This window comes from Pseudomonas sp. W2Jun17, from assembly GCF_023127795.1.
Classification (GTDB): domain Bacteria; phylum Pseudomonadota; class Gammaproteobacteria; order Pseudomonadales; family Pseudomonadaceae; genus Aquipseudomonas; species Aquipseudomonas synxantha_A.
The window spans coordinates 1-57401 of record NZ_SPKO01000006.1 but is presented as its reverse complement, the minus strand read 5'-3'; the positions used below and the strand labels follow the sequence as shown (position 1 = coordinate 57401).

General features: G+C 58.9%; 50 protein-coding genes (1 of these 50 running past the window's edge). 27 read left to right on the top strand and 23 right to left on the bottom strand.

Annotated elements, in window-relative coordinates:
* The 3 genes in view from E4O98_RS03150 to E4O98_RS03140 are tightly spaced (each overlapping or abutting the next) and all read left to right on the top strand, a layout consistent with a single transcriptional unit that may run on beyond the window.
* On the top strand, nt 1-119 hold the 3' portion of the coding sequence (locus E4O98_RS03150; protein ID WP_005791634.1) for a (2Fe-2S)-binding protein. It extends 406 nt beyond the left edge of the window; the window shows 119 of its 525 coding nt (coding positions 407-525); the start codon falls outside the window, past its left edge; the stop codon is at nt 117-119.
* Entirely contained in the window at nt 116-1105 is a 990-nt protein-coding gene (locus tag E4O98_RS03145; protein ID WP_103734825.1) for a xanthine dehydrogenase family protein subunit M, read from the top strand. The genes E4O98_RS03150 and E4O98_RS03145 overlap by 4 nt, the downstream gene beginning before the upstream one ends.
* Entirely contained in the window at nt 1102-3285 is a 2184-nt protein-coding gene (locus E4O98_RS03140) for a xanthine dehydrogenase family protein molybdopterin-binding subunit (RefSeq protein ID WP_032879389.1), read from the top strand. The genes E4O98_RS03145 and E4O98_RS03140 overlap by 4 nt, the downstream gene beginning before the upstream one ends.
* 137 nt (nt 3286-3422) lie before the next feature.
* Here the strand turns inward: E4O98_RS03140 and E4O98_RS03135 are convergent, their stop codons facing one another.
* Nucleotides 3423-4661: an MFS transporter gene (locus E4O98_RS03135; protein WP_005791631.1), complete on the bottom strand. Its 1239-nt coding sequence runs from the start codon at nt 4659-4661 to the stop codon at nt 3423-3425.
* Between the two features lie 316 nt (nt 4662-4977).
* Here E4O98_RS03135 and E4O98_RS03130 point away from each other — a divergent pair, with 316 nt between their 5' ends.
* The 3 genes from E4O98_RS03130 to E4O98_RS03120 are packed head-to-tail and all read left to right on the top strand — an operon-like array spanning nt 4978 to nt 7606.
* A complete protein-coding gene (locus tag E4O98_RS03130; RefSeq protein WP_005791629.1) occupies nt 4978-6417 on the top strand; it encodes a cytochrome ubiquinol oxidase subunit I in 1440 nt (479 codons plus the stop codon).
* A gap of 1 nt (nt 6418) precedes the next feature.
* Entirely contained in the window at nt 6419-7426 is a 1008-nt protein-coding gene (gene cydB / locus E4O98_RS03125; protein ID WP_005791627.1) for a cytochrome d ubiquinol oxidase subunit II, read from the top strand.
* A 12-nt stretch (nt 7427-7438) separates the two neighbouring features.
* The gene (locus tag E4O98_RS03120) at nt 7439-7606 is read left to right on the top strand and encodes a DUF2474 domain-containing protein (protein ID WP_078822377.1); all 168 of its coding nucleotides are present in this window, start codon (nt 7439-7441) and stop codon (nt 7604-7606) included.
* A 66-nt stretch (nt 7607-7672) separates the two neighbouring features.
* Here E4O98_RS03120 and E4O98_RS03115 read toward each other — a convergent pair whose 3' ends face one another.
* Nucleotides 7673-8797: a class I SAM-dependent methyltransferase gene (locus E4O98_RS03115; protein WP_032879391.1), complete on the bottom strand. Its 1125-nt coding sequence runs from the start codon at nt 8795-8797 to the stop codon at nt 7673-7675.
* Between the two features lie 144 nt (nt 8798-8941).
* Nucleotides 8942-9652, bottom strand: a complete 711-nt coding sequence (locus E4O98_RS03110) for a LuxR family transcriptional regulator (RefSeq protein ID WP_248134125.1) — start codon at nt 9650-9652, stop codon at nt 8942-8944.
* Between the two features lie 458 nt (nt 9653-10110).
* Here E4O98_RS03110 and E4O98_RS03105 point away from each other — a divergent pair, with 458 nt between their 5' ends.
* The gene (locus E4O98_RS03105) at nt 10111-10887 is read left to right on the top strand and encodes a ferredoxin--NADP reductase (RefSeq protein WP_032879395.1); all 777 of its coding nucleotides are present in this window, start codon (nt 10111-10113) and stop codon (nt 10885-10887) included.
* Nucleotides 10888-10927: 40 nt separating this feature from the next.
* Here E4O98_RS03105 and mscL read toward each other — a convergent pair whose 3' ends face one another.
* Nucleotides 10928-11347: a large-conductance mechanosensitive channel protein MscL gene (gene mscL, locus E4O98_RS03100; protein ID WP_005791618.1), complete on the bottom strand. Its 420-nt coding sequence runs from the start codon at nt 11345-11347 to the stop codon at nt 10928-10930.
* A 287-nt stretch (nt 11348-11634) separates the two neighbouring features.
* Between mscL and katB the strand changes: the two genes are divergently transcribed.
* Genes katB through radA form a run of 3 tightly spaced genes read left to right on the top strand, consistent with a single transcriptional unit; the run spans nt 11635 to nt 15175 of the window.
* Nucleotides 11635-13176: a catalase KatB gene (katB, locus tag E4O98_RS03095; RefSeq protein WP_216092129.1), complete on the top strand. Its 1542-nt coding sequence runs from the start codon at nt 11635-11637 to the stop codon at nt 13174-13176.
* 56 nt (nt 13177-13232) lie between these two features.
* Nucleotides 13233-13772 (top strand): ankyrin repeat domain-containing protein, encoded by a 540-nt coding sequence (locus E4O98_RS03090; RefSeq protein WP_005791615.1) that lies wholly within the window; start codon nt 13233-13235, stop codon nt 13770-13772.
* A gap of 35 nt (nt 13773-13807) precedes the next feature.
* Nucleotides 13808-15175, top strand: coding sequence for a DNA repair protein RadA (gene radA, locus E4O98_RS03085; RefSeq protein ID WP_005791613.1), 1368 nt, complete (start codon nt 13808-13810; stop codon nt 15173-15175).
* 143 nt (nt 15176-15318) lie between these two features.
* Here radA and E4O98_RS03080 read toward each other — a convergent pair whose 3' ends face one another.
* The gene (locus tag E4O98_RS03080) at nt 15319-15687 is read right to left on the bottom strand and encodes a PilZ domain-containing protein (RefSeq protein ID WP_216092128.1); all 369 of its coding nucleotides are present in this window, start codon (nt 15685-15687) and stop codon (nt 15319-15321) included.
* Between the two features lie 173 nt (nt 15688-15860).
* Here E4O98_RS03080 and E4O98_RS03075 point away from each other — a divergent pair, with 173 nt between their 5' ends.
* From E4O98_RS03075 to yjiA, 3 genes are all read left to right on the top strand, one after another.
* Nucleotides 15861-17927 (top strand): carbon starvation CstA family protein, encoded by a 2067-nt coding sequence (locus E4O98_RS03075; RefSeq protein ID WP_005791609.1) that lies wholly within the window; start codon nt 15861-15863, stop codon nt 17925-17927.
* Nucleotides 17928-17942: 15 nt separating this feature from the next.
* Entirely contained in the window at nt 17943-18140 is a 198-nt protein-coding gene (locus E4O98_RS03070) for a YbdD/YjiX family protein (protein ID WP_003194308.1), read from the top strand.
* Between the two features lie 189 nt (nt 18141-18329).
* Nucleotides 18330-19289, top strand: a complete 960-nt coding sequence (gene yjiA / locus E4O98_RS03065; protein WP_032879403.1) for a GTPase — start codon at nt 18330-18332, stop codon at nt 19287-19289.
* Nucleotides 19290-19466: 177 nt separating this feature from the next.
* Here yjiA and glyA read toward each other — a convergent pair whose 3' ends face one another.
* Together glyA and E4O98_RS03055 are read right to left on the bottom strand one after the other, a co-directional pair.
* Entirely contained in the window at nt 19467-20720 is a 1254-nt protein-coding gene (glyA, locus tag E4O98_RS03060; protein ID WP_078822372.1) for a serine hydroxymethyltransferase, read from the bottom strand.
* Between the two features lie 230 nt (nt 20721-20950).
* Entirely contained in the window at nt 20951-24802 is a 3852-nt protein-coding gene (locus tag E4O98_RS03055) for a bifunctional diguanylate cyclase/phosphodiesterase (protein ID WP_282445059.1), read from the bottom strand.
* Nucleotides 24803-25086: 284 nt separating this feature from the next.
* On the opposite strand from E4O98_RS03055, the gene ettA reads away from it, so the two are divergent.
* Both ettA and gdhA read left to right on the top strand, forming a co-directional pair.
* Nucleotides 25087-26751 (top strand): energy-dependent translational throttle protein EttA, encoded by a 1665-nt coding sequence (gene ettA, locus E4O98_RS03050; protein WP_005791601.1) that lies wholly within the window; start codon nt 25087-25089, stop codon nt 26749-26751.
* Nucleotides 26752-27099: 348 nt separating this feature from the next.
* Nucleotides 27100-28437: an NADP-specific glutamate dehydrogenase gene (gdhA, locus tag E4O98_RS03045; RefSeq protein WP_032879406.1), complete on the top strand. Its 1338-nt coding sequence runs from the start codon at nt 27100-27102 to the stop codon at nt 28435-28437.
* Here gdhA and E4O98_RS03040 read toward each other — a convergent pair.
* The 5 genes from E4O98_RS03040 to E4O98_RS03020 form a co-directional block, all read right to left on the bottom strand.
* Nucleotides 28434-28931: a GreA/GreB family elongation factor gene (locus E4O98_RS03040; RefSeq protein ID WP_032879409.1), complete on the bottom strand. Its 498-nt coding sequence runs from the start codon at nt 28929-28931 to the stop codon at nt 28434-28436. The two genes, gdhA and E4O98_RS03040, sit on opposite strands and share 4 nt — an antisense overlap.
* 70 nt (nt 28932-29001) lie before the next feature.
* Nucleotides 29002-29358, bottom strand: coding sequence for a hypothetical protein (locus E4O98_RS03035; RefSeq protein WP_032879410.1), 357 nt, complete (start codon nt 29356-29358; stop codon nt 29002-29004).
* Between the two features lie 92 nt (nt 29359-29450).
* Nucleotides 29451-29756: a chorismate mutase gene (locus E4O98_RS03030; RefSeq protein WP_032879411.1), complete on the bottom strand. Its 306-nt coding sequence runs from the start codon at nt 29754-29756 to the stop codon at nt 29451-29453.
* Between the two features lie 169 nt (nt 29757-29925).
* A complete protein-coding gene (locus tag E4O98_RS03025) occupies nt 29926-31779 on the bottom strand; it encodes a DUF4105 domain-containing protein (protein WP_103734817.1) in 1854 nt (617 codons plus the stop codon).
* Nucleotides 31780-31871: 92 nt separating this feature from the next.
* Nucleotides 31872-32360 (bottom strand): DUF3015 domain-containing protein, encoded by a 489-nt coding sequence (locus E4O98_RS03020; RefSeq protein ID WP_003194274.1) that lies wholly within the window; start codon nt 32358-32360, stop codon nt 31872-31874.
* 265 nt (nt 32361-32625) lie between these two features.
* Between E4O98_RS03020 and E4O98_RS03015 the strand changes: the two genes are divergently transcribed.
* Together E4O98_RS03015 and E4O98_RS03010 are read left to right on the top strand one after the other, a co-directional pair.
* On the top strand, nt 32626-35064 hold the full coding sequence (locus E4O98_RS03015; RefSeq protein ID WP_032879413.1) for an ATP-binding protein: 2439 nt from the start codon (nt 32626-32628) through the stop codon (nt 35062-35064).
* 314 nt (nt 35065-35378) lie between these two features.
* A complete protein-coding gene (locus tag E4O98_RS03010) occupies nt 35379-35696 on the top strand; it encodes a hypothetical protein (RefSeq protein WP_248134123.1) in 318 nt (105 codons plus the stop codon).
* 6 nt (nt 35697-35702) lie between these two features.
* Here the strand turns inward: E4O98_RS03010 and E4O98_RS03005 are convergent, their stop codons facing one another.
* Nucleotides 35703-37526 carry a hypothetical protein gene (locus E4O98_RS03005; RefSeq protein WP_248134121.1) on the bottom strand — a complete coding sequence of 608 codons (1824 nt, stop codon included), beginning with the start codon at nt 37524-37526 and terminating at the stop codon, nt 35703-35705.
* A gap of 162 nt (nt 37527-37688) precedes the next feature.
* On the opposite strand from E4O98_RS03005, the gene E4O98_RS03000 reads away from it, so the two are divergent.
* Complete coding sequence (locus E4O98_RS03000) at nt 37689-38177, top strand: TIGR00645 family protein (protein WP_005791582.1); 489 nt, start codon at nt 37689-37691, stop codon at nt 38175-38177.
* Between the two features lie 15 nt (nt 38178-38192).
* Here E4O98_RS03000 and E4O98_RS02995 read toward each other — a convergent pair whose 3' ends face one another.
* The 4 genes from E4O98_RS02995 to E4O98_RS02980 all read right to left on the bottom strand — a co-directional run bounded on the left by E4O98_RS02995 (nt 38193) and on the right by E4O98_RS02980 (nt 42515).
* Nucleotides 38193-39626: a glycosyltransferase family 39 protein gene (locus E4O98_RS02995; protein ID WP_248134120.1), complete on the bottom strand. Its 1434-nt coding sequence runs from the start codon at nt 39624-39626 to the stop codon at nt 38193-38195.
* A gap of 116 nt (nt 39627-39742) precedes the next feature.
* Complete coding sequence (locus E4O98_RS02990; protein ID WP_248134118.1) at nt 39743-40768, bottom strand: hypothetical protein; 1026 nt, start codon at nt 40766-40768, stop codon at nt 39743-39745.
* Between the two features lie 400 nt (nt 40769-41168).
* Entirely contained in the window at nt 41169-41687 is a 519-nt protein-coding gene (locus E4O98_RS02985; RefSeq protein ID WP_223018228.1) for a cysteine hydrolase family protein, read from the bottom strand.
* A 279-nt stretch (nt 41688-41966) separates the two neighbouring features.
* Complete coding sequence (locus E4O98_RS02980) at nt 41967-42515, bottom strand: cytochrome b (protein WP_248134116.1); 549 nt, start codon at nt 42513-42515, stop codon at nt 41967-41969.
* Between the two features lie 189 nt (nt 42516-42704).
* Here E4O98_RS02980 and E4O98_RS02975 point away from each other — a divergent pair, with 189 nt between their 5' ends.
* Genes E4O98_RS02975 through E4O98_RS02945 form a run of 7 tightly spaced genes read left to right on the top strand, consistent with a single transcriptional unit; the run spans nt 42705 to nt 49002 of the window.
* Nucleotides 42705-43382 carry a thermostable hemolysin gene (locus tag E4O98_RS02975; RefSeq protein WP_248134114.1) on the top strand — a complete coding sequence of 226 codons (678 nt, stop codon included), beginning with the start codon at nt 42705-42707 and terminating at the stop codon, nt 43380-43382.
* The gene (locus tag E4O98_RS02970; protein ID WP_228308992.1) at nt 43372-44853 is read left to right on the top strand and encodes an AMP-binding protein; all 1482 of its coding nucleotides are present in this window, start codon (nt 43372-43374) and stop codon (nt 44851-44853) included. The genes E4O98_RS02975 and E4O98_RS02970 overlap by 11 nt, the downstream gene beginning before the upstream one ends.
* Complete coding sequence (locus E4O98_RS02965) at nt 44850-45524, top strand: iron-containing redox enzyme family protein (RefSeq protein ID WP_228308991.1); 675 nt, start codon at nt 44850-44852, stop codon at nt 45522-45524. The genes E4O98_RS02970 and E4O98_RS02965 overlap by 4 nt, the downstream gene beginning before the upstream one ends.
* Complete coding sequence (locus tag E4O98_RS02960) at nt 45511-46320, top strand: SDR family oxidoreductase (RefSeq protein ID WP_148854382.1); 810 nt, start codon at nt 45511-45513, stop codon at nt 46318-46320. The genes E4O98_RS02965 and E4O98_RS02960 overlap by 14 nt, the downstream gene beginning before the upstream one ends.
* The gene (locus E4O98_RS02955) at nt 46317-46961 is read left to right on the top strand and encodes a tetratricopeptide repeat protein (RefSeq protein ID WP_078822359.1); all 645 of its coding nucleotides are present in this window, start codon (nt 46317-46319) and stop codon (nt 46959-46961) included. The genes E4O98_RS02960 and E4O98_RS02955 overlap by 4 nt, the downstream gene beginning before the upstream one ends.
* Before the next feature lie 11 nt (nt 46962-46972).
* Nucleotides 46973-47632 carry a response regulator gene (locus E4O98_RS02950; protein WP_078822358.1) on the top strand — a complete coding sequence of 220 codons (660 nt, stop codon included), beginning with the start codon at nt 46973-46975 and terminating at the stop codon, nt 47630-47632.
* Nucleotides 47632-49002, top strand: a complete 1371-nt coding sequence (locus tag E4O98_RS02945) for an ATP-binding protein (RefSeq protein WP_248134112.1) — start codon at nt 47632-47634, stop codon at nt 49000-49002. The genes E4O98_RS02950 and E4O98_RS02945 overlap by 1 nt, the downstream gene beginning before the upstream one ends.
* Nucleotides 49003-49343: 341 nt before the next feature.
* Here the strand turns inward: E4O98_RS02945 and E4O98_RS02940 are convergent, their stop codons facing one another.
* The 4 genes from E4O98_RS02940 to E4O98_RS02925 form a co-directional block, all read right to left on the bottom strand.
* A complete protein-coding gene (locus E4O98_RS02940) occupies nt 49344-50486 on the bottom strand; it encodes a macro domain-containing protein (protein ID WP_248134110.1) in 1143 nt (380 codons plus the stop codon).
* 5 nt (nt 50487-50491) lie between these two features.
* Nucleotides 50492-51091, bottom strand: coding sequence for a DUF4433 domain-containing protein (locus E4O98_RS02935; RefSeq protein ID WP_060783508.1), 600 nt, complete (start codon nt 51089-51091; stop codon nt 50492-50494).
* A 41-nt stretch (nt 51092-51132) separates the two neighbouring features.
* Entirely contained in the window at nt 51133-52269 is a 1137-nt protein-coding gene (locus E4O98_RS02930) for a tyrosine-type recombinase/integrase (RefSeq protein ID WP_248134104.1), read from the bottom strand.
* A 545-nt stretch (nt 52270-52814) separates the two neighbouring features.
* Nucleotides 52815-53180, bottom strand: a complete 366-nt coding sequence (locus tag E4O98_RS02925) for a hypothetical protein (protein WP_248134102.1) — start codon at nt 53178-53180, stop codon at nt 52815-52817.
* A gap of 235 nt (nt 53181-53415) precedes the next feature.
* Between E4O98_RS02925 and E4O98_RS02920 the strand changes: the two genes are divergently transcribed.
* Nucleotides 53416-54159: a hypothetical protein gene (locus E4O98_RS02920; RefSeq protein ID WP_248134100.1), complete on the top strand. Its 744-nt coding sequence runs from the start codon at nt 53416-53418 to the stop codon at nt 54157-54159.
* 167 nt (nt 54160-54326) lie between these two features.
* A complete protein-coding gene (locus tag E4O98_RS02915) occupies nt 54327-54947 on the top strand; it encodes a recombinase family protein (RefSeq protein ID WP_248134098.1) in 621 nt (206 codons plus the stop codon).
* Between the two features lie 2 nt (nt 54948-54949).
* Here the strand turns inward: E4O98_RS02915 and E4O98_RS02910 are convergent, their stop codons facing one another.
* Nucleotides 54950-55957: a hypothetical protein gene (locus E4O98_RS02910; RefSeq protein WP_017133141.1), complete on the bottom strand. Its 1008-nt coding sequence runs from the start codon at nt 55955-55957 to the stop codon at nt 54950-54952.
* A 586-nt stretch (nt 55958-56543) separates the two neighbouring features.
* Nucleotides 56544-56888: a hypothetical protein gene (locus E4O98_RS02905; RefSeq protein ID WP_244700653.1), complete on the bottom strand. Its 345-nt coding sequence runs from the start codon at nt 56886-56888 to the stop codon at nt 56544-56546.
* Nucleotides 56889-57401: the final 513 nt, after the last annotated feature.

Below are 57401 nucleotides of genomic sequence, written 5' to 3'. Positions count from 1 at the left end.
GTGCGCAGATCCAGGAACTGATGAGCGGCAACCTGTGCCGCTGCGGTGCCTACAGCAATATCCGCGACGCCATCGAAGAGGCGCTGCCGGCGTGCCACCGCTCGGGAGGTGAACAATGAACCCCTTCCACTACAGCAAGCCTGCCGATGTTCAAGAGGCGGTGCACCTGAGCAACGCGGCCTCGCGCTTTATTGCCGGGGGCACCAACCTGCTGGACTTGATGAAAGAAAACATCAGCCGCCCGGAACACTTGATCGATATCACCGGCTTGCCCTTGCACGAGGTTGAAGAAACCGCCGACGGCGGCGTGCGGATCGGCGCGCTGGTGAGCAATGCCGATCTGGCCTGGCACCCGCTGATCGAACAGCGTTACCCATTGTTGTCCCAAGCGATCCTGGCGGGAGCCTCGCCGCAATTGCGCAACATGGCCAGTACCGGTGGCAACCTGTTGCAGCGTACCCGCTGCTACTACTTCTATGACGCTACGGTGCCGTGCAACAAGCGCGAGCCCGGTAGCGGCTGCCCGGCGCGTACGGGGTTGAATCGCATCCATGCGATCCTTGGCGCCAGTGAGCAGTGCGTGGCCACGCATCCCTCGGACATGTGCGTGGCCCTGGCGGCGCTCCAGGCACGGGTGCATGTAGAAGGGCGTGGGGGGGCACGTGTCATCGAGTTCGCCGATTTCCACCGTCTGCCCGGCGATGCGCCACAGCGCGACAACCAATTGGCCGATGACGAACTGATCACCGCGATCGAACTGCCTGCCGACCATCTGGCCCGGCACAGCCACTACCTGAAAATCCGCGACCGGGCCTCGTATGCCTTTGCTTTGGTGTCGGTGGCTGCGGCGCTGGAACTGGACGGCGACACCATCATCGATGCGCGCCTGGCCCTTGGCGGCGTGGCGCACAAACCCTGGCGCGACCGCGCAGTGGAAGCGGCATTGATCGGTCAGACCGTCAGCCGCGAAACCTTCAGCAACGCTGCCGATGCCCTATTGCAAGACGCCGAGCCGCTGGAGCACAACGGCTTCAAGATCAAACTGGCACGACGCGCAATCATCCGTGCCTTGAGCGACGCCGCTGTCGCAGGAGAACAGCCATGAGTGCCATCGGCAAACCCCTGGACCGTGTCGACGGTCTGCTCAAGGTCACAGGCCAGGCGCGCTATGCCGGTGAGTTCCCTGAGGATGGCCTGCTGCATGGCAGTGTCGTCTCCAGCACCATCGCCAAAGGCCGCGTTATCAAGATCGATGCCTCCAGGGCCCTGGCCTTGCCCGGCGTGGTCGAGGTCATTGATCACCTCAATCGCCCCAGAATCGCCAGCTATGACGACGCCTTCCAGGATGATGATGCCGCCGACGGCTCACCCTTTCGCCCGCTGTACAACGACCGCGTGCTTTACAGCGGCCAGCCCCTGGCCTTGGTGATTGCCGATAACCTGGAACTGGCCCGGCACGCCGGTTCACTGGTGCACATCGAATACGCGCCTGAAGATTTCGAAACGGACCTGCTCACCCAGCAGGAAGGGGCCTACCCTTCACCGCAGACACCGCCCAAACCACGCGGTAACTTTCAGGCCGAGTGGGCCGGTGCGGCGATCAGCCTCGATCTGCATTACAGCACCCCCATCGAACACCACAACCCCATGGAGCCCCATGCCAGCACCGTGCTGTATCAGCCGGACGGCACGTTGCATATCCACGACAAAACCCAGGGCCCGCAGAACTGCCAAGCGTACGTGCAAAAAGTGTTCGGCCTGGATAAAAGCCAGGTGCGCATTTTTGCTGCCTTTGTCGGTGGCGCCTTCGGTTCGGGCCTGCGCCCGCAGTACCAACTACCACTGGCAGTGATGGCGTCCCTGGCGCTCAAGCGGTCGGTGCGCGTGACCCTGACTCGCCAGCAGATGTTCACCTTCGGCTATCGCCCACGCACTTTGCAGCGTTTGCAGATGGGGGCCGCCGCCAATGGGCGCTTGCTGGCCCTGGGGCATACCGCGATTGGCCAGACCTCGCGCTTCGAGGATTTCAGCGAGCACGTGGTGGAGTGGAGCGGCATGCTCTATCACTGCGACAACGTGCAACTGACCTACAAGCTGGTGCCGCTGGATGTCTTTACCCCGCTGGACATGCGCGCCCCCGGTGCTGCGCTGGGCGTGATCGGCCTGGAATGTGCCATGGATGAACTGGCCTGTGCCTTGGCCATCGACCCGGTGCAACTGCGGCTGATCAACTACGCCGAGCGTAACCAGAACGAAGACAAACCCTGGTCGAGCAAAGCCCTGCGCGAATGCTACAGCGAAGGTGCCGAACGTTTCGGCTGGAGCCAGCGCAACCCGGAACCGCGCAGTATGCGCGACGGTCGCCAGTTGATCGGCTGGGGAATGGCCGGTGGGGTGTGGGAAGCCATGCAGATGAAGGCCAGCGCCAAGGCACGCATCGATAGCCGCGGCAAACTCACCGTCAGCAGTGCCACCACCGACATTGGCACGGGCACCTACACGGTGATGACCCAGATTGCCTCTCAGGCCAGTGGCGTGGCGATGGCCGATATCAGCTTTCTGCTGGGTGATTCGTCATTGCCCACGGCGCCGTTGCAGGGCGGTTCGTTTACCGTGTCTTCCGTCGGCACCGCCGTACAGCAAGCGTGCGAAGCGCTGAATGCCAAATTGCTGGAGATCGCCCGGCAGACTTACCCGGTATTCAAGGATGCCGATTCGGTTCGGTTTGAAGACGGCCAGCTACACAGCGGTGACGTGAGCGTGTCGTTGGCGCAACTGGTCAAGGACAGCGGTGAAGACGCCTTGCAGGTACAGGTCGACAGCGAGCCCGACAAGAAGCGCGAGGGCTATGCCAGCGCTACGCACTCGGCGGTGTTCGTCGAAGTGCGGGTGGATGAAGACTTGGGCACCATCAAGGTCAGCCGTGTGGTCAGCGCGATTGCTGCGGGGCGCGTGGTCAACCCGAAGATGGCCCGCAGCCAGATCCTTGGCGGCGTGGTGTGGGGCATTGGCATGGCGCTGCATGAAGAGACCCAGGTCGACCATCAATTGGGACGCTACATGAACCACAGCCTGGCCGAGTACCACATCCCGGTGAACGCCGATATCGGCGAGATTGACGTGCTGTTTGTCGAAGAACACGACGATGTGGTCAACGCACTCGGGTCCAAGGGCGTGGGGGAGATCGGCATTGTCGGCGTGGCGGCGGCGGTGGCGAATGCGATTTACCATGCCACCGGCAAGCGGGTGCGGGAGTTTCCGATCACCTTGGATAAAGTGCTCTAGCACCGGTGTTCCAAACACCGAAGCTCCAACTGTGGGAGCTGGCTTGCCTGCGATAGCGGTGCCTCAGCCACCAGAGAGTTGCCTGATACACCGTTATCGCGGGCAAGCCCGGCTCCCACAGGGTACAACGCTTAAGCTTATGGCTTGGTTTCTTCCACCGGCACATGCATACGATCGCGATTGGCCAGGGTCGGGAACAACTTGATCCATACCCCGGTCACCACCAGGGTGCCGATCCCGCCCATCACCACCGCCGGCACGGTGCCGAACCAATGGGCGGTTATCCCGGATTCGAACTCGCCCAGTTGATTGGATGCACCGATAAACAGGCCATTGACCGCACTGACTCGCCCACGCATCTCATCCGGTGTTTCCAGTTGCACGAACGACGCACGGATCACCATGCTGATCATGTCCGCCGCGCCGAGCACTACCAGCACCGCCAGGGAGAACCAGAACGAGGTCGAGAGGCCGAAGGCAATGGTCGCCACGCCGAATACGCCGACGGCGGTGAACATCACGCGTCCTACCTTGCGGTCTACCGAGAACCGCGCCAGCCACAGCGACATCAGCAAGGCGCCCACCGCCGGTGCCGAACGCAGCAGGCCCAGGCCCCAGGCGCCGGTCAGCAGGATGTCCTTGGCGAACACCGGCAGCAACGCGGTGGCGCCGCCCAGCAGTACGGCAAACAGGTCCAGGGAGATGGCGCCGAGGATGTCCGGGCGGCTGCGGATAAAGCGGATGCCGGCCAGCAGCGAGTCCATCGTGGCCTTGGCTTTGTTGAGCGGCGTCTGGCGGGCGGGCAGGTTCAAGGTCAGGACGCAGGCAATCAGGTACAGCGCCACGGTCGGCCCGTACACCCACACGCTACCAAACGCGTAGAGCAAACCGCCAACGGCGGGTGCGACGATGGTCGCCAGTTGCTGGGCCGATTGCGATGCCGCCACGGCCCGTGGGAACAACGCGCTGGGCACGATGCTCGGCAGCAGCGCCTGGGTGGTGGGCATTTCAAATGAGCGCGCAGCGCCCAGCAGGAAGGCGAGGATAAAGATCATCTCGCGGGTCACGTTGCCGGTCAGGCCGCCGATGGCCAGGGACAAGGCAATCAGCGCCTGTAACGTCTGGCAAATGGCGGCGACCCTGCGTCGCTCATAGCGATCGGCTACATGCCCGGTGTGCAGCATGAACAGCACGCGCGGTACGAATTCCACCAGGCCAACCAGCCCCAGGTCCAGCACGTTGCCGGTCAGTTGGTAGAGGTTCCAGCCGATCGCCACGGTGAGCATCTGGAAACCGCTGGCGGTAAAGATCCGCGCCAGCCAGAACGCGATGAAAGGGCGGTGGTGACGTAACAGCAACGCGGGTTCACTGGGCATCGGCAATCAGGTCGGCAGCGGGGGAATGGCGAGATTAGCATCAAGCTGTAACAAATAGTTGCAAGAACAGGGCTGAGGCAAGCTGTCACGCGGCAAAAGACCACACAGTCCTACAGCAAAAATGGGACTACTCTTTCAACGATGCTTGATCCAGATCAAAACCTGCCCCGGAATTGCTCTGGCGGCCGCAAGGCCAGAATCCCCACGAGATGGGTAAAAAAAGAAACGAATTGAAATTCGCCACACTCCATATCCGTGGGGGCAGTGGGTGCAGGCTCCCAGCCAGCAGCCGGTATTACCTGACAGAGGAAGACTTATGTTCGGTTTGGAGGCGCTAGATCTCGCCCGAATTCAATTCGCGTTCACCATCTCGTTTCACATCCTGTTCCCGGCGATCACCATCGGCCTGGCCAGTTACCTTGCGGTGCTGGAGGGCTTGTGGCTCAAGACTCATAACGATACCTACCGTGACCTCTACCATTTCTGGTCGAAGATCTTTGCCGTCAACTTCGGCATGGGTGTGGTCTCCGGCTTGGTCATGGCCTATCAGTTCGGCACCAACTGGAGCCGTTTCTCGGACTTCGCCGGTGCTGTCACCGGGCCATTGCTGACGTACGAAGTGCTCACGGCCTTCTTCCTTGAGGCCGGTTTCCTCGGTGTGATGCTGTTCGGCTGGAACAAGGTGGGGCGCAAGCTGCACTTTTTCTCCACGGTGATGGTGGCCGTGGGGACGTTGATCTCCACGTTCTGGATTCTCGCCTCCAACAGCTGGATGCAAACGCCACAGGGTTTTGAAATCATTGATGGCCGGGTAATTCCCACTGATTGGCTGGCGGTGATCTTCAACCCTTCGTTCCCCTATCGCCTGATGCACATGGCCACGGCTGCATTTGTTGCCACGGCATTCTTCGTCGGCTCGTCGGCAGCCTGGCATTTGCTGCGCGGCAAGGACAACCCGGCGATCCGCAAAATGCTCTCCATGGCGATGTGGATGGCGCTGATTGTCGCGCCCATCCAGGCGGTGATCGGTGACTTCCATGGCCTCAATACCCTCAAGCATCAACCGGCAAAAATCGCCGCGATTGAAGGCCACTGGGAAAACATCGGCAACGAGCCGACGCCGTTGATCCTGTTCGGCTGGCCGGACATGAAAGCCGAGAAGACCAAATACGCGGTCGAGATCCCGTACCTGGGCAGCCTGATCCTGACCCACTCCCTGGACAAGCAGGTGCCGGCCCTCAAGGAGTTCCCGCCTGAGGACCGCCCCAACTCGACCATCGTGTTCTGGTCGTTCCGGGTCATGGTTGGCTTGGGTTTCCTGATGATCTTCACCGGTCTGTTCAGCCTGTGGCTGCGCCGTGGCGACAAGATGTACACATCCAAGCCGTTCCTGTACCTGGCGCTGTGGATGGGCCCGTCGGGCTTGATTGCGATTCTTGCTGGTTGGTTCACCACTGAAATCGGCCGCCAGCCTTGGGTGGTCTACGGGCTGATGCGCACCGCAGATGCCTCGTCCGGGCATAGCCTGGCGCAGATGACCATTACCCTGGTGTTGTTCGTGGTGGTGTACTTCGCGCTGTTCGGCGCAGGCCTGGGTTACATGATGCGCCTGGTGCGCAAGGGCCCTGTGACTCACGACAGTACCGAACCGGCCCATGGTGGCCCTGGTCAGAAACGCACCCCGGCGCGTCCGTTGTCTGCCGCCGACGATGGCAGCGATAACGACCACGACCACATCCAGCACAAGGGGAATTGAGATGGGTATTGATCTTCCGCTGATCTGGGCCGTGATTATCATCTTCGGCATCATGATGTATGTGGTCATGGACGGCTTCGACCTGGGTATCGGCATCCTCTTTCCGTTTATCCCCGGCAAAGTCGACCGTGACGTGATGATGAACACCGTGGCCCCTGTATGGGACGGCAACGAAACCTGGCTGGTACTCGGCGGCGCGGCGTTGTTTGGCGCGTTCCCGCTGGCGTATTCGGTGGTGTTATCGGCGTTGTATCTGCCGCTGATCCTGATGCTGATCGGGCTGATCTTCCGCGGCGTGGCCTTTGAGTTCCGCTTCAAGGCCAAGGACCACAAGCGTCACCTGTGGGACAAGGCGTTTATCGGTGGCTCGCTGGCAGCAACCTTCTTCCAGGGCGTGGCGTTGGGCGCCTTTATCGATGGCATCCCGGTGGTGGACCGCCAGTTTGCCGGTGGTTCACTGGACTGGCTCACACCGTTCACGATGTTCTGCGGCGTGGCGCTGATCGTGGCCTATGCCTTGCTCGGCTGCACCTGGCTGATCATGAAGACCGAGGGCAAGTTGCAGGAGCAGATGCATAACCTGGCGCGGCCGTTGGCTTTCGTGGTGTTGGCGGTGATCGGTATCGTCAGTATCTGGACGCCGCTGACCCACCCGGAAATCGCTTCGCGCTGGTTCACCTTGCCGAACCTGTTCTGGTTCCTGCCGGTGCCGGTTCTGGTATTGGTCACGATGTACGGACTGTTCCGCGCCGTGGCCCGTCATGCGCACTACACGCCGTTCCTGCTGACACTGGTGTTGATCTTCCTGGGCTACAGCGGCCTGGGCATCAGCCTGTGGCCCAATATCATCCCGCCGTCCGTGTCGATCTGGGACGCTGCGGCACCGCCGCAAAGCCAGGGCTTCATGCTGGTGGGCACGTTGTTCATCATCCCGTTCATCCTGGGTTATACCTTCTGGAGCTACTACGTGTTCCGCGGCAAGGTCACCCACGAAGACGGCTACCACTAGGAGGGTTGAAACATGTCCGGTAAACCTTCACTGCACGAGATTGAACAGGCCGAGAAGCAGCCATTGTGGCGGCGCCTGGGATGGCTGGCGGGGATCTGGGTGGGCAGCGTGCTGGCCCTGTTCGTGGTGGCCAGCCTGATGCGCATGTTCATGAATGCGGCGGGCCTGACCACGCACTGACATACCGAACCGGCCTGCCAGCGTGAGAGGCAAGCCCTGCTCTTCTATTGGAAGGGCAGGGCTTTTTTATTTGCGCGCTTTGAGGATGACGAACTTTGGTGTGGTCGCCACTTGTTCGACGCCACGGAACAATCGCGCCAACTTGCTGTGGTAGCCCAGGTGGCGATTACCCACGATATACAACGCGCCGCCCACTACCAGGGCTTCGCGTGCCTGCTGGAACATGCGCCAGGCGAGGAAGTCACCCACCACTTGTTGTTGATGAAACGGTGGGTTGCACAGCACCACGTCCAACGATTGCGCCTCCTGACCGGCCAGGCCGTCATCGGCACGTACAATAACGTCGCGATTGCCCAGAGCGGCTTGCCAGTTTTCAGCCGCCGATTGCACGGCCATATAGGACTCATCCACCAACGTGTACTGCGCGTCGGGGTTTTGCAGAGCGCTGGCAATCGCCAATACGCCATTGCCGCAGCCCAGGTCTGCCACGCGGGCGCTGCCAAGGTTTTTCGGCAGGTGCGGCAGGAAGGCGCGGGTGCCGATGTCCAGGCCCTCGCGGCAGAAAACGTTGGCGTGGTTGAGCAACTCGATCGCTGGCGCGTCCAGCCTGTAGCGGGTGGGATAGGGCGAGACGGCGACAGGACGATCTGCCACGGTGGCGATCAGCAATCGCGCCTTTTTGACCGCAAGCGTCGCGTGCATCGGCCCGATGTAACGCTCCAGCAGTTCACCGGCGGCGCGGGGCAAGTGCTTGACCATCGCCCCGGCGATCACCTCGGCGCCCGGCGCCAATTGCCCTTGCAGGCGGATCAACTGTTCTTCCAGCAGCGCCAGGGTTTTTGGCACACGGATCAGCACCCGATCGAAGGGCCCCACCGGCGCGGTACTGGCGGGTACGAATGGCACGGCATCAAACGCCTTGCCGTTGCGCACCAGGTTTTTCTCCAGGGCTTGGGCGGCGAGGAACGAGTCGCCGCTGGAGGTCACCAACATCTGGCCCGCAAGGCTGGCCGCGAGGGCACCGAAGCTGTCATTGAGTACCAGCACGCGGGTCAGCGCATTGGGTTGCTGTGCGCCAAGGTGGTTGAGCAGGTACTCGTCGGCGGCATCGAAGGCTTGCAGCGGATCATTGTGTTGCTCTGGCTGACGAATCAGATCGAGCTGGGCGAAGGGGCTGTCAAGCAGGGGCATGGGGGAAGAATGCTCTGGGTAATCGACGGAACCGTCTGAGTGAACGGCGACGCGACCCACTGAAGGGGGCGGCATCAACACTCAGAGTTGGCCGTAAATGTTACGTTTTTTTTTACGCAATGACATGGGGTGTTTAATTGACGATTACAGCATTCCGGCTTTGGCGAGGCAGAGCACAGCTTGGATCTTACTGGTGACCTTCAATTTGCTGAGTACTCTGCCGACATGAAAACCCACCGTGCGCTCGGACAGGCACAGAATGCGAGCGATCTCCGCGGCAGTCTTGCCCATGGCGCACCATCTGAGAATCTCCGTTTCGCGGGCCGTTAACTTGAATGGCGCCTCGTCGATGGGCTCGCCGGTGTATTGAAGCGCGACGACCGCATGCATCGCATGGCAGAGCCACAATACTTGACCGGCTTTTTCGTAAAGCTCTTCAGGGCTGACCTCACCCTTGTCACGCACCAGGGTCAGCATACTGAATACACCCTTGAAATCATGCACCGCCTGGGACCAGCCCCTATGCACCCCAAATGACTCAGCCAAGTCCCACAGTTCAGGTGCGTTACCGAAGGCTTGCTTCTCCCAAAGGATGGGCAGTACAGAGTGCTTGCAGTGAACTACAGCCGGATCTTTGTCGAAGAAACCTGCTTGTTGATAGATTTTGTTCCATTCATTTGGGTAGTTGTTGCAGTTGAAAGGCTTTGCTTGGGTATTTTCGGATTGAGTACTCATTGTGAACGAGCAATATTTGAACCCCATTTCCTGAGTGCGGTTGATCACCATTTCATACACGGTGGTGATTTCGCTCTCGCCTTCCAGCTTGGGCAGCCGTGAATTGTGCCAATTGACCATCGGTAACTCTCCATGGGTTTCTTTGTGACTTGGGTACTTCCTGATCCCCAATCCAACACGAAAACAAGTGTAGGACACGTCATACAAGCTAGTCTGAAAAAAAATTCATCAAGTGGTTGGTCTTCGGGTTTCAGATATGTACAAGCGTTATTGGTTTGTATGAAAAAACCGATGGGACATTTTTTTTGCACTGGTTTTAATGACTTGCAAGTGATATCAAAATGACGTCTTCGGACGGCGTAGTTTCATCTTGTGGCGCATTCCGGTTGGGTTAATAGCCAAATGATTAGTATGAGTGTGCGGCGCGTTGTTTGCTGCGGATTGCGGGTGAACCGCTGGCTCACTTGCGTCACTGACAGGCGGTGCGCGATGGGTAAATGCAATGCCAGTACAAATCAACGGTGTTTGCGTCATCTGCTTTGAGAGACACTAGCGGCCTGTGCAAAACGGAGCCTCCCATGACGGCCAGTGCTGAGAAATTTACCCGCCAGACCTTGCTCGACGTGCAATCGCTGACCCCCAGCCTCTTCACCCTGCGCACCACTCGCGACCCAGGCTTTCGCTTTACCGCCGGCCAGTTCGTGCGCCTGGGTGTGACCAAGGCCGATGGCAGCACCGTGTGGCGTGCCTATTCTGTGGTGTCATCGCCTTTTGATGAGCATCTCGACTTTTTTTCCATCGTTGTCCCTGGCGGGGAGTTCACCAGCGAACTCAGCCGGCTGCGGGTTGGCGACACCTTGTTGGTAGAGCGCCAGGCCACCGGCTTCCTGACCCTTAATCGCTTTGTCGACGGGCGCGACCTGTGGCTGCTGGGCACCGGCACAGGGGTTGCGCCGTTCCTGTCGATCCTGCAGGACTTTGAGGTCTGGGAAAAATTCGAACGCATCATTCTGGTGTACAGCGCGCGGGAAGCGAAAGAGCTGGCTTACCAGGCGCTGATCAAGGAACTGGGGGAGCGCGAGTACTTGGCCGAGTACGCGCATAAACTCACCTACATCCCCATCGTCACTCGCGAGCAATATCCGGGTGCGCTCAACGGGCGCATTACCACGCTGATAGAAAATGGCGAACTGGAGCGTGCGGCCGGCCTTGAGTTAACGCCGGAACACTCCCGCGTATTGATTTGCGGTAATCCGCAGATGGTCGATGACACCCGCCAGCTACTCAAGCAACGGGACATGCAACTGAGCCTGAGTCGACGCCCTGGTCAGGTTGCAGTAGAAAATTACTGGTAGAAAAAAGGCGCCTCACGAGGCGCCTTTTTGCAACCGCTGATTAAAGCGGTTTGTTGTTATTTTGAGCCTTGAGCAGATCGCGGATCTCGCCCAGCAGCACTTCTTCCTTGGTCGGCGTCGGTGGCAAGCTAGGGGCTACGGCCTCTTCTCGCTTCAGGCGGTTGATGGCCTTCACACCCATGAAGATCGCAAAAGCAACGATCACGAAGTCGATGATGCTCTGGATGAACTTGCCATAAGCCAGCACCACCGCCGGTACGTCACCCTGCGCGGCCTTGAGCGTTATCGCCAGGTCGGCAAAGTCCACACCCCCGATCAGCAGACCGATAGGCGGCATAATCACGTCGCCTACAAACGAGGAAACAATTTTGCCGAAGGCGGCGCCGATGATGATACCGACGGCCATGTCGACCACATTACCTTTGACCGCGAAGGCCTTGAACTCACTGATCACGCCCATAGGTTATTCCTTGTTACAGTTGAGAAGGGTGGAGGTCAGTGTAATTCAGTCGTACAAGGCTTGCTCGACACAACTGTTAACACTGTCGATTTTTATCGACACATTAAAACGCAAATAGTTTGCAAAGTGCCACCAGTCGCGCGCGAATTACCCGTCATTTCAGCCAGTTACCAGATTATTTTATTAATCGGGCCTGTGGCGTTTTTCTATTTATCTTCTGACTCGCAGGTCTCTAGCCTCTGACAAGCACAACAGAATGTGCGCTAAAAAAACCAGAGGAAACCTCGATGAACACTCCAATCCGCCGCAGGCCCGTGTCCGCGCGTCACGCGTTGGCACTGGTGACCGCCAGCCTGCTGTCCCTCTCCGTGCAAGCCGCCAACCTGACCCGCGATAACGGGGCCAACGTCGGTGATAACCAGAACTCGCAAACGGCCGGAGCGAACGGCCCGGTATTGTTGCAGGACGTTCAGCTGATCCAGAAGTTGCAGCGCTTTGACCGCGAACGCATCCCCGAGCGTGTGGTACATGCCCGCGGTACCGGCGCCCATGGCACCTTCACGGTGACCGACAACCTCAGCGACCTGACCAAGGCCAAGGTGTTCGCCGCCGGTGAAACCACGCCAGTGTTCGTACGCTTTTCGGCGGTCGTCCACGGTAACCATTCCCCTGAAACCCTGCGTGACCCAAGGGGTTTTGCCACCAAGTTCTACACCGCCGAAGGTAACTGGGACCTGGTTGGCAATAACTTCCCGACCTTCTTTATCCGCGATGCCATCAAGTTCCCGGATATGGTCCATGCCTTTAAACCCGACCCACGCACTAACCTGGATGACGACTCGCGCCGTTTCGACTTCTTCTCCCATGTTCCCGAAGCCACGCGTACTTTGACCGAGTTGTACTCGGACTCCGGTACCCCGGCCAGTTACCGCGAGATGGACGGTAATGGCGTACATGCCTACAAGTTGATCAACGCCAAGGGCGAAGTGCACTACGTCAAGTTCCACTGGAAGAGCCTGCAAGGCATCAAGAACCTGGATCCCAAGCAAGTCACCGAAGTACAGGGTCGTGACTACAGTCATATGACCAACGACTTGGTCACCCATATCAACAAGGGCGACTTCCCCAAGTGGGACTTGTATGTGCAAGTGCTCAAGCCCGAGGACTTGGCCAAGTTTGATTTCGACCCCCTGGATGCCACCAAGATCTGGCCGGATGTACCGGAGCGTAAAGTCGGGCAGATGGTGCTCAATCGCAACCCGGCCAATGTCTTCCAGGAAACCGAGCAAGTAGCGATGGCGCCTGCCAACCTGGTGCCGGGCATCGAGCCGTCGGAAGACCGTCTGCTGCAAGGCCGGGTGTTCTCCTATGCCGATACGCAAATGTACCGCCTGGGTGCGAACGCCCTGCAACTGCCGATCAACGCTCCACGGGTCACCGTCAACAACGGTAACCAGGACGGTGCGATGAACTTCGGCAAGACCACCACCGGCGTGAACTACCAGCCAAGCCGGCTGTTGCCACGCGAAGAGCCGCAAACCGCGCGCTACAGCCAGTCGCCGCTGTCGGGCAGCACCCAGCAGGCGAAGATCCAGCGCGAGCAGAACTTCAAACAGGCCGGTGACCTGTACCGCTCCTACACCAAGAAAGAGCGTCAGGACTTGATCGACAATTTCGGCGGCTCGCTGGCCACCACCGATGACGAGAGCAAGCACATCATCCTGTCGTTCCTTTACAAGGCTGATCCGGAATACGGCACCGGCGTGACCAAGGTGGCCAAAGGTGATCTGGCTCGCGTGAAGGCGCTGGCGCAAAAACTGACTGACTGATTCGTTGGTTGCGGTCGGCGCCTCTACGGGCGTCGACCTTTGGCAGGAGAAGCCCTATGCGTATCTCTATCGGTTTACTGATGGCCATGCTGGCCTTTGTCGCCCATGCGGAGTCTCCCGACCCAGTGGCGCTCAAGGCCCAGTTGCAGGATTACTACTTCGACGCCGCTCGCCGTGGCGACCTCGACATGCTCAACACCTTTATCGACTCCGGCTACAGCCTCAACACCCAGGATGACAAAGGCTACACGGCACTGATTCTCGCCGCTTATCACGGCCAGGGCTCGTACGTGGAGCGTCTGCTCGACGCGGGTGCCAACGCCTGCGTACAGGACAAACGCGGCAACACGGCGCTGATGGGCGCGATCTTCAAGGGTGAGCTGAAAATCGCCCAGCGCCTGCTGGCCACCGACTGCAACCCGGACCAACGCAATGGCGCGGGACAGACTGCCGCCATGTACGCCGGTCTGTTCAAACGCGTCGAGTTGCTGGGTGAACTGCAAGCCAAAGGCGCAGACCTGAACGCCGAGGACCCCGTCGGTAACAGTGCTTCACGTTTGGCCAGTGGCGAAATCCGGACCCCGGCGTCGCGCTGAGCTATCATCGCGGTTTTTCGGTTGGAGGTTCTCACATGGCAAAGGCCAAGCGCATGTACGGCTGCACGGAGTGCGGCGCGACCTTTCCCAAATGGGCGGGCCAGTGCTCCGAATGCGGTGCGTGGAACACCCTGACTGAAACCATGATTGAAAGCGGTGGTGCCGCAGCCCCTACCGGCCGCGCCGGCTGGACCGGGCAACAGGCACAGATCAAGACCCTGGCCGAGGTCAGCGTCGAAGAGATCCCGCGTTTCTCCACCGCGTCCGGCGAACTGGACCGCGTACTTGGCGGTGGCCTGGTCGATGGATCGGTGGTGCTGATCGGCGGTGACCCGGGCATCGGCAAGTCGACCATCCTCTTGCAAACCCTGTGCAGCATCGCCAGCCGTATGCCGGCGCTGTACGTCACCGGCGAAGAATCCCAACAGCAAGTGGCCATGCGCGCCCGCCGTTTGGGCCTGCCCCAGGACCAGCTGCGGGTCATGACCGAAACCTGCATCGAAAGCATCATCGCCACGGCGCGGATCGAAAAGCCCAAGGTCATGGTGATTGACTCGATCCAGACGATTTTCACCGAGCAACTGCAATCGGCGCCGGGCGGCGTGTCCCAGGTGCGCGAAAGTGCGGCGCTGTTGGTGCGCTACGCCAAGCAGAGCGGCACGGCGATCTTCCTGGTCGGCCACGTGACCAAGGAAGGCGCGCTGGCCGGACCACGGGTGTTGGAGCACATGGTGGATACCGTGCTGTATTTCGAAGGTGAGTCCGATGGCCGCCTGCGTTTACTGCGGGCGGTAAAAAACCGCTTTGGCGCCGTGAACGAGCTGGGTGTGTTCGCCATGACTGACCGTGGGCTGAAAGAAGTCTCCAACCCCTCGGCGATTTTTCTCACTCGGGCCCAGGAAGAAGTCCCGGGCAGTGTGGTGATGGCGACGTGGGAGGGTACCCGGCCCATGCTGGTGGAAGTCCAGGCGCTGGTGGATGACAGCCATTTGGCCAACCCGCGGCGGGTCACGCTTGGCCTGGACCAGAACCGTCTGGCGATGTTGCTGGCGGTATTGCACCGTCACGGCGGCATTCCGACCCATGACCAGGATGTTTTCCTTAACGTAGTGGGCGGCGTCAAGGTGCTGGAGACCGCCTCCGACCTGGCGCTGATGGCGGCGGTGATGTCCAGCCTGCGCAATCGGCCGCTGCCCCATGATCTGCTGGTGTTTGGTGAGGTCGGCCTGTCGGGTGAAGTCCGCCCGGTGCCCAGTGGGCAGGAGCGGTTGAAGGAGGCGGCCAAGCATGGGTTCAAGCGGGCGATCGTGCCCAAGGGCAATGCGCCGAAGGAAATGCCGGCAGGTTTGCAGGTGATTGGGGTGACGCGCCTGGAGCAGGCGTTGGATGCACTGTTCGAATAATCACCAGCATTGCAAATCCAATGTGGGAGGGGGCTTGCTCCCGATTGCGGTGAATCAGTAACAGATAGGCTGACTGACCCACCGCAATCGGGAGCAAGTCGAATCGTCGCACCGCCCCTCCCACATTTGAGTTGTGTTGGCTTCTAGATTTCCAGCAATGCCGCCAGCTCTCTGTGTAGCTCTTCCTCATCCCCCAGGTTCAACTCAATCAGTCGCCGCAAATGGCTGATCGAATCCAGATCGATATGTTGGCACACGAAGCCCAACTGCCCCTGATCCTCGTGGCTCAGCTTCACTTGCATCTTTATATGCGCTTTCGGATCCAGGCGTATGTCTACGTCGAACGGCAGCGCCTTGTTCCCCTTCCAGTCTTCGGGGCGCTCGACCAGTAGACCCTTTAGCGAGAGATCCACCAGTTTCACCGGAAAATCCCATCCGTTTTGCCGAATTTCGGTTTTGGCATCAAAAGCAATCCGGCGAAAACGGCGGCGATCAGACGGTTGCTCAGTCATGGTGAAGCCCTCGGTGGATAGGAGGATTGTAGCCTTGCGCCATCATTTGGCATTTATTTCGTTTTTTTGCCGCATAGAAGGCTCTAGACCAACGTAGGGGGCTGGTCTTTGAGGCCAACAGCGCTAAACTCGGGCTGGCTGTCCTTTCTGTCCACCCTGGCTGGAATACAAAAATGAAAAATAATAATAGCCTGCTACGCCACCTACCCTGGCTGGTGCTGGCAATCGTAGGAGCGTGCGCCCTGGGCGTAGTGGCCTTGCGCCGCGGCGAGGCGATCAACGCCTTGTGGATTGTGGTCGCTGCTGTGGCCATCTATCTGGTTGCGTACCGTTACTACAGTCTGTTCATCGCCAATAACGTGATGCAACTCGACCCTCGGCGGGCCACCCCCGCAGTGGTCAATAACGACGGTCTGGACTACGTGCCGACCAACAAACATATCCTTTTCGGTCACCACTTTGCGGCGATTGCCGGTGCAGGCCCGTTGGTCGGTCCGGTGCTGGCGGCGCAGATGGGCTACCTGCCCGGCACCCTGTGGCTGATTGCCGGTGTGGTGCTGGCGGGTGCGGTGCAGGACTTCATGATCCTGTTCCTGTCCACTCGTCGCAACGGGCGTTCCCTGGGTGACATGGTTCGCGAAGAGATGGGCCGCATTCCCGGGACCATCGCCCTGTTTGGCTGCTTCCTGATCATGATCATCATCCTCGCGGTGCTGGCACTGATCGTGGTCAAGGCCCTGGCCGAGAGCCCGTGGGGCATCTTTACGGTGATGGCGACCATCCCGATTGCGATGTTCATGGGCATCTACATGCGCTACATCCGCCCGGGCCGCATTGGTGAAATTTCGATCATCGGCGTGCTGTTGCTGCTGGGTTCGATCTGGCTGGGCGGGCAGATTGCCGCTGACCCGGTCTGGGCCAAAGCCTTCACCTTCACCGGGATCCAGATCACCTGGATGCTGATCGGCTACGGCTTCGTTGCCGCTGTTCTGCCGGTATGGCTGATCCTGGCGCCGCGTGACTACCTGTCTACCTTCCTGAAAATCGGCACCATCATCGCTCTGGCGATTGGCATCCTGGTCACCATGCCTGACCTGAAAATGCCGGCACTGACCCAGTTCATCGACGGCACTGGCCCGGTGTGGAAGGGCGGCCTGTTCCCGTTCCTGTTCATCACCATTGCCTGTGGCGCGGTCTCGGGCTTCCACGCGCTGATCTCTTCGGGCACCACGCCCAAGTTGCTCGCCAGTGAAAGCCACGCCCGTTACATCGGTTATGGCGGCATGTTGATGGAGTCGTTCGTGGCCATCATGGCGATGGTTGCCGCTTCGGTGATCGAGCCTGGCGTGTACTTCGCCATGAACAGCCCGGCGGCGATTGTCGGTACTGACGTGGTCACCGTGGCGCAAACCGTCAGCAGTTGGGGCTTTGCAATTACCCCTGAAGCGCTGTCGGCTGTTGCCCACGATATCGGTGAAACCACCATCCTGGCGCGTGCCGGCGGTGCGCCGACGCTGGCGGTCGGTATCGCACAGATCCTGCACAGTGTGCTGCCAGGTGAAAACACCATGGCGTTCTGGTACCACTTTGCGATCCTGTTCGAAGCGCTGTTCATCCTCACGGCGGTCGATGCCGGTACCCGTGCCGGTCGCTTCATGCTGCAGGACCTGCTGGGTTCGTTCGTGCCTGCGCTCAAACGCACCGAGTCCTGGACCGCCAACCTGATCGCGACGGCCGGTTGCGTGGCGATGTGGGGTTACCTGTTGTATCAGGGCGTGATCGACCCACTGGGAGGCATCAACACCTTGTGGCCGCTGTTCGGTATCTCCAACCAGATGCTGGCGGGTATCGCGCTGATGCTGGCGACCGTTGTGCTGATCAAGATGAAGCGCCAGCGCTACATCTGGGTGACCATGTTGCCGGCCGTCTGGCTGCTGATCTGCACCACCACCGCAGGCTTCATCAAGCTGTTCGACGCCAACCCGGCGATCGGCTTCCTGTCGCTGGCCAAGAAATACAGCGATGCCCTGGCCAACGGTCAGATCCTCGCCCCGGCCAAGAGTATCGACCAGATGCAGCATGTGATCTGGAACGCCTACACCAACGCAACGCTGACGGCGCTGTTCCTGTTCGTGGTATTCAGCATCCTGTTCTATGCGCTCAAAGTCGGCGTAGCCGCCTGGGGCAACAAAGAGCGTACGGATAAAGAAGCACCCTTCCAGGCTGTACCGGACGCATAAACGAGGATTGCAGACATGTTCAATGACATCAGTCGCCTCGGTAAATACCTCGGTCAGGCCGCGCGCCTGATGGTCGGCATGCCCGACTACGACACCTACGTCGAGCATATGCAAACCAAACACCCGGACAAGCCGGTGATGGACTACAAGGCGTTCTTCCGCGAACGCCAGGAGGCCCGTTACGGCGGCAAGGGTGGGCCCAAGTGCTGTTGACCCGGTAACGCGGGCCAATGCGATACCCCTGTGGGAGCAGGGCTTTCTGTGGGAGCTGGCTTGCCTGCGATAGCATCACCTCGGTCTGACTGAAGCACCGAGTTGTCTGCATCGCAGGCAAGCCAGCTCCCACAGGGGCCTTTGCTCCCACATTTGTTTTGTGTTTATTCAGTTATCAGGAGAATAGTTTTGTCCTCTCCCATCCCCGTCACCATCCTCAGCGGCTTCCTCGGTGCCGGCAAGACCACCTTGCTGCGCCATCTGCTCAAGGCCGAGCACGGCTTGAAAATCGCCGTGATCGAAAACGAATTCAGTGACGCCGGCATCGACACCCAGCTCTTGGGCGACGAGCCGGTACAAGTCATGACCCTGTCCAACGGCTGCGTGTGCTGCACCATCCACACCGACCTGACCAAGGCCCTGTACCTGCTGCTTGAGCGTCTGGACAGTGGCGAAATCGCCTTCGACCGCCTGGTGATCGAATGCACCGGCCTTGCCGACCCGGCACCAGTGGCCCAGACTTTTTTCATCGACGAAGAACTGCGCGAGCGCTACATCCTCGACGGCATCATTACCCTGGTGGACGCCGCCCACGCCGAGCATCACCTGACCCAGACCATCGCCCAGGCCCAGATCGGCTTTGCCGACCGCCTGCTGGTGAGTAAGCGCGACCTGGTGGACAACGCCACCTTCGACGCCCTTAGCCAGCGCCTGACCCGTATCAACCGGCGTGCGCCGATCCGTGTGGTGGATCACGGCAAGATCGACTTGGCTGAGTTGCTGGATGTGCGCGGCTTCAACCTCAATGCCGGCATGAGCCTGCGCCCGGTCAGCGCTGCGCCATCGGTCGACCGTATTTCCAGCCTGGTGCTGCGCACCGACCAACCGCTGGATATCGACCGCCTCAGTGAGTTCATGAACGAACTGCTGGAAGACCACGGCAAGCAGCTGCTGCGCTACAAGGGCGTGCTGAATATTGCCGGGGAGGATCGACGCATGGTGTTCCAGGGCGTGCTGAAACTCTATGGTTTTGACTGGGACACCGAATGGGCCGAGGGCGAGGCGCGGGAGAGTGTGATTGTGTTTATTGCCGATGAGCTGCCGGAGGACAAGATCCGCGAAGGTTTTGCCAAGGTCTACCAAGCCTGACTTGAAATGCGATCAACTGTGGGAGGGGGCTTGCTCCCGATTGCGGTGGGTCAGTAAACATATAAGTGACTGACACACTGCTATCGGGAGCAAGCCCCCTCCCACAATTGAATGCATTTCAAATTGAAATAAAAAAGCCCGGCTCAAGAGCCGGGCTTTTCATTCAAGCAACTGCAATCAAGCGCCGTAAACCGGCAGCTTCTTGCAGATGGCCTTGACCTTCTCACGTACCGCGTCGATCACGGCTTCGTTGTTCAGGTCAGCCAGGATGTCGCAGATCCAGCCGGCCAGTTCCTTGCACTCTGCTTCCTTGAAGCCACGGGTGGTCACAGCCGGGGTGCCGAAGCGCAGGCCGGAGGTGACGAACGGCGAACGTGGATCGTTCGGCACGGAGTTCTTGTTCACGGTGATGAAGGCTTTGCCCAGGGCGGCGTCAGCGTCTTTACCGGAAATGTCCTGTTTGATCAGCGACAGCAGGAACAGGTGGTTTTCAGTACCGCCGGACACCACGTCAAAACCGCGCTCGATGAACACAGATGCCATGGCCTGGGCGTTCTTCACCACTTGTTGCTGGTAGGTCTTGAACTCAGGCTGCAGTGCTTCCTTGAAGCAGATCGCCTTGGCGGCAATCACGTGCTCCAGCGGGCCACCCTGGGCGCCCGGGAATACCGCGGAGTTGAGCTTCTTCTCGATCTCGGCGTTGGCGCGAGCCAGGATCAGGCCGCCACGTGGACCGCGCAGGGTCTTGTGGGTAGTGGTGGTCACCACGTCAGCGTAAGGCACTGGGTTCGGGTACACGCCCGCTGCCACCAGACCGGCCACGTGGGCCATGTCGACGAACAGGTAGGCACCGACCTTGTCGGCGATTTCACGGAAGCGTGGGAAATCCAGGATCTGCGAGTAGGCAGAGAACCCAGCCACGATCATTTTTGGCTTGTGCTCTACCGCCAGGCGCTCGACTTCGTCGTAGTCGATCAGGCCGTTGGCATCGATACCGTACTGGACGGCGTTGTACAGCTTGCCGGAGGAAGAAACGCTGGCGCCGTGGGTCAGGTGACCGCCGTGGGCCAGGCTCATGCCCAGGATGGTGTCGCCGCCTTGCAGCAGGGCCAGGTACACGGCGCTGTTGGCCTGGGAGCCGGCGTGTGGCTGGACGTTGGCGTAATCGGCGCCGAACAGCTCCTTGGCACGGTCGATGGCCAACTGCTCAACCACGTCGACGTACTCGCAACCACCGTAGTAGCGCTTGCCCGGGTAGCCTTCGGCGTACTTGTTGGTCAAAACCGAACCTTGAGCCTCCATCACCGCAGGGCTGGTGTAGTTTTCCGAAGCGATCAGCTCAATGTGCTCTTCCTGGCGCACGGCTTCTTGCTCCATGGCGGCGAAGAGATCGGCGTCGTACTTGGCAATAGTCAAATCACGGCTGAACATGGCGGTCCTCAAGGATCGGGGGCAGAAAAGGAGGGCATTCTAACCCAATGGGTTTTAGATGGCATATGAAAGGACATCATGTCGCGGACAAGTGGGGCTCATCTGGGGATGGGCGGTGTCGGCATTGGCCCCATCGCAGGCAAGCCAGCTCCCACACTTGATCGGGCTCACACAGTCAAATGTGGGAGCTGGCTTGCCTGCGATGAGGCCATAAGCTCCACTGCAGCACTTCAGTCGAACATGAAGAGGGCATCATTGCTGAACTGCGCCTCGAACCGATTCGCCGGCATCGGCCGCCCGAACAGGTAACCCTGGACCTCATCACAGCCATGCTCGCGCAAAAAGTCCAATTGCTCGTGGGTTTCCACACCTTCGGCGATCACCGCCAGGTTCAGGCTGTGGGCCATGGCAATGATCGCCCGGGCGATCTGTGCGTCCTGCTCACCGGAGGGCAGGCCATCGACGAAGGTGCGGTCGATCTTCAGCACGTCGATGGGGAATTGCTTGAGGTAGTTAAGCGATGAATAGCCAGTGCCAAAGTCATCCACCGCGATGCTCAGGCCCAGGTTCTTCAAGCTGGCGAGGATTTGCAGCGCTTCGTTGACTTCACGCATCAGGATACTTTCGGTCAACTCCAGCTCCAGGCACGCTGGCGGCAGGCCAGTGTCCTTGAGGATGGTGGCGATGCGCGTGCCCAGCTGGCCGTCGGAGAACTGTCGCGCCGAGATGTTCACCGAGACTTTGGGCACCCGCACCTTGTTCTGGTGCCAGGTCTTGAGTTGGCGACAGGCTTCGCTGATCACCCAATCGCCCACGTCCACCACCAGCCCGAGTTCTTCCAATACCGGAATGAAATCCCCCGGCGGCACCAGCCCGCGACGCGGGTGGCGCCAGCGCAGCAGGGCCTCGGCACCGGTCAGGCGTTTGCCGTCGCCGCTGAATTGCGGTTGGTAATACAGCACGAATTCGTTCTGGTCCAGGGCGTGGCGCAGGTCGCTCTCCAACTCCAGACGCTCCAGGGCGCTGGCGTTCATGTCGGCCTGGTAGAACTGGAAGTTGTTCTTGCCGCGTTCTTTGGCGTGGTACATCGCCGTATCCGCGTTTTTCATCAGTTGGCTCAGCTCGTTGCCGTCTTGGGGGCTGAGGGCGATGCCGATACTGGCGGTCACGAAAAACTCGCGGCCTTCGAGCACGAATGGCTTCACCAGGCTGGCCAGAATCTGCTCGGCCACATGAATCGCGCGGTTCAGCGCCATTTCGCGGCTGACCCGTGGTTGCAACAGCAGGGTGAACTCGTCGCCGCCCATGCGCGCCACGGTGTCGTCTTCGGCCACGCAACCGAGCAGGCGCGTCGCCATTTCCTTAAGCATACGGTCGCCGGCGGCGTGGCCGAGGGAGTCGTTGATCGGCTTGAAGCGGTCGAGGTCGAGGAACATCAACACCACCCACGACTTCTGCCGTTCTGCCGACTGCAACGCCGTGTGCAGACGGTCCTGGAACAGCGTGCGGTTGGGCAGGTGGGTCAGGGCGTCGTAGTAGGCCAGGCGGTGGATGCGCTGTTCGCTGGCCTTACGCTCGCTGATATCGCTGAAGAAACACACATAGCTGGCCAGGTCGCCTTCGTCGTCGAACACCGCCGTAATGCCGACCCAGGCCGGGTAATGCTCGCCGTTGCAGCGCTTGAGCCACACTTCGCCTTCCCAGGTACTGTGCTGGTGCAGTTGCTTGAGCACATAACGCAGGTGGGCTTCCTGCTGCTCGTCGACGGTGAGCATGTTCGGCAATTGGTCGAGCACGTCCGCCACTTCATACCCGCTGACCCGGCTGAACGCCTCGTTGGCTTGCACGATATAGCCGGCCGGATCGGTGATCAGGATCGCCGAGGTGGAGTGCTCGAAGACCGTGGCCGCCATGCGCAGGTCTTTTTCGGCGCGGCGTTGCTGGCTGATATCGCGGCCCACGCCGAGGATGCCCTCAAAGGCGCCATGTTCATCCCACACCAGCACCAGGCGCAGTTCGATCGGTACTTTGCGCCCGTCGGCGCGCAGGCAGTCGAACAGGAACAGTTGGGTCTGGACTTCATCGCGCAAGGTGTTCAACGCCTCGGGGTTGCCGAGGGCGCGACTGACCTGTTCCATAAGGCTATAAATGCCGGTCAACTGTTGCGGGTTGGCAACGATCGACTGCCAGCCATGCTTGAACACCCAATCCACGTCATAGCCCAGCACGGTGTTGACCGATGGGCTGATGTAATTCAGAGCCAGTTGGCTGTCGGTAGAGCAGATCACGTCGCTGATGCTTTCAGCCAACATGCGGTAGCGCTGCTCGCTGTCGCGCAGGGATTCGCTGGCTTCGATCTGGTCGGTAATGTCCTTGGCCACACCGATGATCCGAGTGACCACCGTGGACGTATCCCGGGCCAGGGCCTGTTCGCGAATATCGAAGCGGCGCCATTGGTTATTGCGGTGGCGAAAGCGCAGTTGGCAGTGCAACTGGGTCGTATAGCCGACCTGGCGTTGCTGCTCACGCGAGTCGTGGTAGTGCTCGGCGTCTTCGGGGTGCAGCAGGATTTCCCAGAAGTACTCACCCATTTGCTGCAGTTCGGCTTTGTTGTAGCCCAGGGTGTGGCCCAGATGATGGTTGCTGAAAATCATGCGCTGGCTGATCACGTCCTGCACATACAGGTGATCGGGCACCGTACGCACCACATCCGACCAGAAGCTCTCGCGCTCCACCAGCGACAACTCGATCAGCTTGCGGCTGGTGATGTCGCTGATGCTGAGGATTACGGCCTTGACGTCATCCTGCTGCTCCGGCAAACGCATCACCAGCCACAGGTACTGTTCGTTGCCGGCCATGTCGTTGAGCTGGATTTCCAGCTCCAGCTGTTTTTGCCGGGTCAGTACGGCTTCCAGCACTTGATAGCCGATGGAGGTGGCATTGCGCGGGCAATCATCGATCAGGCGTTCCCACGCCTGCTCGCAGGACGCGACGTTGAGCAGGCGCACGGCCATCTGGTTGACCTCGGTGACGCGCAACTCCTTGAGCAGTTGCTTGCGCTCGGCGGGGTTGGCCTGCAACCAGGCGTGCAACTGTTCGCGGCTTTGTACCTGGGTCTTGTTGCAAAACGCCTTGAGCCCCGCCAGGTCAAGCACGCACAAGGCCACGCCTGTGCCTTCGAAGATGTCCTGATAGCGTCGCCGGCCTTCATGCACCTGGCGTTGGCGGCGGCGCATGTTGAGCAGCACGATCACCGGGACAAGCGAAAATGCCAGGCCCAGCAGGCACTTGCCGATAAAGGCAGGCAGCAGTTGTTCCAGCACCGCGCTGCGGTCAAACAGGCCGCGCAGTTGCCAGTCGCTTTTGCTCAAGGGCGTGACCAGCACACTGCGGTTCAATTCTTCCGGCGTCAGGGCGCTGGGCCACTGCGCGGGCATCCCGCTGTCACGGCTGACCACACGATGGTTCAGGCTGTTCTCGATCGCCCACATCGGGCGCTGGCCCTGAATGTCCTGCCGTGTGAGGTTGGCCAGGTAATTGGGGGCCAGGCGCAAGGCCCAGTACACCTTGGAGCCACCGCTGGGTTGGTGCAGCAACAGATAGATGACCGTGCCGTCATTGTCGTTGCTCAGGTAGTAAGACTGGGCGTGACTGCGCTTGACCAGGTCTTCGAGCAGGGCATTGTCTTGGCTGCCTTCGGCAGTGTCGCTGATCAGTGCGCCGTTGGGGGTGAGCAGGGCGAAGCTGCGTAGGTCCGGCAACGAGCGCTGCAATGTGCGCATCAACGCCTGCTGCTGCTCGGCATTGCGCGGCGGCTCGACAATGGGCAGCAGGTTCAGGGCGATCTGCGCGCTCAGGGCCATGCTCTGGCTGATCTGCTCGGCCAGGTCGGCACTGTAGTCGATGGTGTATTGCTGCTGGTTTTTCTGGTTTTGCTGCAACTGGTCAAGCAGTTGCCAGAACAATAACGCGAGCAACATCAGCACAAGCGTCGCCAATGCGCCCTTCAAGGTACCGTGCAGGGGCGCTCCCGGCGCAATATGAGCGGCGCGCAAGGGAGTGGGCGGCGTGACTTTGGACAAGCTGTGATCCTGCGGTTGGCTGGACTGGCGCGCGACGTGCACTATAAGCCGGACGCCCGGAGGGCGGCTAGCATGCCTTGAGTTGTGGCAAAGTGCCAGTCCTGCCTGGCTGGACTGCCCCAGCGCATTCAGGTAGCTTTGCCGGTTACGCGGGGGCGTTCCAGCCCCAGACATTCAGGCTTTTTCCCCACGCAGGCATTGATGATAGTCAAAGGCCCGCGCGGCGCATGGCCTGGCACGGGCTTCGTCCGCTTAATTCATCAGTCACTGACGCTAGGTTCACCATGGCTCAATACGTCTTCACCATGCATCGGCTGGGAAAAGTTGTTCCGCCGAAGCGGGAAATCCTGAAAAACATTTCGTTGTCCTTCTTCCCAGGCGCCAAGATCGGCGTGCTCGGCCTCAACGGCTCGGGTAAGTCCACGCTGCTGAAAATCATGGCCGGCGTCGACACCGAGTTCGAAGGCGAAGCCCGCCCGATGCCGGACCTGAACATCGGTTACCTGCCGCAAGAGCCGATCCTGGATCCGACCAAGACCGTGCGCGAAGTGGTTGAAGAGGCCGTCAGCGTGATCAAGGACGCCCAAGCGCGCCTCGACGAGGTGTATGCCGCCTACGCCGAACCGGATGCCGACTTCGACAAGCTGGCCGCCGAGCAGGCCAAGCTCGAAGCCATCCTGCAGGCTGGCGACGGTCACAACCTGGAGCGCCAACTGGAAGTCGCCGCCGATGCGCTGCGCCTGCCGGCTTGGGACGCCAAGGTCGAGCACCTGTCTGGTGGTGAAAAACGTCGTGTGGCCCTGTGCCGCCTGCTGCTGTCGGCTCCCGATATGCTGCTGCTCGACGAACCGACCAACCACCTGGACGCCGATTCCGTCGCCTGGCTGGAGCACTTCCTGCACGATTTCCCGGGCACCGTGGTTGCGATCACGCACGACCGGTACTTCCTGGACAACGTTGCCGGCTGGATCCTCGAACTCGACCGCGGCGCCGGTATCCCTTACGAGGGCAACTACTCCGGTTGGCTGGAAGCCAAGTCCGACCGTTTGGCCGCCGAATCCAAGCAGCAATCGGCCCACGAAAAAGCCATGAAGGAAGAGCTGGAGTGGGTGCGCAAAGGCGCCAAGGCCCGCCAGTCCAAATCCAAGGCCCGTCTGCAACGCTTTGAAGAGATGCAGTCGCAGGAATTCCAGAAGCGCAGCGAAACCAACGAGATCTACATCCCGGCCGGTCCGCGCCTGGGTGACAAGGTCATCGAGTTCAAGAACGTATCCAAGGGCTATGGCGACCGCGTGCTGATCGACAACCTGTCGTTCTCAATGCCAAAAGGCGCGATCGTCGGCGTCATTGGTGGTAACGGTGCGGGTAAGTCCACGCTGTTCCGCATGTTGATGGGCAAGGAGACTCCGGACTCCGGCAGCATCGAGATCGGCGACACCGTGCAACTGGCCTGTGTAGACCAGAGCCGCGACGACCTCGACGGCAGCAAGACCGTGTTCCAGCAGATCTCCGACGGCTCCGACCAGATCCGCATCGGCAACTATGAAATCCCGTCGCGCACCTATGTCGGCCGTTTCAACTTCAAGGGCGGCGATCAGCAGAAGTTCGTCAAGGACCTGTCCGGTGGTGAGCGTGGTCGCTTGCACCTGGCCCTGACCTTGAAAGAGGGCGGCAACGTGTTGCTGCTCGACGAACCGTCCAACGACCTCGACGTTGAAACCCTGCGTTCCCTGGAAGAAGCCCTGCTGGACTTCCCGGGCGCCGCCATTGTGATCTCTCACGATCGGTGGTTCCTTGACCGCGTCGCGACCCACATCCTGGCGTACGAAGATGACTCCCAGGCGGTGTTCTTCGAAGGTAACTACACCGAGTACGAAGCAGACCGTAAAAAGCGCTTGGGCGAAGCAGCTGCCCAGCCGCACCGTGTGCGTCACAAAAAACTGGCCTGATTCGGGCTGGTTTGAAAAAAGCGGAGCCTTCGGGCTCCGTTTTTTTTGGGGCGCTGTTCAGGTGGACCGAGGCGACTTCATCGCAGGCAAGCCAGCTCCCACATTAGATCGAGTACCTCTGCTACGACACGGTCCAATGTGGGAGCTGGCTTGCCTGCGATAGCGGTTTAACTATTGGTGCATATCTCGCGTTGAAATCCCTGTTAGAGGGCAAAAATCCTGATTATTTATATCCAATGCACCATTTAAATTCACAAAAGCGACATTTTGCCCTGTCACGGTGCGAAATGAATTGATAAAGTCCGGCTCATTCTCTGTTTAACAACAATCAATTTGCCGAGACTTTTCATGATCGAATCCGTCGAATCCTTCCTGGCCCGCCTCAAGAAACGCGACCCCGACCAGCCGGAATTCCACCAGGCTGTAGAAGAAGTCCTGCGCAGCCTGTGGCCCTTTCTTGAAGCCAACCCCCACTACCTGACCTCGGGCATTCTGGAGCGCATTTGCGAACCGGAACGCGCCATCACCTTCCGGGTATCGTGGGTGGATGATCACGGCAAGGTTCAGGTCAATCGCGGTTTCCGTATCCAGATGAACAGCGCCATCGGCCCGTACAAAGGTGGCTTGCGCTTTCACCCTTCGGTCAACCTGGGCGTGCTGAAATTCCTCGCCTTCGAGCAGACCTTCAAAAACTCCCTGACCTCGCTGCCCATGGGCGGCGGTAAAGGCGGCTCGGACTTCGACCCCAAGGGCAAGAGCGATGCCGAAGTGATGCGCTTCTGCCAGGCGTTCATGAGCGAGTTGTACCGCCACATCGGTGCGGACGTCGACGTGCCGGCCGGCGATATCGGTGTGGGCGCACGGGAAATCGGCTTTCTGTTCGGCCAGTACAAGCGCCTGAGCAATCAATTCACTTCAGTGCTGACCGGCAAAGGCATGACTTATGGCGGCAGCCTGATTCGTCCGGAAGCCACCGGTTTCGGCTGTGTGTATTTCGCCGAGGAAATGCTCAAGCGCCAAGGTCAGCGGGTCGAAGGCAAGCGGGTGGCGGTGTCCGGCTCCGGCAACGTGGCGCAATACGCGGCGCGCAAGGTCATGGACCTGGGCGGCAAGGTGGTTTCCCTGTCGGACTCCGAAGGCACCCTGTACGCCGAAAGTGGTTTGACCGAAGAACAATGGTCGGCCCTGCTGGAGCTGAAAAACGTACAGCGCGGGCGTATCAGTGAATTGGCTGAACGTTTCGGCCTGGAATTCCGCAAAGGCCAAACCCCTTGGGAGCTGGCGTGCGATATCGCGCTGCCATGCGCCACCCAGAACGAACTCGACGCCCAAGCCGCACGCACGCTGTTGCGCAACGGCTGCATCTGCGTGGCCGAAGGCGCCAACATGCCGACCACCCTGGAGGCTGTGGATATCTTCATCGACGCGGGCATCCTGTTTGCGCCCGGCAAGGCGTCCAACGCCGGCGGTGTGGCGGTGAGTGGCCTGGAAATGTCGCAGAACGCCATGCGCCTGCTGTGGACCGCCGGGGAAGTGGACAGCAAACTGCACAACATCATGCAGTCGATCCACCATGCCTGCGTGCATTACGGTGAAGAAAACGGCCGGGTCAACTACGTCAAGGGCGCCAACATCGCAGGCTTCGTTAAAGTGGCTGACGCGATGCTGGCCCAAGGTATCGTCTAAACCTCGGGCTCGATGCTCAGCACTTCGATCAACTGATCGCCGACGGGGCGCTTCCACAGCACCTCGTCGCCCACCTGGGCCCCCAACAAGGCGCGGCCCAGAGGCGAGCCCCAGTTGATCAAACCGGCGTTGGCGTCGGCTTGATCCTCACCTACCAATTGAATGCGCTGTTGCTCGTCCTGCTCATTGGCGAACGTGACCCAGCTGCCGATCTGCACCTTGTCGGTGGCTGTCGCCGGCGCGACCACCTGAGCGCTTTGCACCCGCTGGTTGAAGTAACGCAGGTCCCGCTCAAGATCCGCCTGGCGCTGCTTATCGGCCTGCTCACCTTTGGCGGACTCGGCGCTGTACTCAAGCTGCAATTGCGCCACCTTGGCTTGCAACTGCGCCAACCCTTGCGCGGTCAGGCGGTTGGGCTGTTCGCTGACCTGACGCTCCACCGGCTGGTCGGCCTGGGCGGCGGCGTTGTCTTCATTTACAAAAGCTCGGCTCATGGTGTTCTCCCTCTATGGCATTTGGGCCATGTTTGCCGTGCTTTAGTTTCGATGGATCTCTGCAAACGACCTATTGCGAGCGATACGCCTTGGCCGCATCGCGGTCTTTTTCCTGCTGCCACTCGCGCTCGCGGTCGTTGTTGCGGTTTTCCTGGTAGTCGCGCAGCTCTTCGTTCTCACGCATGGCTTTGCACTGGCGAAACCCGTCTTCCCAGCCTTCGGCGTATTGCCGGTCTTTCAAATAGCGTGGAACGTTCTTGCGAAACTCCCCGGTAATCACCCCAGCGGCCTGGCGACCGCTGCTGCAACCGTCGTCAAAGCCATCGGCAAAGGCGGGTGGATAACCCTTGGCCAGCAACTCTTGGTGAGTGGATTGGCAGCCTGACAAACACACCATTGCACACAGCATTACCGCATACCGCCACATGGCGTACTCCCTGGCCGATTCACGGCTGATAAGGGGAGTCTAGTCAGTGATTTGTGGGGGCGGTGTGAAAGGGCGGTGAGAAATGTGTTGGGTTAAAAGGCCTCGTTGACCGTCAGAGCGGCATGTTCAGCCAACTCCTGCTGGATAAACGCCGCAATCATCGCGCGATACACCTGCTCAGTTACCTCTGGGTTAGCGCCTACTACCTCGGACAACCCCCGCACCTTGGCGATCACCTGTTCAACTCGTTGCGGCGCCTTGACGCTATCCGAGTCTTTTTTGAAGCGCGCTGCTTGAGATACGTAGTGGCCTCGCTCGGCGAGCAGGGTGACGATTTGTTGGTCAAGGTGGTCGATGTTTTCGCGGACTTCTTCGAGGGTGGTGCAATTAACGGCCATGTTGATAGAGCTCCTATTGGACAGGCAACGCGATGGTTTTGAAAGCATGCGGTCAAGTGTGGGAGCGGGCTTGCCCGCGATAGCGTTGTTTCAGCCTCGTATTCGGTGACTGACACTCTGCCATCGGGAGCAAGCCCCCTCCCACATTTTGATCTTCGCCAGGCCTATGTCAGTAGTGGTACCACTTCACTTCAAGCATCACTTCATTCACGGGCGTGGATAAGTGGCTGTATTCACGCTGCGCACTCAGGCGCAGGCCCAGGTTGCGCGACAGTTCCCACTGCTGGTTGAGGCTGATGCTGCGCCGCACTTCACCATTGGTAAAGAAATCCCCCTTGGCTTCCAGGCTCAGGTTGCCCAGTGGGTTTTTCCACAGCACGCCGGTGTTGAAGCCGGCGGCGGGCGAGATGGCTTCGCTGAAATCGTTGTTGTGTTCCACGCGCACGGTGCCAAGGGCGAAGCCGAGCATGTCGTCGCTCAGTTGCCAGGTGCCGCCGGCGCCGCCGTTGACGTGGGCTACCAGGGTTTCGTCGTCGTGCTTGCCCGGTACCCGCTCCAGGCCGCCGGTGACCTGCCATGACCAGGGTTGCAGCAGCGCGTTACGCGGCGTCAGCGAGCGGATGGTGGCCAGGTCCAGTTGCTGCAACTGCCAGTGATTGCCTTCGTACTGGCGCAGTTTCATTTGCAGGATTTCGATCTGGGCGCCGAGGGGGAAGCCTTCGGCGTTGTCGTTAAGGTCGTGATAGGCCATGCGCAGGCCATATTCACCAAAGGCTTTGTCGCCACGGGTGCCGATGCCGGCTTGCCAGGTGCGTGACTGGTGGCCGTTTTCCGGCAAACCAGGCGGCGTGATCTTGAGGTCTGGCGCAGGGTTCTGGTTGATCGCCCGCAGCAGTTCGAAGCTACGTTGGGAGCGTGCGGTGTCACGCTCCAGGCCGTTGGCGCGGTAGCGGCCAAGGCGGTAGGCAGCGTCGATGATCAGCGCCTGGCGCTCGCGAGGCAGGGCCTTGAATGCGGGCTCTTGCAGTTGCTTCTGGTCATCGCTGACTTTCAACACCCACTGTTGCTCATCGCTGTCCAGCGGCTTGGCGCGTTCGAGCAGTTCGCGTTCACGCGAGGGGCGATAGTCGATCTTCTCCACCAAGCCCGCTTCCTTGACGGCCTTGACCGTGTCGGTAGGGATCGCAGTGAGGGGGAATTGCTCGGTCAGGCGCAGGCCGGGGCGTGCCACTTGCAGCAGTTCCAGCAGGCGATAGGAGCAGTTTTCGTCGAAGAAGAAATAGTCGAACTGGATCTGCTTGAGCTCCCACACGTGCTCGACCATGCGCTTGGTCTCGACCTCGGTGAGGTTCAGGCGGTATTCCCATAGGTCGCGGTTTTCCAGGCTGCGGTATTCGGAGAGTTTCTCCTGATAGGGCACCAGGGCGAACAGGCCGGGGTAGCCGCCCATCAGGCCCTTCCAGGCATACAGGATGCTGTTGTCGGAGCCTTCGATATAGGCGCCGAAGTTGATCGCGTAGCTGAGCAGCGCAGTGTTGTTGCTTTGCACATCTGCCTGGTCGATCCGCAGCAAAGTGTGGCCGAACATCGACGACGGGCTGTTGAGATAGGCCGCGGGGAAGATCATCACCGCGCTATGGGGCGCGACGTCCTTGAACCATTGGGTGAATTCCTTGCAGTCCAGGGCGGGCAGGTCAGTCAGGTGCAACTGATCCTTGAGCCAGCGGGTACGTGCGGGGTACACACACTGGGCGTGCTTCTCACCCAGGCTGGCCGGTGCATACAGCGCTTGCACGGTGGCCTTGAGTTCGGCGTCCGGGTGATGGGCGCCGTCGGCGGCGAGGAAGAATTTCTTGTCGCTGACATAGCTGCGCCAGCCACTGATCTTGCCGGCTTCGTAATGCCCCAGCGACAGCCAGAACGGATCATTGGCCAGTTGCTGCAAACGTTGATCGTCGAGGTGCGGTGCCGCATGCAGCGGGGCGCAGGCGAAGAGAGCCAGGCAAGCGAGGCGTTTGAGCATGGGGGCTACTTAAGTCGGACTGAAAAAAAGACCCAAGGGGGGCAGGTCGAAAAAATAAAACCCGCGCCTCGAAAGACGCGGGCGGGTCGAGCTTAAGCCTGGGTAGCGTATTTCGCCAGACGGGCATCGCTTTTCAGTACAGCAATGGTGTTGTTGTGCACGTCGTCAGCGGTCACGTCAGCCTTGCTGAAGATCTGCTGGAAGTGCTCGTGGGTCACGGCCGCGAAGTGATCGCGATCTTCCGGGGCAACACCCAGTACCACGGCATAGGTGGTCAGTGCTTCGCCGTTGCCTTTGGCCATGTCTTCGGACAGCTCGTTCATCATGCCATTCATGGCAATCCAGGACTTGCCGCCGTAGGTCAGGGCGCTGTTGGTGCTGCAACCATTGGTGCCCGAGGTCATGCCGAAGGTGGCGTTACCCGAGGTGCCGTTGGTGGTGGAAGCGAGGAAGTGAGCCGGAGTACCGCGCTGGCCTTCGAACAACATGTTGCCCCAACCGCAGTTCGGGCCACCTGGTGCTTCTGCCATTGCATTGAGGGAGACGACGGTGAAGAGAGTACCAAGAAGGATCCGTTTCATAGCTTTGTTCTCTTTGTGTGCAAACCAATGGACAAGGGTTCAGGTGCTTCTCAGCACCCTAGGGGCCAGTTATTAGTCCAACCCGCGCAGTTTGGAGTTTAGGCACGTTCCTAGGGTTCCGTGTTTTTTTATAAACATTAAGTCTCAGGCGATTTTTTTGTAGGACGCGTGCGGTGGCTATGCTTTCCCGAAAGCGCGCCTTGCCAGAGCGCTCAACCCGGAGCCAGAATGCCCCCATCTGCCCCGCCTGATGTAAGGAAGCCCGATGCCTGATCCTGTTGCTGCCAGCTTGCGTCTAGCGCCCGAAGCGCTGACTCGCCCTTTCTCCGCTGAACAGTTCAGCTTCTCGACCACCAATGATTTGGAGCCCTTTCGCGGTGTGCTTGGCCAGGAACGTGCGGTTGAAGCCTTGCAGTTCGGCGTGGCCATGCCACGCCCCGGTTACAACGTGTTTGTGATGGGCGAGCCCGGCACCGGCCGCTTTTCGTTCGTCAAACGCTACCTCAAAGCCGAAGGTAAACGCCTGCAGACCCCGGCGGACTGGGTCTATGTGAATAATTTCGATGAGCCACGCGAGCCCCGCGCCCTGGAATTGCCGGGGGGCGGCGCTGCGGCGTTTATCGCCGATATCAACGGGTTGGTCGACAACCTGGTGGCCACCTTCCCGGCAGTGTTTGAACACCCCACTTATCAACAGCGCAAAAGCGCCATCGACCGGGCCTTCAACCAGCGCTACGACAAGGCGCTGGATGTGATCGAACGCCTGGCGCTGGAAAAAGACGTGGCGCTGTACCGCGACAGCTCCAACATCGCCTTTACGCCGATGCTCGACGGCAAGGCGCTGGACGAAGCCGAGTTTTCGCAATTGCCGGAAGCCGATCGCGAGCGTTTCCATAACGATATTTCCGAGCTGGAAGAGCGCCTCAACGAAGAGTTGGCCAGCCTGCCGCAGTGGAAGCGCGAGTCCAACAACCAGCTGCGCCAGTTCAACGAAGAAACCATCACCCTGGCCCTGCAGCCGTTGCTGGCACCGTTGTCGGAAAAGTATGCAGAAAACGCCGGCGTTTGCGGCTACCTGCAAGCGATGCAGGTGTACCTGCTTAAAACCGTGGTCGAGCAACTGGTGGACGACGCCAAGACCGACGCCCAGGCGCGCAAGCTGCTTGAAGAGCAGTACTGCCCGAGCCTGGTGGTGGGTCACCCGGTCAACGGTGGTGCGCCAGTGGTGTTTGAACCGCACCCGACCTACGACAACCTGTTCGGCCGTATCGAATACAGCACCGACCAGGGCGCGCTTTACACCACCTATCGCCAGCTGCGTCCGGGCGCCTTGCACCGCGCCAATGGCGGCTTCCTGATTCTGGAAGCCGAAAAAATGCTCAGCGAGCCGTTTGTATGGGATGCCCTCAAGCGTTCCCTGCAATCGCGCAAGCTGAAGATGGAGTCGCCCCTGGGCGAACTGGGCCGCCTGGCCACCGTGACCCTCAACCCGCAAATGATCCCGTTGCAGGTCAAGGTGATCATCATCGGCTCGCGCCAGTTGTATTACGCGCTGCAAGACGCCGACCCGGACTTCCAGGAGATGTTCCGCGTACTGGTGGACTTCGACGAAGACATCCCGATGGTCGACGAGAGCCTGGAGCAGTTCGCCCAGTTGCTCAAAACTCGTACTTCGGAAGAAGGCATGGCGCCGCTGACCTCGGATGCGGTCGCGCGCCTGGCGACTTACAGCGCACGCCTGGCCGAACATCAGGGCCGCTTGTCGGCGCGTATTGGCGACCTGTTCCAGTTGGTCAGCGAGGCGGACTTCATTCGCCACCTGGCCGGCGACGAAATGACCGATGCCGGGCATATCGAGCGCGCCCTCAAGGCCAAGGCCACGCGTACCGGCCGCGTGTCGGCGCGGATTCTCGACGACATGCTCGCCGGCGTCATCCTGATTGACACCGCCGGCGCCGCTGTGGGCAAGTGCAACGGGTTGACGGTGCTGGAGGTCGGCGACTCGGCATTCGGCGTACCGGCGCGGATTTCCGCCACGGTGTACCCAGGGGGCAGCGGCATTGTCGACATCGAGCGTGAAGTCAACCTCGGCCAGCCGATTCACTCCAAGGGCGTGATGATCCTCACCGGTTACCTGGGCAGCCGTTATGCCCAGGAATTCCCGCTGGCGATCTCTGCGAGTATCGCCCTGGAGCAGTCCTACGGTTATGTGGACGGCGACAGTGCGTCCCTGGGCGAGGCGTGCACCTTGATTTCGGCCTTGTCGAAGACGCCACTCAAGCAGTGCTTTGCCATCACCGGCTCGATCAACCAGTTTGGTGAAGTGCAGGCGGTGGGCGGGGTCAACGAGAAGATCGAAGGTTTCTTCCGCCTTTGCGAAGCACGCGGGCTGACCGGTGAGCAGGGTGCGATCATCCCTCAGGCCAACGTCGCGACGTTGATGCTCGACGAGAAGGTGCTGCAGGCCGTGCGCGCCGGGCAATTCCACATCTATGCGGTACGCCAGGCCGATGAGGCGCTGAGCCTGTTGGTGGGCGAGGATGCCGGTGAGCCGGACGCCGAGGGGCAATTTCCGGAAGGCACCGTGAATGCGCGGGTGGTGGAGCGTTTGCGGGCGATTGCCGAGATGATCAGCGAAGAAGATCTGAAGGAGGCGGAGAAAGAGCTGGCGCAGCAGGCGTTGGCAGAAGCCAAGCCAAGCTGATTGCTGTCATCACTCGGTTAAGGTGGGAGCTGGCTTGCCTGCGATAGCGGTGTATCAGCCAACTGGGAGGTTGGCTATGAGTCCGTCATCGCAGGCAAGCCAGCTCCCACACTGGTCCGTGATGTCTTTAGGGACGTTTAGCGTGCCACAAAATTGACTCCATTCTCGGGGACCGACGCCCGTTGGTCCCTACAACCTTGGTTTGTGGTGTTTTTCTTCTATTCTCAGAGTCAGGGATATCCACAGGAGTCGCAGGATAGAAACAGCCTCGCCTTGCGCTGGGGCTGAACACCGATCTACCGAGGGGCGCCGCCATGTTGCGCAACCTTTGCCTTACCCGCCAGTGCTTGGGCCTGGTCACCCGTATCGAATGCTCCATTCGCCCCCTCGCCGGGGATAACGGCATGTGGACGCTATTGTTTGCCGCCGGGATGTCGGGCGAGCAGCCTTCCACCATCAAATCCCAGGGCCCGTTCCATGGGCCCTTCGTGGCCGAAAGAATGCTGGGCACCATCGTTGATAGCCTGACCTTGCATGGCTACGAGCAAATGGACGAGCCGCAGATCTGGTGCCTGCACCTGCAAGCCCATCTGCGCCAACTCAATGGCGGCCAGGAGCAGTTGGCCCTTTAGCGCCGGCTATTTGCTCTCTGGTTTGTCCAGCTTGACCTCGAAGCCGTACTGCACGGTGCTCAGGTCGGTGCGCTGGTAACTCTCCAGCGTAGTCGGCTGGCCGTAGAAGTAATGCACGTCGAACAGCGCGGTGCCGTACTCCTCGGCGCGGTGGCTGACATTGAGGATTTCCTTGAGGTAATTGCCGCTGGCGTCCTTGGCGTAGAAGCGCCAGCTGTCGGAGGGGAAGTCCTTTTGATCGACGATCAGCGCGTTGTCCTTCAGCGACAGGCCCTTGGGCAGCTTGGCGACATCAATCACGGCTTTCTCGATAGTTGCCAGGAACAGCGGCACCGAGCCCACCACAAACGCCGGGGTCTCCGGGAACAGATTAAGGTCGTAAGTCAGTGTGCCGTTTACTGCGTTCAGCTCGAAAGCCTCGGTCGGCAGTTCGATGGGCTCGCCGCGCTCGCCCTTGTCATCGGCGGTGAAGAAGGTGATAGGCGCATCACTGTTGTTACGCTCGGCGCCGACCAGGTCGTCGTTGAAGGTGAAAGGGTGGTCAAACACGATTTTCGCGGCGCTGGCGTCGTCGGTCGATTGGCTGATGGTCACGCTGCTTTTGAGTTGGTCCTCGGTCATCGAGGCATCTTTGAGCCAGCTGGCGGCGTCGTCGTCATACACCGTGACCGGCATCGGCAGGGCCTGCACCGTGGTTTGCAGGCTGTTCCTGTCGAAGCGTAATACGGGCAGATCCAGGTCTTTGTGGGTAACCGTGGCCTGGGAGAAATCCAGGACATTGACCTGCAGGTTGTCGATCAGCCCGTTGAAATACACCTTGGCGTAATGGCTGGTTTGCTTGTGTTCGAAGGCTTTTTGCTCATCGGTGAGCTGTTTCTCGAAGGCGTCGGACCAGGCTTTTTGCTTGTGCATTTCAGCCAGTTGCTTCTCGTAGAACGCCACTTGCGCGGCACTCTCGTTGATTGAGCCCGAACGGGTCAGAAATTGCCCGGTAGTGTCCCGCGCTTGCACCAGCAAAGGGTTCGGTGATTCGTCGCCCACGTCTGCGGCCAGGGGGGCGCTGTTGGTCAGTTCGATCTCGGCGTAGTTCTTTTCCAGCAACAGCAGATTGAGGGTGATGTTGCCCTCGGTGCGTTTATGGCCCACGTCCTTTTTGCTCAGGTCGAAGGTCAGCACTTTGCCCGGCGTGATCACTTCAACCGCGCCCTTGAGGCTGACGGGCTGCGGCTGGCTTTTGTTTTCCGTCTCGATGCCTTCGATAAACGGGTAGGTCACCGTCAGGTCATCGGGGTTGGTGAGGTTGGAGCTGCTGGGGCTCAGCTGGATGCCCGGGTCGGTTTCCGACCATTCCGGCTGAAAGGGAATGACTTTGTTGTTGCTCAGGGTCACCGACTGCCATTCCAGGCCATGGGGGAAGGGGAACTGGTCAGGGGCGTTGAAATTGAACGGGAAGACCGGTTGTAAATCCGTCAGATAGTCCGAATGAGAGCTTTTGCGCAGCACGAACAGGCCATTGATATAGGTATCCACCAGTGCCTGGGGCGTGGGGTAGTGCTTGAGCAAGGCCAGGGTGTCTTCGCCGTACTCGGCCTCGATGGGCTTGGTGGCGAGCTTGAGGCGCGCACGCTCCAGCAACAGCAGCGAGCCGCCCAGATCCGCGATGGCATCGCGCAGCTTGGGGTCCTGGATGGTGTCCAGGGACTGTTCGAACTTCGCGGTTTTCTCTTCGAGGGTCGCCTGCTTCTGCTCTTCTTTGGGGGAGCAGCCGCTGGCCATCAGCAACGCCGCACACAGGCCGAGAGTGGCCAAAGGGGATCGCACATCCATCATCTGAGTTTTCCTGTCCGACATCATCGAGCCGAGTTAATGGCCTCGACACTAGCAGAAAAATTCTCTTACAGATGCCACTTGGGTCAGTTTTCTCGCGGTGACAGGGGCCGGGTGGCGGCTGGTATACTCGGCGCCATTTTTAGCCAAGCTGTGTGAGATTCAATGGAACGCTTTATCGAAAATACGATGTACGCCTCGCGTTGGCTGCTGGCGCCGATCTACCTGGGGCTGTCCCTGGGCTTGCTGATACTGGCGCTGAAATTCTTCCAGGAAATCATTCACGTGATTCCCAACATCTTCACCATGTTGGAAGCGGAAGTGATCCTGTTGCTGCTGTCGTTGATCGACATGGCCCTGGTTGGCGGCTTGCTGGTGATGGTGATGATTTCCGGCTACGAGAACTTCGTCTCGCAGCTGGATATCGATGAAAACAAGGAAAAGCTCAACTGGCTGGGCACCATGGACTCTTCGTCGCTGAAGATGAAAGTGGCGGCTTCCATCGTGGCGATTTCCTCCATCCACCTGCTGCGCATCTTCATGGACGCCAAGAACGTCGATCCGCAACACCTGATGTGGTACGTGATCATCCACATGACCTTCGTGGTCTCGGCGTTTGCCATGGGCTACCTGGACAAGCTCACCAAGCACTGATGCCCCGCGCCGGCCTTACTGCTCGACGAAGTAGTAAGGCTGGCGGTTGATCGCCATTTGCTTGATCACCGTGACCGGCTCTTTCAGTCGGTCGGTGTGGTCCGTCAGCGCAACGTTACCGGGCTTGGCGGTGAGGAAGGCGCGCAACTCGGGTTCGGTCTTGAGGATCGGCAGGTAGGCTTGCAGGTAGAACACGCTGGCGCCGGCGATCCGCTCGTTGGGCTGAAACATCGCCACCGTTCGGCCTTCGTCTTGCAGGGTCTGGACCTGGCTGATCACCGGCACGAATGATTGGCGCACATCGGCTTTTGGTGCAAACCAGAACGCTGCGCTCAGGTAGCAGGCGATGGCCAGGGTGAAAACCCCGCCGATGATCTGGCGGTGGTAGCGGTACAGCGCCGGCTTGCGGTCTTTGGCCCACTCCAGCAGCACCCGCGCATATTCGGCGGCCAACACCGCCGCGGCTGGCGTCAGCGCCATCAAATACACCGTGCGTTTGCTGGAAGCCAGGGTCAGCAGGGTGAACTGCGCCACCAGCCACACGCTGAAAAACAGACGATAGCGGTTGCGCACCAGGCTTTTACGGAAATGCCACAGGCCCAGGTACACCAGGATATTCCAGGGCAGAAAGGCTTCGGGCAGTTTCGCGAGGTAATAGTAGAACGGCTCGTAATGCCCAGCTTCGACGAACGAACCGCTGAAGCGCCCGACGCTATTGGTCCACAACACCTCGCCCACCGCCTGCATCCCACCGCGCTGAAACAGAAACCCCAGCCAGATCAGCAACGGCACCAAGGCCAGCAGCGTGAACAGTGCCGGCTTGAGCCAGTCGCCGATGCGCAGGCGTTTATCCATCAGACTGGTACTGAGCAGGTACACAAAGATCACGATCCCCGGCAGCGCCAGGCCCAACACCCCCTTGCTCAGCGTGGCGATGACCATGCCAGCGGTAAACAACGCCCACGCCCACACACTGGAGCCATCGCGCTCGGGCCGCACAGCCTGGTAGAACCCCAGCAATGCCATGGTCACACCAAGGCTGAGCAACGAATCCTCACCCACCCCCCGCACATTGCCCCAGTAACTGGCCATGGTCGCCAGGATCAGCGCAGCACTGAACGCCAGCGTCTGCGGCCGCCCGAAGCGACGCAGCATCCCGCACAACAGCATCACGCTGAACAACCCGGCAAACGCCGACGCCAGACGCACCGCCCCGGTGCTGGGGCCGAACAAGCGAATCGCACCGGCATCCAGCCACAGGCTCAGGGGCGGTTTTTCCAGGAAGGGTTCGCGAAACAGGCGCGGCACCACCCAGTCATTGTCCAGGTGCATCGCCATGGCAATCCCGGACACCCGGGCTTCGGTGGAGCCTTGCAGCTCGTGGTTGCCAAGGGCGAAGAAGAACAACAGACCAGCAAGCAGGAGCAGCAGGGGAGCGGGACGCGTCATGGAATCTGGCTACCGGGGCATGAGACCGATCGGGCGACCGGTCATGGGCAGTCAGAGAGTATACGAGCGCGATTCTTAACCTTTGGTGAACGGCCGTGGGGTTTTTCTCCGGCGGATCAAGGCAGTTTCAAGCTGGGCACTGCCGCTTTGCCTTGTGCGGTCAGCACCGGCTCCAACTGCTCCCAGGTGAAGGCCAAGTCGTTGTCGCAGCCGTCACCATTGGCAGGTGTCGAGAGTTGCAGGCCCTGGGTGTTGAAGCTGAGGTGAAAGTTGGAGTAATCGGTAATCGCGGGGCAGCCCTCGTCGGTGGTGGTTTGCTTGGCCAGCCAGGTACTGAAGGCGGCCGGCAGCTTCAAGTGGCCGGAATAGGCGTCATACCATTGCTGATGGCCGCCGAGCCAGGTCCATGGGTCAACCGATTCACCGGTTTGCAGGTTCCAGGAGTGCAGGCCCCAACTGATGCCCATGGCGCCTTGGCCTGCGGCCCAGCGGTAGAACCGCACGGTGAGAAATTGCGATGACCAATAGGCGGGCTCAACCTCGATCTCACTGGTATAGACCGAGCCGTTTCGACCCAGGTATTCACGCCGTTCATAAAAATAGTCGGTTAGATCTTCGTCATTGACGGCCAGAGCGGCGAGTTGCTGGTTGATCTTCTGCACCGCCGGGCTGTCTCCCTCCAGCTTGAGCGTGACGCGGGGGCCTTGGGTCTTGAGTTGGTAGGTGTGGTTGTGGAAAGTCTTCTTCTCGGTCTTGATCGGCAGCGGCGCGGCTTCCATGGGCGCGTTATAGGCATCGCTGCCGCAGCCGTCCGTGCCAATGCGGCGTAAAGCCAGTGGCAGCGGCGTGCCGCCATCGGTTTTGCTCCAGGCACCAGAAAGCGTATCGCCCTGAGGTTTTTGCAGGGCCCAGAAACCGGTGTTTCCTTCCTCTACCCAAGGGGCGTTGTCGTTGGCCTGGGTCAGTTGAATCGGGGTACGGATGCGCTGGTAGTAATAACTGCCATGCTCCCCGTCGGCGCCGTTGAAACAGACGGTGATAGCGGACTTGCCCAAGGTGCCTTGCCAGACCCCATCCAGCTCGGCAGCGGTGGCGAATGAAGGGATGAAGGCGAGGGCGATGACGGCGAAAGGCTTGAGCACGGGTATCTGACTTCCGATTGTCTGATAAAGGCCGTCAGGGTAATGGGAAGTATGAGGGGATGCCAGCGGGCGAGGTGGGCGTTGAGGCTTCTCGCCCTTTTTATAGGGTGGCGACCGTACGCGGGTTAGCAGACCAGGAATCAAGGAGCCCGGCGCACCCGAAAGTGCCCCACGCACAGCCGCCATGATACGAACCAGCGGATGCTGAAAGCATCGCTCGAACGGATGGTGGCTTTGCAGGCCTTGATATCAACCGAGCTGCTAAACCCGGTCGCTGATTTTGCAGCGACAGGGGAAGGCTAGGCTTGTTGGTTGGGGTGTGCCAGCTCACCGACAGCGCGGCATCTTGCAGGAAAGTTCCGAAGCCCGGCCCTGTTGACCTCCCCGTCGTCAGGCTCTGTTAAAAGCTCCAGTCCTCAGCCTGAACCAACTGGCAGAACGGCCCGTTGAGCGTGGCATTGTGATGAGCCACGATGGCCTCGGCTTTCATCAAGGGCGTGTCAGAACAGGTATGACCGTCGGCGATAAGCACCGCATCGAAGCCAAGATCGCGCGCGGCACGGCAGGTGCTGTCGACGCAGTATTGCGTTTTCATCCCGGTAACTACCACGCCGGTGGCGCCGCTGGAGCGCAGATGGTCAGCCAGGTCAGTCATTGCAAAAGCGTTAGGCCGGCGCTTTTCGAACACCACTTCTTCACCCTGCAACTTCAGTTCCTCTGCAATCAGTGTAAGCGGGCTGCCTGGTTCGATTGGCGAGCCAACGGGGCCGATGTGGCGAGCGAGAAAAATCGGTGCGCCTGCACTGCGAGCCTTGTCCATCAGGGCATTCAACGTCTCCAACAGATCGTCGCAGCGCCAGGGTTTTTCCGGGCCGTGGATGAGTCCGACTTGGATATCCAGTATCAACAGGGCGTACATAGGTGCATCTCCTTGCGTTTGAACCAGCGACACAAGGGCATAAAAAAAGGCCCTGTCCATCGCTGGCGGGCCTTTGAAGTTCGTTGGCTATTGGCTCACGACACCTCGCACGCTCCGCTTGATGCGGTCGTGGTGGTCGTTGTCGAGGTGAGGCAAGAGGTAGTCATGCATCGACACTAGCAATATCGCCGCGGGCTGACAAGGCAGAAACCTGGGCGGGGCACCGGGGTAATCTGAATAGGCACAGCCGTGTGCGATCAGGCACCTCGCGGCGGTTCGTCATGACTTTCGCTCAATCAACATCCTTTCCAGCGTGTTGTCCTTCATCCAATAGTGATGAAACAGCCCCGCTGCCGCATGCAAACCAATCAACCAATAGCCCGCAGTGCCGATCAGCTCATGCCAGTACTTGAGCTGTTTGGCGAAGTCCGGGTCGACGGCTACCGGTGCCGGCACGTGAAAGCCGAAGTACGGGAACGGTTTGTCGCCAGCGGCGAGCATCAGCCAGGCGAGAATAGGCGTGGCGATCATCAGCCCGTAGAGCGCAAGGTGTGTCAGATGCGCGAGAGCGGTCTGCCAGGCCGGTGGTTTTGGGGTGATCGGTGGCCGTGGGCTCAGGCGCCCGAGCAGGCGAACCCAGACCAGGGCGAAAATGCTTGTACCAAACAGGCCGTGAAACCCCATGAGCAAACCCCGCGCTTCGCTGCCTTTGGGCAGATAACCCTTGATTTCGACACAGGCATAAACGCCGATGAACAGCGCCAGCATCAGCCAGTGCAGGGTTATTGAAAGCTTTCCATATCGGGTGACGACGGTGTCGCGGGTCATAAAAAGCGCCTCTTGATTATTGTGATGGACGGTCGATCCGGTTGCCTTGAACCGGCCACGTCACCCTGCTCGTGCTGTCTTAAGAGAGTCTGAAGATCGACTCTCAGGTTGACCTTCTTTCACCTTCAGACTTCGTTAAGAAATGGCTTGGATACTTCGCTCAAACCCATTGAGGGAGGCGTTCGGCCCATGCCCGATTTTGACTGGAACATACCCCTGCCGTTGCATTTCGGCCAAGCTGAAACGCCGCCGTTGACCCTGACGGGTGCGTTGCCGGACGACGCTTTGCGAGCGAAGTTCGAAGCCTTTATCCAGCAGCGTTTCCGCAAGGCCCACGGCGCCGACATCCGCCACTTCATGCCCGAGCTGTTCGGTATGCACAACAGTGAAGGCCAGTTGTGCGCAGTGGCCGGCGTGCGTCGCGCGCACCTTGAGCCGCTGTTTCTGGAGCGGTATCTGGACGAACCGATCGAGCCATTGATCAGCGCTGCGGCTGATCACTCGGTAGACCGAAATGCCATTGTCGAGGTTGGCAACCTGGCGGCCAGCGATACCGGCAGCGCGCGCCTGAGCATCATCGCCATCACCTATCTACTGGCCATGGGTGGCCTGGAATGGGTGACGTTCACCGGCAACATCGGGCTGGTCAACAGCTTCCGTCGTCTCGGCCTGAAACCGGTGACATTGTGCGCCGCTGATCCGGATCGACTGGGTGACGAGCGTCAACATTGGGGCAGTTATTACGAGAGCAAACCCTGGGTGCACGTCGGCGACATCCGCGCCGGGTTCGTCCACCTGCGCAATATCGGCCTGTTCAGTCGCCTGGGTTTGCCGATCCCGATTGAAGGAGCCTGCCATGTCGCTTGAACTGCAACGCTTTCAGGAAACCTTGCGCGAACATGCCCGGCGCAATGACAACGCGACCGCGCTGTGGGGCGATACGCTGAAGCTCGATTACGCCACCCTGTATGCAGAAGTGCTGTATCGCCAGGAGCGCCTGCGCGATGAGCAGGTGCAAGTCGTCGCCCTGGCGCTGGACAACGGCGTCGACGCAATGCTCTGGGATCTGGCGGTATTGTTCGAAGGGTTGACCTGCGTAACGCTGCCGCCGTTTTTCAGCGCGGCACAACGCGCCCATTGTCTGGAGCAGAGTCAGGCCGAACGCGTGATTGCCGAACCGGAGCTGGAGCCCGAACTGCGCGCTGCCGGCTATGAGCAACGCGGCGAGTTCTGGTGCCGCGCCTTCAGTGGCCAAAGACGCATACCGATGGGCACCGCCAAGCTGACCTTCACGTCTGGCACCACCGGCACGCCGAAAGGTGTTTGCCTGAGTGCCGACAGCCTGTTACGGGTCGCACGTGAGTTGGATCAGGCGAGCGAAACCACCAGCCCGCAACATCACCTGGCACTGCTGCCATTGGCCATTCTATTGGAGAACCTGGGCTGTTATGCCGCGCTGTATGCCGGTGCAATGCTCAGTTTGCCGAGCCAGAAAACCCTCGGCATCCAGGGCGCCAGTGGCGTCGATGTCCCGCACCTGCTGGGTTATCTCGCCGAGCGTGCACCGCAGAGCCTTATTCTGGTGCCACAGCTGTTATTGATGCTGGTCAGCGCCGCCGAACAGCAAGCCTTTGCCCCGCAAACCCTGCGTTTTGCAGCGGTCGGTGGTGCACGTGTGTCCGAAGACTTGCTGCACCGTGCACAACAGGTCGGCTTACCGGTTTTTGAAGGTTACGGTTTGTCTGAATGCGCCTCGGTGGTGTGCCTCAATCGCCCCGGCGCGCACCGCCCCGGCAGCGTCGGTCGGCCACTGCCCCATGTCGAAGTGCGGTTGGCAGAGGACGGTGAAGTGCTGATCAAGGGCTCGATGCTGCTCGGTTATCTAGGGGAGGCACCGTACGCCGATGAGTGGTGGCCGAGCGGCGACCTGGGCGAGTTCGACCCGCAGGGTTTTCTTTATCTCAAGGGCCGCAAGAAGCATCAGTTCGTCACCAGTTACGGGCGCAACGTCAATCCGGAATGGGTCGAGTCCGAGCTGACCCAGCGCCGCCACATCGCCCAGGCGTTCGTTTACGGCGAGTCTATGCCGCGCAATCACGCCTTGCTCTGGCCGCATCGCCCGGATTGCACCGATGCCGAACTAGCCGCTGCTGTCGCCGAAGCCAACGAGGCGTTGCCCGATTACGCCCAGGTGCATCAGTGGACGCGCCTGCCGCACCCCTTCACCGCAGCCAATGGCTTTCTAACCGCCAATGGCCGCCCACGCCGCGACGCCATCGTCGCGCAGTACCACGCCCAATTGACCGAATCCGTTGTCCGGGAGGAATCCGCATCATGAGTTTTTTCGACACCCTGCAAGAAGCCACACAGCATGAACGCCACGAGCTGTTTAACCTGCCGATCATCCTCGATGCGCTGCACGGTAAGGTCAGCCTCGACAGCTATCAGGCTTTTCTCGCACAGGCCTACTATCACGTGCGCCACACCGTGCCGTTGATGATGGCGTGCGGCGCACGTTTACCGACACGTCTGGAATGGCTGCGCAAAGCGGTGTGCGAGTACATCGAAGACGAATACGGCCATGAACAGTGGGTGCTCAACGACATTGCAGCCTGCGGAGGTGATCGCAAGGCCGTGCATGATGGCCAACCCTCGCTGCCGATTGAGCTGATGGTGAGCTACCTTTATGACTTGATCGCCCGAGGCAACCCGGTGGGGCTGTTCGGCATGGTCAATGTGCTCGAAGGCACCAGCATTGCCCTGGCCACACACGCGGCAGGGAGCATTCGGGAGCATCTGTCGTTGCCGGAAACCGCCTTCAGTTACCTGAGTTCTCACGGTTCGCTCGACATCGAACACATGCAAACCTACCGCCGCCTGATGAACCAGTTGGACGATCCTCTGGATCAAGCGGCAGTGATTCATGCATCAAAAGTCGTGTACCGACTGTACACCGACATGTTTCGTGGCCTGCCGCGTGGCGCGGAGGCTGAACATGCAGCTGCGTAACGCGCGCGTGGTGTTGACCGGTGCCAGTGGCGGTATCGGCATGGCTATCGCTGAAGCCCTGTGCGCCGCGGGTGCGCGAGTATTGGCCGTGGCGCGGCATCAGGAAGCCTTGGCTGCGCTGCTCAAACGCTACCCCGACACCCTGTGCTGGGTCGCGGCTGACCTGACGTTTCTCAGCGACCGACGCAAAGTACTCGCTGCCGCCGAAGCGGTTGGTGGAGTCAATCTGTTGATCAACGCCGCCGGGGTGAATCACTTCGCCATGCTCGAACAGCTCGACGACAGTGACATCAATACGATGCTGGCGGTGAACATCAGCGCGCCGATCTGCCTGACCAAGCTACTGCTGCCGTTACTCAAGCAAGCCGACAGCGCCATGGTAGTCAACGTCGGCTCGACCTATGGCTCGATCGGCTATGCCGGTTATGCCAGCTATTGCGCGACCAAGTTTGCCCTGCGCGGGTTTTCCGAAGCGTTGCGCCGAGAGCTGGCCGACACCCGGGTCAGCGTGCTCTACGTCGCACCGCGGGCCACCCGCACGTCGATGAACAGCGCGGCGGCGCAAGCCCTCAACGATGCGCTCAAGGCCAACGTCGATGATCCGCAAACCGTGGCCGCGGCGGTGATGCACGCAATTGCCGGTGACCGCCGTGATCTGTATCTGGGCTGGCCCGAACGCTTCTTTGTGCGCCTCAACCATCTACTGCCGCATCTGGTCGATCGAGGTTTGCGAAAGCAGTTGCCCCTGATCCGGCGCTTTAGCGAAAAAACTGACAACGAGACCCTCAAACCATGAAAAAAATCTTCGCGTGCCTGTTGATCGCAACCCTCAGCCAAAGCGTCTGGGCGCTGGAGGCTGCCGACCAGCAACGCCTGAGCAGCATTCAACAAAGCTGGGCGCATATCCAATATGAAGTGGCGGAAAAACAGCGCGCCGCCGCGTTCGAGCAGTTGTCTAGCGAAACCCAGTCGTTCACTGCGCAGCGTCCATTGGTGGCCGAAGCCTGGATCTGGAAAGGCATCGTCACCAGCAGTTGGGCCGGTGCCCAAGGAGGGCTCGGAGCACTGGGCAAAGCCAAGGAAGCCAAGGCCGACCTGGAGAAGTCCCTGACCCTCGACCCCAAGGCTCTGCAAGGCTCGGCCTATACCAGCCTGGCAGCGCTGTATGATCGTGTGCCCGGCTGGCCCATCGGTTTCGGCGACAGCGACAAAGCTGAACAACTGCTCAAGCAGGCGCTGCAACTCAACCCCGATGGCATCGACAGCCTGTACTTCTGGGGCGATCACCTCTACCGTCAGAAACACTACGCTGAAGCTAAGGCAGCGCTGCAAAAAGCCCTGCAAGCGGCACCGCGTCCCGGCCGTGAAACGGCAGATGCGGGACGTCGCAAAGAGATCGCCACTCTGCTGGTGGACGTCAACAAGAAACTCGACTGACAGGAGTCCGCGTGCGTTTATTACTGATTGAGGATGATGTGGCGCTAGGTGAAGGCATTCATCAAGCGCTGGGGCGCGAAGGCTACACCGTCGATTGGCTCAAGGACGGCAGCAGCGCGCTGCATGCCCTGCTCAGCGAAACGTTCGATGTTGCTGTGCTGGATCTCGGTTTGCCACGCATGGACGGTCTCGAAGTACTGCGGCGCCTGCGCGACAGCGGCTCGAACCTGCCGGTGTTGATTCTCACCGCCCGCGATGCAACCGAAGATCGCATCGCGGGCCTGGATGCCGGTGCCGACGACTACCTGATCAAACCGTTCGACCTGGCCGAACTCAAGGCGCGATTGCGAGCGTTATTGCGGCGCAGTGCCGGACGCGCGCAAGCGCTGATCGAACATGCCGGCATCATCCTCAACCCCGGCACCCAGCAGGTCAGCTACCAGGGCCATCCCGTAGCACTGACGCCCAAGGAGTATCAGTTGCTGCATGAACTGCTCTCACCTCCGGGCCGGGTGATGACTCGAGACCAACTGATTCAACTGCTCTATGGCTGGAATGAAGAAGCGGAAAGTAACACTCTGGAAGTGCACATCTATCACCTGCGCAAAAAGTTCTCTACTGAGCTGATCCGTACCATTCGAGGTGTGGGCTATCTGGTGGAGGAGCGCTGATGACTTCGATCCGCCGCCGTACATTAACGCTGATCATTGGTTTGCTGCTGGCCGGTCTGGCGGTGCTGAGCGTCTTTAACCTGCACGATAGCAATCATGAAATCGCCGAGGTTTACGATGCTCAACTGGCGCAGAACGCGCGCTTATTGCAAGGCGTGATGCGCATGCCAATGGCGAGCAAGCAGCACGCCGAACTGTACCGGGCCTTCAATACCGCACTGGGCGAAGCGGTGCCGCGCGGCGATGGTCATCCATACGAACGAAAAATTGCTTTTCAGGTGTGGAGCCCCGGCGGGGAGGTGTTGGTGCACACCGCCAGCGCACCCGCCTTCAGTTCACCGCCGACGCAACCGGGTTTCAGTGATGTGGTGGATTTGAACCATCGACATTGGCGCGCCTTCCTCCTTGAAGACCCACAAAACGGCATGCGCATCTGGGTTGGCGAGCGCGAGGATGTGCGCGCGGATCTGGTCGACCGCATCGTGCGTCATACGCTCTGGCCGAACATCGTCGGCAGTTTACTGCTCGCGGCGATGGTCTGGCTCGCTATAGGCTGGGGCTTAAAGCCCTTGGCAAACATGGCCGAGACCCTGCGTGCCCGCCACAGCGGTTCACTGGAGCCATTGCAACTGGCACCGTTGCCCAGCGAACTTGAGCCCATGCAAGCGGCGCTCAACCGCATGCTCGCGCAGATTCAAGAAGTGCTTGGCCGCGAACGACGCTTCATCGCCGACGCAGCCCACGAAATGCGTACACCACTCGCCGTGCTGCGAGTACACGCGCAAAACCTGCTGGAGGCAGGCACAGAACAGGAGCGTCGAGAATCGCTGGAATTCCTTATCTCAGGCGTTGATCGCACCAGCCGACTGGTCAACCAGTTACTGACCATGGCGCGACTGGAACCCAAATCCAATCCGCCACCGCTACAGCGCATCGACCTCAGCGAAACCGTGCGCAACAGCCTCGTGCAACTGTCACCGTGGTTATTGAGCAAAAACCTTGAACTGATATTCGACGTCAGCGACCAGCCCTTTCACGTATTCGCCAACCCCGCCGCCATCGACATAGCGCTGAACAACCTGATCACCAACGCAGCCAATTTCTCTCCCGAACACGGCGCAATCACTGTGCAACTGAGCCAGGCGGATGGCTTCTGTCATTTGACCGTCGACGACCAAGGGCCGGGAATTGACGAGTCATGTAGAGAGCGATTGTTTGAGCGTTTCTACAGCCGTGGCACGGCACAAGGAGCCGGGTTAGGGCTAACCATCGTCAACACCATCGCCACGCGTTTGAACGGACGTATCGAACTGGCAAACCGGGCAGAAGGGGGGTTGAGGGCGACGTTATCAATTCCAGCTACGGAATAATTGCAAAGCATCCAGCCGATTATTTTGTTTCGTATAGGCGGTGAAACATGTTGCGGGGCGGGGGGTGGCAGGTTGGGGTGGGGGGGCGCTTGGGATAACGAAGCGGCTGGGATGCGGGACGGTTTCAAAGTTTATCGTAGCTGTGAAATTCTTTTGGGAACTGGGTTTTAGGGATGGAAAAAGACGTCTGGGGACGTCTTTTTTGTTGAGTTGGTGGGCCGGGGGGATTTGAACCCCCGTCTATCCCTTTATTCATGCGGCGTTCAGGTGAAGTGCTGGCATTAAGCTGTCATTAGGCATCCATCCTGTTGCCTCTTGCCGGGTACCCATGAAGCTATAAATCAGCAGGACGTGGCTTCATACTCTTCGCTCAAAGGCAGGCATTCGCTCAAACTGACGCGTATCCAGCCTAAGAGGGCCAAGTTACGAATTGCCGAAGCAATCGCTTCACGCTTGGCTTCATTGTCCCAAGTTTTTTTCCAGGCTAGCACGAAATCAAACACTTCGCGCTCAGGTACAGTTGTGAGATTTTGATCTTCTTTCAATTTGCTCACAGCGTAAAATACCGTAGCAACCTCTTCGGCCTGTTCTGTGTTCTTGATTCGGCTGAATAAGTCTACAGTCTTGGATATTTTACTGTCATTTGAGGCTAAGACGTCTTTGAATTTTTCACGCACGTTAGAGTATTCAGGTCCCGTTTTCAACGCGTTCATTCTGCCAAGCTGAGCTTCGATAATGAGGTTCGCGTTTGCCAAGGTTCCAAGAAGTCTTTGTACTTGTTCTGAAAATGGTCCGTAGCTGGCTTTTTTGAATTCGAGTTCTGTGTCAACTCCGAGCGCTGTCACTGCGTGACATATTTTTTGAAAAATAGTACGTCCGACTTTGGCGGCGTAAGGTTGCGATTCAAGCTGATAAAGAACTTCCAAAAGCACAACCCAGTTGGGATTAAGTTTTTGATTTTTCGTTCCTTTGTGTTCGCTTTCGCCGAAGAGTCGCGGCTGTTGAGGGCTAAGGAAGTCAGCAGTGAGCTGACTAGCTGGCGTCCCGAAAGGAGCGAACATTTCAACTGGAATGTCTATTTTAGATAGCGCTTTATACATTATTGGCCCCACTAGCTCCCACTCCAGTCCGCCATTTCCACAGCCAAGTGGTGGGAATGCGACTGACGTGATGTTCCATGCTTTATAGTGTTCGAGAAAAATGTCTAGTCCCTTCTCGATGTCGGATAATCTTGACGCCGATCTCCAATGCCCCTTTGTAGGGAAGTTGACAATCGATGTTCCGAGAATGTCGGTATATATATATGGAACACCGGGCTCAACTAGCTTTTGGGCGCATCTTTTCTCATAGTCTAGCATGAGGCCAGGCCAGCGCTTTTTGAACTCTAGCGCAACACCTTTACCCATCACGCCGACACAGTTCACAGTGTTCACCAGCGTTTGCGCTTCACTCTGAAACATGTCACCTATAAGAACTTTAATCACGCTGTTCACCTGAAGAAAAGATGAGGGTTCGACGTCACGGGTACCTGCCAGTTCAATCCTGCTAACACACGCTCAACCTTCTGCTTCGTTTGGGTGTCGCATGCGTAAAAGCCAGTTATGTAGCCCGGTGCCACTGCGTCAGGGATAAGGGCCTCAGCGCATTTGACTGCTTTTTTTCGGTAACCGGTAGCCAGGTCTTCATCGTGCCACCAGTCGGCAAAAACATAATCGAAATGGATTTTGCCCATTCCGACTGGGTAAGAGTGAAAGCGTACCCAGTCGGAGGCCGCATTCTGATCACTGACGACAGCGTTCGGACGCGTCAGCACATCCAGACTGATACGAATCACACACAGGTCCTGATGAACGTCCTTCCTTCGGTACATCATCGGGTTTCGCGCGTTAAAGTATAGGTTGGCGTACTGGTGCAAGCGCAGACCGTTAGGGACAGTTTTATCTACCCTACGGTCTTGTATTTCCTGCAGAGCAACCGATTTGTGAGGAATTTTTTCTGCCCGGTCATGACACAGAATTCCATGCTGCAAAACAGACGGAAGATTCTCGATCGGCATAATGCAATGTAGCTCTACTACGCGATGGCTCATGGGCGTCCCTTCCATACGTCAGGCCGCGCACTATACCTTAGCTATGGCATTTCGCCTCTAGCCGTTGGGAAGATTCCCGTCTCAAGCGTACCTCGTCCCGAGAATTTTTGAACTGCCTTATCACCCGCTGAGTCTGTCGTTGAGGGCATCCATCTGCCATACACACGGGCAATCATCGTCCAGTCGGTATGTCCCATCTGTTTTGCCACCCACATCGGATGCTCACCGGCGGATAGCATCATCGACGCATAGGTGTGTCGTGTCTGGTAGGGGCGACGGTACCGAACGCCTGCCTTCTTCACTGCATGAGCCCACATGGTTTTCCGGATCGGCTGATCACCTTTCCATCGCTCCTGCGTGCGAGGATTCTGGAACACCTCGTTGTCTGCCAGGAAGGTATAGGCCTTCTGCGCAATCAATGCTTCCATGGCTGGCGCCAATAGCTTGATGGGGCGCTTGCCAGATCTTGACTTAGTCACTTCGGCTTTACCTTTTGCGGCCTGAGTCATCGCCCTAGTGACGTAAGCCTCGCCACGTACCCAATCAATGTCCTCCCAGTTCAAACCGACCATTTCGCTGGTGCGCATACCTGTCCAAAATGCGAATTGCACTAGGTTCTTCGCCTGGCCATCGAGCGCGGCCAGGATGGCGCGTTGTTCCTCTGGGCTGAAGGGGTCGACATCGTCTTCCTTCACCTGATCCTTGCGCGAGAAAGTCCACCCGGCCAGTGGGTTGGTATCGATGAGCTCCACATCGTCCACGGCATCATTCAATGCCGAGCGCAGACAGCTCTGAATGTTGCTCAGTGTCTTGTTAGATACCTCCAGCGTGTTGAGCCAGTCTCTGACCGCCTTGCGCTTCAGATCGACTAATAGAGTAGGACCTAGTGCAGGCACAATCCGCAGCTCTACGATCTTCCGGTATCCCTCGAATGTGCTGCTAGACACATGCTGCTTCTTCCTGGACAGCCATTTGGTCAGGAACCCAGCCAGCGTCTCTTGGCTAGACTCAGGCGCGAACTTGGTTGCACGTCGAGAATTCGGAAAAGTTGCTGAATAATCAAAGATACCTGTAGCGATATCATGCTCAATAGCGTGCTTGTAGCGCTCTGCGCGCTTTAAATTAGTCGCGCTAGGCTTGAGCGGGAACCGCTCGCGGCACCTAACCCCGCGGTACATGAACGTGATTTCAATGCTCGAGTCGGAGATTGCCCGGACTCCCCTCCCATCTCTACCCATGATTCATATCCCTCAACATCAATTAAAACTCGGCCATCTGGGGCCTTGATCCATATTTCTCCCAGCCGCCAAATCCCGTCGCGAAGCTTCGAGCGGATAGCGTCTTCGGAGTAACCAGATTCACTGGCGAATTTCCTGACGGTCACGTAGCGCATGTGTCGTTATTCCTGGCTGACCAAGGTTTGTGACTGTACGCAGATCGCTGAATCTAGGCGTCGGGGCCGACTTAGCGGGAAAGCGCTGTAGTCCGACTTCTTGGAGGTGTACCGCTTGTGCGTGCCCTGGCTAAATTTGTTGTGGATCATTTCCGAGTCCCATTGACTGTGTGGGTACACCCTACGGGCAGCCGCCACGCGTGTGTTCCGCTTTCACGCAACAAAAGCGACGGAAATTGAAAGCCTGGTAATTCCCTACCAGGGGGGATGAGGCTGCGCGGTGTGACGCGAATCAGATTGCTGATTGCTTTGTAAAACCCAAGGGCAATCTCAGGTCTGATGCAGCTTTTTCTGTTCGAATGAGATGCGGCTCATTACGCAAACTGGAATTGCGAACCCTTGGATATTTGTTTTGAGTGTTTCGCAACCGTCTTCGACGATTCCACAGGGCACACCCCGGCGGAAACGCATTCCCCTCCCGATGTAATTGCGCAGGATGATTTCCCAAGACTCGTCATCGTAATAGAAGCCCGTGATCTCAGCCCACCTGGCCGTAACGCCGCTTCCAACAATGCCTTCAGATGTCAGGCAGAAAATTTCTACTTGGTTTTCCTGGGCGACAGGTACGGCGTAAATCCGGCCGTTCGGTGCTACAGGTGGGAACGTCTGTCCATTCCCTAAGTGGCGAAATTCCATGGTGCTACTCCGCATGTATGAGGTTGCATGACACGCTATGCCAAGGTCTGGAAATCCCAAGCCTGCAGAGCTCACCGCCTTATGCCATTGGGTTTCCTGAAAGCCTTCGTAAGCTGTGGCAATCAAAACAGGGAGTGGCGCCATGGGTAACAAATCAACTACGGTCCGAATCGGTTTGCTGGCAGCGACAGTAGCTCTTCTGGTTGGGTGTTCTGGCACTCAGGGAGCTAGGACTGTGCAGCTTCCTGAGCCAAAGGATGTGCCGAGAGAAAAATGGTCGGATGCTATGCATGTTCTGACCGCCATGGGGATTTCCGGGCAGCGGGACGTTCCGATCGAGCTGTCGGGGGGAGTTGATGGAGCTAGCCCTGTTGGCGGCTCTGGGGCAGTGCTTGGGGATGCTGGATTAAGCGCGGTTGGCTCTGCATCTCCACCTACAGGTCTGAGTGGCGGCGCAGCAGCGGGAATTGGCTTGGGTTTGATGCTATTGGGTGGGTCGAGCGATCCGGCGCGCACAACTCAGGTTGTCGCGTGGGTGCCCGCTGACCAGGCAAGCTCGCCGGACGCGGCATCTGCTCTTGCATTGCGTAAGGTCGAAGACGCTCGTAAGAAGGTTTTTGCCAATGGCCTATCGAAGCTGCCAATGCAGACAGGTAAATATCCTGATGGTCATGCCCGCGGCTATGCATCCTTGGCAGATAGCTACACGGAGCGGCCGATTCCATACAGTGATGAGGTTTCTAAATCGCCGAGCTTTCTGAGATCGCCGCTCAGCTACGGGCCGATCTTCATCCGTGACAACCAGTTCACGCTTGATGCCTACAAGAACGACATGACGACTTCGGAAGCCATGCAGCTTGCATCGCAACACCTGCCTGAGTGGATCTACATCTACCACCCTGGCCAGCGGCTGAGGAAAAACTCGATCCCTGCGGCAATCTTCAATCAGGGCAGGGGACTCTACTTCGTAGGGAAGTAATTCTGCTGCTCTGTATCGCCGTGGGTTTTCGCAAATCTGCGGCGATTTTTTAGGTATGCCTATCCAGATACAGGCTTATTTTGCCTTTTTCGGACTTTCCGCTTGATGAGTAACACCCATAGTGCAACAGCATTAGTAGAACGTCCTAAATGATACAGGCACCTATCATGTTCATCCGTGCATACCTCCGAGCCTCCACCGTCGAACAAGACGCCGGCCGTGCCCGGGCCTCGCTCGAGCAGTTCGCCAGCGACCATAACAAGGTCATTGCAAGCGTGTACTTGGAGAGCGCCAGCGGCGCCACCGCCGACCGGCCTGAGCTGCTGCGCCTGCTCAAGGATGCTCGTAAGGGTGACGTGTTGCTGGTGGAGTCGATAGACCGCCTCTCCCGCCTCCCAGTGGAAGACTGGCAAAAGCTAAAGGCTGCGATCGATTCCAAAGGGCTTCGCATCGTTGCGCTCGACCTGCCGACCAGCCACCAGGGAATGCAGAACACCAAGGGTGACGAGTTCACCGGGCGGATGCTGGGAGCGATCAACTCAATGCTGGTGGAAATGATGGCAGCCATCGCCCGCAAGGATTACGAGCAGAGGCGCGAGCGCCAGGCACAGGGCATCGAGAAAGCAAAGGCGGCCGGCAAGTACCAGGGCAGACCAGTGGACGCCGATCTGCATAAGCGTGTACGAGAGCTTCTGGCCGCCGGCCTAGGAATCCGAGCTACCGCACGACACGCTGATTGCTCCACAACCACCGTAATGCGTATTCGGGATGAACAGAAAACACTGTAAGGTCAATCTGAATCTGGCGTAAAACCTGAATCAACCTGACCGTGCAGTGCGTAAAATTCAGTTGCTGGCGGCAAGCCTGTGGCAGTCGTTCCCAGGATGCTTGCAGTAATCACTTTGCCGTCTTTCACGCGGGCCAGAGCATGCAAAAAGATCGGGGTCTCTCCGATAAATGACGACATAATTTCGTTAATTCCGCCGGCTGCGTGTTGACCCTTGAAGAGATCCACCTTGATCGGATCTTCACTTCCCACCTTCACAACATCTAAGCGCCACTTGTCGCCAGCACTCTTGATTGAAGTGACATAGTAGTTTCCGTCAATCCGAGTGGGAGTAGTAACTTCTCGCTCTCTTTGGCTTAGCTGAACAATCTGATCACGCTCAAAAACCGCATTGCCAGCGGTAACCTTCGTGGCGTCGGGAGTGCTTTTCACGATCGTAATCAGTGCCTGATTGGTATCGGCCAACGCCGATGCCATCTTCTGATTATTTTCAATTAGCCGGGTCTCTAGACTGCTGCGATTGGACTCAGCAGCAATGGCCAATTCGGTGCTTTGCTGGTTGGCATGACCAAAATACAGCGCGGCGACCAAGGCAAGACCCACTACCGTAATGACAATCTGACCACCGGTCATTTTATCGATCATTTTCTCACCCAGTTTGTTGAAGGTTTCCTGCAAATAGGCCTGGATGTCGCTAGAACCCTCCGCGACGCTGAAGGTTAGCTCAAGGGCTGATCTATCCTCCTCCGTCAGCGCGCGTGCGCCCTTAGAGTACACGTTATCAGCGAAGATACGATTTATGACCTGCTGGTATTCCAGAAGCCCTTTCATGAGCGGGGTCGTCACAGTGCTGTGATAACGCCCCCCTTCTACGTCTAGCTCAAAAAGTGGCCAGCCGTCGAATTTAATCAGGTAAGAATCTTCATCAGACAAGACTCCAGCCAACGCCTGCTCCAAAACCGCCAGTGCGTCCGACTCGCTACGAATTACTACTTCCCTTACTTCACTCATGTAGCCTTCCCTGGTTTATTCGACGGGCCGACGAGTGTCTGCCGCTAAGCCGCTTATTAGAAGGGACGGATTGAAGCACATTGCCAGCATTTGGGAAATGCCGCCTGAGTCGCAGGAAGAGCTTCAGAAGCGAAATGAGAAAACGAGATCTCATGGCGACCAAAAAGGCCTCGTTGGATGTACCTAACGAGACCTCAGTCTGATGTTTTGCTGTCAGCCTGCTGTCACAAGAAAACCGAGCTGACAACGAATAGGCGCCATAGCCATGATTTATATGGTGTCCCAGGGCCGGTTCGAACGGCCAACCTTTCCCTTAGGGGAGCAAAATTTTCCGGTGTTTAAAAAGGCCCGCCTGAAAAGGGGCTACATCAGCGCGTTGGTGAACTGCTTGGCGCTGGCCAGGGCATTCGGGCAACCGCTCCCCATGCAGGGTTCAGTACCACCACAGCGCTTAAACTCGCGATGAAGTGACCAAATAGCGACGCAGTTTTGCGCACTGTCGAGCAGTGACATCCTTTACGAATTCTAACCAGGCTGTATTCGCCGCCTGGGTAGCATTCCGGTCGCCTGGAATGTACTGGCTCGTCTAACGGCCCAGGTGCCGTAGCAATACCCTGATAATTCTGGCGCGCAGGAGAAAGCTCGCGACAGACACCGCAAGCGTCATACCGCCCGCCAGTTCGCCTAAACGGGCGAACGCAACGATATTCACCAAGGCAAGTACCATGATGCCGTGGTACTCAGCATTGGCCTTGCCGGCAGCCAGAGCCTGATGTTCGGTGAGCATCCACTTCTGCGACAGACAGAAGGGGCATACGGACGACTCCGGGTCACGGCCGCCCACGGGTATTCCATTGATGTAGAACGGCACGCTAGTGACCACCTTTGGAACCATCATCTTCTTGCAGCACTGGCACTTAACTTTGCTCATGACGTGAACCTGCTGGACTTGGCACATGCCTGAACGTTACCCGAGCACTGGCGAATCCCAAGCCACCACCATGCGCATCTGCCGATGTGCTGCAAAATCAGTCGGTGTGATGCTTCTTATCGAGATGATCTGCGACCTTGTAGCCAATCACCGCAGCCACTCCCAGCGTGCCGACCACGCCGATGACCGCATAAACCAGTAGCTCAATCGAGTCCATGTCTTGCTCCTTCTGGGCTTAAAATTTGCACTGAATACAGCTTCTCATCTGCCATGCCAATCCCAAGGTCTTTATCCTCCTGAAATGCGTTCCGTTGGCTCTTGGGTGACTAAATTCCAAAGCGACCAGAGCACCGCTCATATCCGCTCCGCGACACGGTTCAAAAAAAACATGCTCACTTCCCATCTATTACTTATGGGAGTCTGACGGTTCACCTCCCATAGAGTGATCTGCCGATCTGAGCGAAGGGGTGTCGTGAAGGGGTGTTGTCTCTGTAACCCGCATGAATACTGGGT

What these genes read in the sequence shown, in the direction of transcription:
- mscL (WP_005791618.1), bottom strand. Translation starts at nt 11,347, where the DNA reads ATGGGCGTGATCAGTGAGTTCAAGGCCTTCGCGGTCAAAGGTAATGTG.
- E4O98_RS03020 (WP_003194274.1), bottom strand. Translation starts at nt 32,360, where the DNA reads ATGAAACGGATCCTTCTTGGTACTCTCTTCACCGTCGTCTCCCTCAAT.
- gdhA (WP_032879406.1), top strand. Translation starts at nt 27,100, where the DNA reads ATGATCGAATCCGTCGAATCCTTCCTGGCCCGCCTCAAGAAACGCGAC.
- E4O98_RS03145 (WP_103734825.1), top strand. Translation starts at nt 116, where the DNA reads ATGAACCCCTTCCACTACAGCAAGCCTGCCGATGTTCAAGAGGCGGTG.
- E4O98_RS02965 (WP_228308991.1), top strand. Translation starts at nt 44,850, where the DNA reads ATGAGTTTTTTCGACACCCTGCAAGAAGCCACACAGCATGAACGCCAC.
- E4O98_RS03110 (WP_248134125.1), bottom strand. Translation starts at nt 9,652, where the DNA reads ATGGTCAATTGGCACAATTCACGGCTGCCCAAGCTGGAAGGCGAGAGC.
- E4O98_RS02985 (WP_223018228.1), bottom strand. Translation starts at nt 41,687, where the DNA reads ATGTACGCCCTGTTGATACTGGATATCCAAGTCGGACTCATCCACGGC.
- E4O98_RS03080 (WP_216092128.1), bottom strand. Translation starts at nt 15,687, where the DNA reads ATGACTGAGCAACCGTCTGATCGCCGCCGTTTTCGCCGGATTGCTTTT.
- E4O98_RS03005 (WP_248134121.1), bottom strand. Translation starts at nt 37,526, where the DNA reads ATGATGGATGTGCGATCCCCTTTGGCCACTCTCGGCCTGTGTGCGGCG.
- E4O98_RS03140 (WP_032879389.1), top strand. Translation starts at nt 1,102, where the DNA reads ATGAGTGCCATCGGCAAACCCCTGGACCGTGTCGACGGTCTGCTCAAG.
- E4O98_RS02905 (WP_244700653.1), bottom strand. Translation starts at nt 56,888, where the DNA reads ATGAGCAAAGTTAAGTGCCAGTGCTGCAAGAAGATGATGGTTCCAAAG.
- E4O98_RS02970 (WP_228308992.1), top strand. Translation starts at nt 43,372, where the DNA reads ATGTCGCTTGAACTGCAACGCTTTCAGGAAACCTTGCGCGAACATGCC.
- E4O98_RS03070 (WP_003194308.1), top strand. Translation starts at nt 17,943, where the DNA reads ATGTTCAATGACATCAGTCGCCTCGGTAAATACCTCGGTCAGGCCGCG.
- E4O98_RS03030 (WP_032879411.1), bottom strand. Translation starts at nt 29,756, where the DNA reads ATGGCCGTTAATTGCACCACCCTCGAAGAAGTCCGCGAAAACATCGAC.
- cydB (WP_005791627.1), top strand. Translation starts at nt 6,419, where the DNA reads ATGGGTATTGATCTTCCGCTGATCTGGGCCGTGATTATCATCTTCGGC.
- E4O98_RS03075 (WP_005791609.1), top strand. Translation starts at nt 15,861, where the DNA reads ATGAAAAATAATAATAGCCTGCTACGCCACCTACCCTGGCTGGTGCTG.
- glyA (WP_078822372.1), bottom strand. Translation starts at nt 20,720, where the DNA reads ATGTTCAGCCGTGATTTGACTATTGCCAAGTACGACGCCGATCTCTTC.
- E4O98_RS03135 (WP_005791631.1), bottom strand. Translation starts at nt 4,661, where the DNA reads ATGCCCAGTGAACCCGCGTTGCTGTTACGTCACCACCGCCCTTTCATC.
- E4O98_RS02945 (WP_248134112.1), top strand. Translation starts at nt 47,632, where the DNA reads ATGACTTCGATCCGCCGCCGTACATTAACGCTGATCATTGGTTTGCTG.
- E4O98_RS03025 (WP_103734817.1), bottom strand. Translation starts at nt 31,779, where the DNA reads ATGCTCAAACGCCTCGCTTGCCTGGCTCTCTTCGCCTGCGCCCCGCTG.
- ettA (WP_005791601.1), top strand. Translation starts at nt 25,087, where the DNA reads ATGGCTCAATACGTCTTCACCATGCATCGGCTGGGAAAAGTTGTTCCG.
- E4O98_RS02980 (WP_248134116.1), bottom strand. Translation starts at nt 42,515, where the DNA reads ATGACCCGCGACACCGTCGTCACCCGATATGGAAAGCTTTCAATAACC.
- E4O98_RS02925 (WP_248134102.1), bottom strand. Translation starts at nt 53,180, where the DNA reads ATGGAATTTCGCCACTTAGGGAATGGACAGACGTTCCCACCTGTAGCA.
- E4O98_RS02955 (WP_078822359.1), top strand. Translation starts at nt 46,317, where the DNA reads ATGAAAAAAATCTTCGCGTGCCTGTTGATCGCAACCCTCAGCCAAAGC.
- E4O98_RS03040 (WP_032879409.1), bottom strand. Translation starts at nt 28,931, where the DNA reads ATGAGCCGAGCTTTTGTAAATGAAGACAACGCCGCCGCCCAGGCCGAC.
- E4O98_RS02975 (WP_248134114.1), top strand. Translation starts at nt 42,705, where the DNA reads ATGCCCGATTTTGACTGGAACATACCCCTGCCGTTGCATTTCGGCCAA.
- E4O98_RS03000 (WP_005791582.1), top strand. Translation starts at nt 37,689, where the DNA reads ATGGAACGCTTTATCGAAAATACGATGTACGCCTCGCGTTGGCTGCTG.
- E4O98_RS03015 (WP_032879413.1), top strand. Translation starts at nt 32,626, where the DNA reads ATGCCTGATCCTGTTGCTGCCAGCTTGCGTCTAGCGCCCGAAGCGCTG.
- E4O98_RS02995 (WP_248134120.1), bottom strand. Translation starts at nt 39,626, where the DNA reads ATGACGCGTCCCGCTCCCCTGCTGCTCCTGCTTGCTGGTCTGTTGTTC.
- radA (WP_005791613.1), top strand. Translation starts at nt 13,808, where the DNA reads ATGGCAAAGGCCAAGCGCATGTACGGCTGCACGGAGTGCGGCGCGACC.
- E4O98_RS02915 (WP_248134098.1), top strand. Translation starts at nt 54,327, where the DNA reads ATGTTCATCCGTGCATACCTCCGAGCCTCCACCGTCGAACAAGACGCC.
- E4O98_RS02960 (WP_148854382.1), top strand. Translation starts at nt 45,511, where the DNA reads ATGCAGCTGCGTAACGCGCGCGTGGTGTTGACCGGTGCCAGTGGCGGT.
- E4O98_RS02930 (WP_248134104.1), bottom strand. Translation starts at nt 52,269, where the DNA reads ATGTACCGCGGGGTTAGGTGCCGCGAGCGGTTCCCGCTCAAGCCTAGC.
- E4O98_RS03120 (WP_078822377.1), top strand. Translation starts at nt 7,439, where the DNA reads ATGTCCGGTAAACCTTCACTGCACGAGATTGAACAGGCCGAGAAGCAG.
- E4O98_RS02910 (WP_017133141.1), bottom strand. Translation starts at nt 55,957, where the DNA reads ATGAGTGAAGTAAGGGAAGTAGTAATTCGTAGCGAGTCGGACGCACTG.
- E4O98_RS03090 (WP_005791615.1), top strand. Translation starts at nt 13,233, where the DNA reads ATGCGTATCTCTATCGGTTTACTGATGGCCATGCTGGCCTTTGTCGCC.
- katB (WP_216092129.1), top strand. Translation starts at nt 11,635, where the DNA reads ATGAACACTCCAATCCGCCGCAGGCCCGTGTCCGCGCGTCACGCGTTG.
- E4O98_RS03130 (WP_005791629.1), top strand. Translation starts at nt 4,978, where the DNA reads ATGTTCGGTTTGGAGGCGCTAGATCTCGCCCGAATTCAATTCGCGTTC.
- E4O98_RS03115 (WP_032879391.1), bottom strand. Translation starts at nt 8,797, where the DNA reads ATGCCCCTGCTTGACAGCCCCTTCGCCCAGCTCGATCTGATTCGTCAG.
- E4O98_RS03105 (WP_032879395.1), top strand. Translation starts at nt 10,111, where the DNA reads ATGACGGCCAGTGCTGAGAAATTTACCCGCCAGACCTTGCTCGACGTG.
- E4O98_RS03010 (WP_248134123.1), top strand. Translation starts at nt 35,379, where the DNA reads ATGTTGCGCAACCTTTGCCTTACCCGCCAGTGCTTGGGCCTGGTCACC.
- E4O98_RS03035 (WP_032879410.1), bottom strand. Translation starts at nt 29,358, where the DNA reads ATGTGGCGGTATGCGGTAATGCTGTGTGCAATGGTGTGTTTGTCAGGC.
- E4O98_RS02935 (WP_060783508.1), bottom strand. Translation starts at nt 51,091, where the DNA reads ATGAGCCATCGCGTAGTAGAGCTACATTGCATTATGCCGATCGAGAAT.